This is a genomic window from Amycolatopsis sp. lyj-108, from assembly GCF_046549005.1.
In the GTDB taxonomy this organism is placed as follows: domain Bacteria; phylum Actinomycetota; class Actinomycetes; order Mycobacteriales; family Pseudonocardiaceae; genus Amycolatopsis.
Genome location: NZ_JAJPWQ010000009.1, coordinates 1 through 57,671, shown reverse-complemented (window position 1 = coordinate 57,671; position 57,671 = coordinate 1). Strand labels below are relative to the sequence as shown.

52 protein-coding genes and 1 pseudogene are annotated in these 57,671 nt (G+C 67.4%); 39 read left to right on the top strand and 14 right to left on the bottom strand.

Annotated elements, in window-relative coordinates; genetic code table 11:
• The first annotated feature begins 242 nt into the window (after positions 1-242).
• The 7 genes from ACLJO0_RS29380 to ACLJO0_RS29350 all read left to right on the top strand — a co-directional run bounded on the left by ACLJO0_RS29380 (position 243) and on the right by ACLJO0_RS29350 (position 4,268).
• On the top strand, positions 243-713 hold the full coding sequence (locus ACLJO0_RS29380) for an Asp23/Gls24 family envelope stress response protein (protein WP_410581899.1): 471 nt from the start codon (positions 243-245) through the stop codon (positions 711-713).
• Positions 710-1,015, top strand: a complete 306-nt coding sequence (locus tag ACLJO0_RS29375) for a hypothetical protein (protein WP_410581897.1) — start codon at positions 710-712, stop codon at positions 1,013-1,015. Before ACLJO0_RS29380 ends, ACLJO0_RS29375 begins: the two co-directional genes overlap by 4 nt.
• Positions 1,012-1,188, top strand: coding sequence for a hypothetical protein (locus ACLJO0_RS29370; RefSeq protein ID WP_044850562.1), 177 nt, complete (start codon positions 1,012-1,014; stop codon positions 1,186-1,188). Before ACLJO0_RS29375 ends, ACLJO0_RS29370 begins: the two co-directional genes overlap by 4 nt.
• 5 nt (positions 1,189-1,193) lie before the next feature.
• Positions 1,194-1,598 carry an Asp23/Gls24 family envelope stress response protein gene (locus ACLJO0_RS29365; protein WP_410581895.1) on the top strand — a complete coding sequence of 135 codons (405 nt, stop codon included), beginning with the start codon at positions 1,194-1,196 and terminating at the stop codon, positions 1,596-1,598.
• Positions 1,595-2,122: a DUF6286 domain-containing protein gene (locus tag ACLJO0_RS29360; RefSeq protein ID WP_410581893.1), complete on the top strand. Its 528-nt coding sequence runs from the start codon at positions 1,595-1,597 to the stop codon at positions 2,120-2,122. Before ACLJO0_RS29365 ends, ACLJO0_RS29360 begins: the two co-directional genes overlap by 4 nt.
• The gene (gene amaP, locus ACLJO0_RS29355) at positions 2,119-2,691 is read left to right on the top strand and encodes an alkaline shock response membrane anchor protein AmaP (RefSeq protein ID WP_410581891.1); all 573 of its coding nucleotides are present in this window, start codon (positions 2,119-2,121) and stop codon (positions 2,689-2,691) included. The genes ACLJO0_RS29360 and amaP overlap by 4 nt, the downstream gene beginning before the upstream one ends.
• A gap of 578 nt (positions 2,692-3,269) precedes the next feature.
• Positions 3,270-4,268, top strand: coding sequence for a ferritin-like domain-containing protein (locus tag ACLJO0_RS29350; RefSeq protein ID WP_410581889.1), 999 nt, complete (start codon positions 3,270-3,272; stop codon positions 4,266-4,268).
• Between the two features lie 149 nt (positions 4,269-4,417).
• On the opposite strand, the gene ACLJO0_RS29345 is transcribed toward ACLJO0_RS29350, so the two are convergent.
• Positions 4,418-5,272, bottom strand: a complete 855-nt coding sequence (locus tag ACLJO0_RS29345) for a DUF4394 domain-containing protein (RefSeq protein WP_410581887.1) — start codon at positions 5,270-5,272, stop codon at positions 4,418-4,420.
• 143 nt (positions 5,273-5,415) lie between these two features.
• Here ACLJO0_RS29345 and ACLJO0_RS29340 point away from each other — a divergent pair, with 143 nt between their 5' ends.
• Together ACLJO0_RS29340 and ACLJO0_RS29335 are read left to right on the top strand one after the other, a co-directional pair.
• The gene (locus ACLJO0_RS29340) at positions 5,416-5,946 is read left to right on the top strand and encodes a sigma-70 family RNA polymerase sigma factor (protein WP_410581885.1); all 531 of its coding nucleotides are present in this window, start codon (positions 5,416-5,418) and stop codon (positions 5,944-5,946) included.
• A complete protein-coding gene (locus ACLJO0_RS29335) occupies positions 5,943-6,602 on the top strand; it encodes an anti-sigma factor family protein (protein ID WP_410581883.1) in 660 nt (219 codons plus the stop codon). The genes ACLJO0_RS29340 and ACLJO0_RS29335 overlap by 4 nt, the downstream gene beginning before the upstream one ends.
• Positions 6,603-6,870: 268 nt before the next feature.
• On the opposite strand, the gene ACLJO0_RS29330 is transcribed toward ACLJO0_RS29335, so the two are convergent.
• Together ACLJO0_RS29330 and ACLJO0_RS29325 are read right to left on the bottom strand one after the other, a co-directional pair.
• On the bottom strand, positions 6,871-7,551 hold the full coding sequence (locus tag ACLJO0_RS29330) for a fasciclin domain-containing protein (protein ID WP_410581882.1): 681 nt from the start codon (positions 7,549-7,551) through the stop codon (positions 6,871-6,873).
• 268 nt (positions 7,552-7,819) lie between these two features.
• The gene (locus ACLJO0_RS29325) at positions 7,820-8,290 is read right to left on the bottom strand and encodes a hypothetical protein (RefSeq protein WP_410581880.1); all 471 of its coding nucleotides are present in this window, start codon (positions 8,288-8,290) and stop codon (positions 7,820-7,822) included.
• 436 nt (positions 8,291-8,726) lie between these two features.
• On the opposite strand from ACLJO0_RS29325, the gene ACLJO0_RS29320 reads away from it, so the two are divergent.
• The 5 genes from ACLJO0_RS29320 to ACLJO0_RS29300 all read left to right on the top strand — a co-directional run bounded on the left by ACLJO0_RS29320 (position 8,727) and on the right by ACLJO0_RS29300 (position 12,434).
• Positions 8,727-8,993 carry a hypothetical protein gene (locus ACLJO0_RS29320; RefSeq protein ID WP_410581879.1) on the top strand — a complete coding sequence of 89 codons (267 nt, stop codon included), beginning with the start codon at positions 8,727-8,729 and terminating at the stop codon, positions 8,991-8,993.
• Positions 8,994-9,248: 255 nt separating this feature from the next.
• Entirely contained in the window at positions 9,249-9,401 is a 153-nt protein-coding gene (locus ACLJO0_RS29315) for a hypothetical protein (RefSeq protein WP_410581877.1), read from the top strand.
• Positions 9,402-10,150: 749 nt separating this feature from the next.
• Complete coding sequence (locus tag ACLJO0_RS29310; RefSeq protein WP_410581875.1) at positions 10,151-10,975, top strand: alpha/beta fold hydrolase; 825 nt, start codon at positions 10,151-10,153, stop codon at positions 10,973-10,975.
• Positions 10,972-11,412, top strand: a complete 441-nt coding sequence (locus tag ACLJO0_RS29305; RefSeq protein ID WP_410581874.1) for a GbsR/MarR family transcriptional regulator — start codon at positions 10,972-10,974, stop codon at positions 11,410-11,412. The genes ACLJO0_RS29310 and ACLJO0_RS29305 overlap by 4 nt, the downstream gene beginning before the upstream one ends.
• Before the next feature lie 281 nt (positions 11,413-11,693).
• Entirely contained in the window at positions 11,694-12,434 is a 741-nt protein-coding gene (locus ACLJO0_RS29300) for a transposase (RefSeq protein WP_410581873.1), read from the top strand.
• A 159-nt stretch (positions 12,435-12,593) separates the two neighbouring features.
• Here the strand turns inward: ACLJO0_RS29300 and ACLJO0_RS29295 are convergent, their stop codons facing one another.
• Together ACLJO0_RS29295 and ACLJO0_RS29290 are read right to left on the bottom strand one after the other, a co-directional pair.
• On the bottom strand, positions 12,594-13,220 hold the full coding sequence (locus ACLJO0_RS29295) for a hypothetical protein (RefSeq protein ID WP_410581872.1): 627 nt from the start codon (positions 13,218-13,220) through the stop codon (positions 12,594-12,596).
• 128 nt (positions 13,221-13,348) lie between these two features.
• On the bottom strand, positions 13,349-13,474 hold the full coding sequence (locus tag ACLJO0_RS29290) for a hypothetical protein (RefSeq protein WP_410581871.1): 126 nt from the start codon (positions 13,472-13,474) through the stop codon (positions 13,349-13,351).
• Between the two features lie 436 nt (positions 13,475-13,910).
• On the opposite strand from ACLJO0_RS29290, the gene ACLJO0_RS29285 reads away from it, so the two are divergent.
• The gene (locus ACLJO0_RS29285; protein WP_410581869.1) at positions 13,911-14,192 is read left to right on the top strand and encodes an alpha/beta fold hydrolase; all 282 of its coding nucleotides are present in this window, start codon (positions 13,911-13,913) and stop codon (positions 14,190-14,192) included.
• Between the two features lie 8 nt (positions 14,193-14,200).
• Here the strand turns inward: ACLJO0_RS29285 and ACLJO0_RS29280 are convergent, their stop codons facing one another.
• Positions 14,201-15,949, bottom strand: coding sequence for a helix-turn-helix domain-containing protein (locus ACLJO0_RS29280; RefSeq protein WP_410581868.1), 1,749 nt, complete (start codon positions 15,947-15,949; stop codon positions 14,201-14,203).
• 131 nt (positions 15,950-16,080) lie between these two features.
• Between ACLJO0_RS29280 and ACLJO0_RS29275 the strand changes: the two genes are divergently transcribed.
• From ACLJO0_RS29275 to ACLJO0_RS29235, 9 genes are read left to right on the top strand one after another with little or no spacing between them, the layout of a single operon-like run.
• Positions 16,081-17,565 carry an aldehyde dehydrogenase gene (locus ACLJO0_RS29275; RefSeq protein ID WP_410581867.1) on the top strand — a complete coding sequence of 495 codons (1,485 nt, stop codon included), beginning with the start codon at positions 16,081-16,083 and terminating at the stop codon, positions 17,563-17,565.
• Positions 17,566-17,605: 40 nt separating this feature from the next.
• A complete protein-coding gene (locus tag ACLJO0_RS29270; protein ID WP_410581866.1) occupies positions 17,606-18,991 on the top strand; it encodes an MFS transporter in 1,386 nt (461 codons plus the stop codon).
• On the top strand, positions 18,991-20,181 hold the full coding sequence (locus ACLJO0_RS29265; protein ID WP_410581865.1) for an FAD-dependent monooxygenase: 1,191 nt from the start codon (positions 18,991-18,993) through the stop codon (positions 20,179-20,181). The genes ACLJO0_RS29270 and ACLJO0_RS29265 overlap by 1 nt, the downstream gene beginning before the upstream one ends.
• Positions 20,182-20,209: 28 nt before the next feature.
• Complete coding sequence (locus tag ACLJO0_RS29260; protein WP_410581863.1) at positions 20,210-20,650, top strand: hypothetical protein; 441 nt, start codon at positions 20,210-20,212, stop codon at positions 20,648-20,650.
• Entirely contained in the window at positions 20,647-21,609 is a 963-nt protein-coding gene (locus ACLJO0_RS29255; RefSeq protein ID WP_410581861.1) for an amidohydrolase family protein, read from the top strand. Before ACLJO0_RS29260 ends, ACLJO0_RS29255 begins: the two co-directional genes overlap by 4 nt.
• Positions 21,606-22,709: an NADH:flavin oxidoreductase/NADH oxidase gene (locus tag ACLJO0_RS29250; RefSeq protein ID WP_410581860.1), complete on the top strand. Its 1,104-nt coding sequence runs from the start codon at positions 21,606-21,608 to the stop codon at positions 22,707-22,709. Before ACLJO0_RS29255 ends, ACLJO0_RS29250 begins: the two co-directional genes overlap by 4 nt.
• A 12-nt stretch (positions 22,710-22,721) precedes the next feature.
• The gene (locus tag ACLJO0_RS29245) at positions 22,722-23,417 is read left to right on the top strand and encodes a VOC family protein (protein ID WP_410581858.1); all 696 of its coding nucleotides are present in this window, start codon (positions 22,722-22,724) and stop codon (positions 23,415-23,417) included.
• An 18-nt stretch (positions 23,418-23,435) separates the two neighbouring features.
• Positions 23,436-24,749 (top strand): MFS transporter, encoded by a 1,314-nt coding sequence (locus ACLJO0_RS29240; protein WP_410581856.1) that lies wholly within the window; start codon positions 23,436-23,438, stop codon positions 24,747-24,749.
• A gap of 10 nt (positions 24,750-24,759) precedes the next feature.
• Complete coding sequence (locus ACLJO0_RS29235; RefSeq protein WP_410581854.1) at positions 24,760-24,951, top strand: integrase; 192 nt, start codon at positions 24,760-24,762, stop codon at positions 24,949-24,951.
• 453 nt (positions 24,952-25,404) lie between these two features.
• Here ACLJO0_RS29235 and ACLJO0_RS29230 read toward each other — a convergent pair whose 3' ends face one another.
• Positions 25,405-26,694 carry a WD40 repeat domain-containing protein gene (locus tag ACLJO0_RS29230; protein WP_410581852.1) on the bottom strand — a complete coding sequence of 430 codons (1,290 nt, stop codon included), beginning with the start codon at positions 26,692-26,694 and terminating at the stop codon, positions 25,405-25,407.
• A gap of 643 nt (positions 26,695-27,337) precedes the next feature.
• Positions 27,338-27,958 carry a hypothetical protein gene (locus ACLJO0_RS29225; protein ID WP_410581851.1) on the bottom strand — a complete coding sequence of 207 codons (621 nt, stop codon included), beginning with the start codon at positions 27,956-27,958 and terminating at the stop codon, positions 27,338-27,340.
• A gap of 154 nt (positions 27,959-28,112) precedes the next feature.
• Here ACLJO0_RS29225 and ACLJO0_RS29220 point away from each other — a divergent pair.
• Positions 28,113-28,352 (top strand): annotated as a pseudogene (locus ACLJO0_RS29220) (ABC transporter permease); the annotation flags it as partial.
• 456 nt (positions 28,353-28,808) lie between these two features.
• Here the strand turns inward: ACLJO0_RS29220 and ACLJO0_RS29215 are convergent.
• From ACLJO0_RS29215 to ACLJO0_RS29205, 3 genes are all read right to left on the bottom strand, one after another.
• The gene (locus ACLJO0_RS29215) at positions 28,809-29,084 is read right to left on the bottom strand and encodes a hypothetical protein (protein WP_410581850.1); all 276 of its coding nucleotides are present in this window, start codon (positions 29,082-29,084) and stop codon (positions 28,809-28,811) included.
• 175 nt (positions 29,085-29,259) lie between these two features.
• On the bottom strand, positions 29,260-29,388 hold the full coding sequence (locus tag ACLJO0_RS29210) for a hypothetical protein (protein ID WP_410581848.1): 129 nt from the start codon (positions 29,386-29,388) through the stop codon (positions 29,260-29,262).
• A 730-nt stretch (positions 29,389-30,118) separates the two neighbouring features.
• Entirely contained in the window at positions 30,119-31,054 is a 936-nt protein-coding gene (locus ACLJO0_RS29205) for a hypothetical protein (protein WP_410581846.1), read from the bottom strand.
• Positions 31,055-31,313: 259 nt separating this feature from the next.
• Between ACLJO0_RS29205 and ACLJO0_RS29200 the strand changes: the two genes are divergently transcribed.
• The 3 genes from ACLJO0_RS29200 (at position 31,314) to ACLJO0_RS29190 (ending at position 34,710) form a co-directional block, all read left to right on the top strand.
• Positions 31,314-33,332, top strand: coding sequence for an ATP-binding protein (locus ACLJO0_RS29200; RefSeq protein WP_410581844.1), 2,019 nt, complete (start codon positions 31,314-31,316; stop codon positions 33,330-33,332).
• Positions 33,325-34,005, top strand: a complete 681-nt coding sequence (locus ACLJO0_RS29195) for a response regulator (protein WP_410581843.1) — start codon at positions 33,325-33,327, stop codon at positions 34,003-34,005. The genes ACLJO0_RS29200 and ACLJO0_RS29195 overlap by 8 nt, the downstream gene beginning before the upstream one ends.
• A gap of 288 nt (positions 34,006-34,293) precedes the next feature.
• Positions 34,294-34,710 (top strand): hypothetical protein, encoded by a 417-nt coding sequence (locus tag ACLJO0_RS29190; RefSeq protein ID WP_410581841.1) that lies wholly within the window; start codon positions 34,294-34,296, stop codon positions 34,708-34,710.
• Between the two features lie 1,488 nt (positions 34,711-36,198).
• On the opposite strand, the gene ACLJO0_RS29185 is transcribed toward ACLJO0_RS29190, so the two are convergent.
• Complete coding sequence (locus ACLJO0_RS29185; protein WP_410581839.1) at positions 36,199-36,318, bottom strand: LuxR C-terminal-related transcriptional regulator; 120 nt, start codon at positions 36,316-36,318, stop codon at positions 36,199-36,201.
• A gap of 171 nt (positions 36,319-36,489) precedes the next feature.
• Positions 36,490-38,544 (bottom strand): RICIN domain-containing protein, encoded by a 2,055-nt coding sequence (locus ACLJO0_RS29180; RefSeq protein ID WP_410581837.1) that lies wholly within the window; start codon positions 38,542-38,544, stop codon positions 36,490-36,492.
• 297 nt (positions 38,545-38,841) lie between these two features.
• Between ACLJO0_RS29180 and ACLJO0_RS29175 the strand changes: the two genes are divergently transcribed.
• The 3 genes from ACLJO0_RS29175 (at position 38,842) to ACLJO0_RS29165 (ending at position 43,650) form a co-directional block, all read left to right on the top strand.
• Positions 38,842-39,891 (top strand): hypothetical protein, encoded by a 1,050-nt coding sequence (locus tag ACLJO0_RS29175; RefSeq protein ID WP_410581835.1) that lies wholly within the window; start codon positions 38,842-38,844, stop codon positions 39,889-39,891.
• Between the two features lie 50 nt (positions 39,892-39,941).
• Positions 39,942-43,283: a hypothetical protein gene (locus ACLJO0_RS29170; RefSeq protein ID WP_410581834.1), complete on the top strand. Its 3,342-nt coding sequence runs from the start codon at positions 39,942-39,944 to the stop codon at positions 43,281-43,283.
• A gap of 127 nt (positions 43,284-43,410) precedes the next feature.
• Positions 43,411-43,650 carry a hypothetical protein gene (locus ACLJO0_RS29165; protein WP_410581833.1) on the top strand — a complete coding sequence of 80 codons (240 nt, stop codon included), beginning with the start codon at positions 43,411-43,413 and terminating at the stop codon, positions 43,648-43,650.
• On the opposite strand, the gene ACLJO0_RS29160 is transcribed toward ACLJO0_RS29165, so the two are convergent.
• Positions 43,647-44,105, bottom strand: coding sequence for an SRPBCC family protein (locus tag ACLJO0_RS29160; protein WP_410581832.1), 459 nt, complete (start codon positions 44,103-44,105; stop codon positions 43,647-43,649). The two genes, ACLJO0_RS29165 and ACLJO0_RS29160, sit on opposite strands and share 4 nt — an antisense overlap.
• A gap of 575 nt (positions 44,106-44,680) precedes the next feature.
• On the opposite strand from ACLJO0_RS29160, the gene ACLJO0_RS29155 reads away from it, so the two are divergent.
• The 8 genes from ACLJO0_RS29155 (at position 44,681) to ACLJO0_RS29120 (ending at position 57,266) form a co-directional block, all read left to right on the top strand.
• Positions 44,681-47,488: a hypothetical protein gene (locus tag ACLJO0_RS29155; protein ID WP_410581831.1), complete on the top strand. Its 2,808-nt coding sequence runs from the start codon at positions 44,681-44,683 to the stop codon at positions 47,486-47,488.
• A 4-nt stretch (positions 47,489-47,492) separates the two neighbouring features.
• Positions 47,493-50,234: a protein-arginine deiminase family protein gene (locus tag ACLJO0_RS29150; RefSeq protein ID WP_410581830.1), complete on the top strand. Its 2,742-nt coding sequence runs from the start codon at positions 47,493-47,495 to the stop codon at positions 50,232-50,234.
• Positions 50,235-50,750: 516 nt separating this feature from the next.
• On the top strand, positions 50,751-51,014 hold the full coding sequence (locus ACLJO0_RS29145; protein WP_410581829.1) for a hypothetical protein: 264 nt from the start codon (positions 50,751-50,753) through the stop codon (positions 51,012-51,014).
• Positions 51,015-51,232: 218 nt separating this feature from the next.
• Positions 51,233-51,601, top strand: a complete 369-nt coding sequence (locus ACLJO0_RS29140) for a hypothetical protein (RefSeq protein WP_410581827.1) — start codon at positions 51,233-51,235, stop codon at positions 51,599-51,601.
• A 4-nt stretch (positions 51,602-51,605) separates the two neighbouring features.
• Positions 51,606-53,048: a caspase, EACC1-associated type gene (locus ACLJO0_RS29135; RefSeq protein ID WP_410581826.1), complete on the top strand. Its 1,443-nt coding sequence runs from the start codon at positions 51,606-51,608 to the stop codon at positions 53,046-53,048.
• 539 nt (positions 53,049-53,587) lie between these two features.
• Positions 53,588-53,953: an effector-associated constant component EACC1 gene (locus ACLJO0_RS29130; RefSeq protein WP_410581824.1), complete on the top strand. Its 366-nt coding sequence runs from the start codon at positions 53,588-53,590 to the stop codon at positions 53,951-53,953.
• Positions 53,950-55,443 carry a caspase domain-containing protein gene (locus ACLJO0_RS29125; protein WP_410581823.1) on the top strand — a complete coding sequence of 498 codons (1,494 nt, stop codon included), beginning with the start codon at positions 53,950-53,952 and terminating at the stop codon, positions 55,441-55,443. The genes ACLJO0_RS29130 and ACLJO0_RS29125 overlap by 4 nt, the downstream gene beginning before the upstream one ends.
• Positions 55,444-56,204: 761 nt before the next feature.
• Positions 56,205-57,266, top strand: a complete 1,062-nt coding sequence (locus tag ACLJO0_RS29120) for a DUF5937 family protein (protein ID WP_410581822.1) — start codon at positions 56,205-56,207, stop codon at positions 57,264-57,266.
• Positions 57,267-57,671 lie beyond the last annotated feature (405 nt).

The window sequence follows — 57,671 nt, the reverse complement described above, 5'->3', positions numbered from 1 at the left end:
TCGCCGGAGCCACGCATTTGGGGACCCGGCGATCCTGCGGCAACTGGCCGCGCCGCAGGTCCGGCAGGACTCCGTCGTCAATCGGCGCGATCGCACCACCCGATCTTGAGCCGGGCGGGAGGGACGGGTGTCACACGATGGGGTCGTGACGATCTTCTCGGTGCCGGGTCTTAGTGGTGTGGAAGTAAGGATGGAATTCCGAGCTTCCGCGGAGACCACAGGAACCGACCAGAGGAGAAGGCATGACGAACTCGACTGCTTCCAAGGCCTCCAGCCAGTCGTCCGAGGTCGAGAAGACCGGCACGGGCACGCTGGAGTCGAGCAAGGGCACGACCAGTATCGCCGACACCGTGGTGGCGAAGGTCGCCGGTCTGGCGACCCGGGAGATCTCCGGCGTGTACGACCTCGGTGGTGGTGCGGCCCGGGCGTTCAGCGCGATCCGTGAGCGCATTCCCGGTGCCACGGCGTCGGCGAGCCAGGGTGTTTCGGTCGAGGTCGGCGAGAAGCAGGCCGCGGTCGACCTGCAGATCCTCGTCGAGTATGGCGTGTCCATCGCCGACCTGTCCCGCGCGGTGCGCAGGAACGTCATCGGCGCGGTCGAGCAGATCACCGGGCTCGAGGTCGTCGAGGTCAACATCAACGTTTCCGACGTGCACATCCCCGGTGAAGACGAGGACGAGGACGCCAAGACCGACACCGGCCGCGTCCAGTGAGCCTCGGCGTCGAGATCGACGCCGACCGCATCGCCGCCGCTGTGCAGGCCCAACCCCACGTCGCGGGCCTGCACAGCGGCCGGTTCGGCGAGATCGCCACCCTCCTGCGCGGACGCCGGATCCCGGGTATCCGCATCCGTGAAGACGAGATCACCATCGGTGTCACCGGCCGTTACCCGGCGACCGCCGTCGAGATCAGCGACGACGTCCGCGCCGCGGTGGGGCCGGTCGGCGTCCCGGTACATGTCCGGATCGGCGATATCGCCCCCGCACCGACCGGCACAGCCAAGGAGAAACCATGAATTCCACGCATCTCGGCCTTCTCACCGGCCTCGCTCTCGGACTCGCGGCCGCGTTCGGCGGGTTCAGCGCCTTCATCATCGTCCTGGTCCTCGGCGCCCTCGGCTTGCTGGCCGGCCGTGTCCTCGACGGCAAACTCGATCTTTCGCAACTCACCGGACGCGACAGGGGCTGACCGCCATGACCGCCACCCTGTCGAGCGCGACCCTCGGAACGACTCCCGCCGATGCCGGAGACCGGGGCGTCCTCACCATTTCCGACAGCACCGTGCAGCGGATCGCGGCGCACGCGGTGACCGAGGTCGACGGCGTCGGCGGCGCCGCGAGCCGCGTGCTCGGTGTCGCCGTCGGTGGCGAAGACCTCGACAACAGCGCCAAGGTCACCGCGAAAGTCACCGGTGACACGGCCACCCTCGACGTCCGGATCTCCATCAGCTATCCGATGTCGGTCTCGCGCGCCACCGAGGACGCCCGGCGGCACCTGATGCGCCGCGTCGAGGAGTTCACCGGTCTCACGGTGACGCAAGTGGACATCACCGTCACCGCGCTGCACACCGCCACCGCCGAAACCAGGAGGGTCCAGTGAAACGCCGCCCACGCCGCAGCATTCCCACGACTCTCACCGCGATCGTCCTGCTCGCCGCTTGCGCCCTCGTCGCGGTCGTCGCGATCCAGATGCTCCTCGGGGAAACTCCCTGGATTCGCTACGACACCGTCGCCGGCACCCTGCACGACCTGCGTTGGAGCGACGTCGCGACGGCCATCATCGGCGCCGTCGCGGTGCTCCTCGGGCTGATCCTGGCCTTGGCGGCTGTCCTGCCGGGCAGGCTCACCGTCCTGCCGCTTCGAGGCGATCTGGATTCCGGAGCTTCGCGCCGAAGCTACCGTTCCACCCTTCGAGTCGCGGCCGCCACAGTGGACGGTGTGTCCAGCGCGACAGTGAAACTCAAGTCCCGCAAGGTATCCGCGAAAGTGAGCACCGGGCGGGCGACCACCGACGGTCTCGCCGAAGCCGTTCGTGGCGCGATCACGCACCGGCTCGACCAGATCGACCCCGCCCTCCGCCCGGCCGTCAAGGTCAAGGTCCGCAGTGCCAGGAGCGCGTCATGACCAGCCTCAACCGGCCCGCCCGGCTCAATCGCACTTTGCTCGCCTTCTTCGGACTCGTCCTGATCGCGGCCGGTGCCTTCACCCTGCTCACCCATTTCGGCAGGCTCACCGTCCTGCGACGGGAATCCGCGTTGGTGGCCGGTACGGGACAGCCGCCTGCGTGGACGCTCTATGTCGCCGCCGCGGTCGCGGTCGTGCTGGGCCTGCTCGTGCTGCGGTGGCTCATCGCGCAGCTGACCCGGAAGCCCAAGACCCACACCTGGCGCTTCGAGACCGATCCCGCCGCCGGCCGCACCGAGCTGGCCGCGGGTACCGCGATCGAGCCGTTCGTCACCGAGGTGTCGAACTATCCCGGCGTCCACGCCGCGCACGCGACGCTCGCGGGGACCCGTGACACACCGGCCGTCGCGCTGGTGATCAGCGCCGAACAGGACGGCGACGTCACCGAGATCCGCCGCCGGATCGACACCGACGGTCTCCCGCGACTGCGGCAGGCACTCGACCTCGACACACTGCCGGTGACCGTCGAGTTCCGCTTTACTGCCAAGACGGGAGCGCGCGCCCTCTAGCGGGTCCCGAGCCGGAAGTTCGTGTGGTAATTCGGCGGTGCCGAAGGCTCCCTTCGCCGCATCAGACGCGGCGAAGGGAGCCTTCACTCCACCACCAGCCCCACCCACGAACACGACACGTTTGACCTTCTCCTCAATAGAACGCTCATTACCACTCGCGACCTCCGCGCAATGTACCCAAAATGGACAATATTGCCTGCCCGGCGTCCCTTGTGGACGGTCAAGAGCCTCATCTTCACCTCATGACCCCGGACCAGGCGCGAAACGGCCCGATATCGATACGGATTTACGGCGCGAACCTCCGGTGCACGACACTAGCGGGTGACCACGCTTGTTGCGGTCCAGTGGGGACCTGGATGACCTCAGCCTGAACGACGGCTGTGCGGGAGAGCTCGGACTCGACGTCGACCTTCGGGAGGCCGACGCAAAAGGTTGGTGAGTGCACCAAGCCGTGCCGTCCGCGAGTACGAAAGCAAGGTGTCCGCGAAGGTCAACCCTGCCCTCCCTGGGGCCGCGCGTGGTAGTGGGCACGCCCGTTGTCGTGCGTAGCCAGGGCACGGGCGGGAAGGAGATCGCACGTGTTTGGCAAACGCTATGCCGCATCGATGATCAACCGTAGTGCCGAGAACCCACAGGATCGGCGTCGGTTCCTGCGCGCTGCCGGGATGACGGGACTCGGGGTGGTCGGGGCGGGAGCCCTCGGTGGCTTGGCCGGTCCCGCTTCCGCTGCCACAGTCCGGCAGGCGGCGGGGGAAGCGGCGGCCGAGGGAATCAGCGACGGTGCCGTACTCAACTTCGCCCTCAACCTGGAATACCTGGAAGCCGAGTTCTATCTCCACGCCGTCACGGGGGAGGGGCTTGCCGATTCACTGACCACCGGCACGGGAACCCGTGGTGGCGTCACCGGTGGTCGTGCGGTGCGGTTCAAGACCAAGGCCGCCCGCCAGTACGCCCAGGAGATCGCCTCCGACGAGAAAGCCCATGTGGAGTTCCTCCGCACCGCGCTCGGCTCGGCCGCGGTCAGTCGGCCGGCGATCGATCTGCAATCCAGCTTCACCGCGGCGGCTCAAGCGGCCGGGCTGGTCAGGAAAGGCCAGAGCTTCGACGCTTTCGCCTGTGAGGAGAACTTCCTGCTCGCCGCCTATCTGTTCGAGGACGTCGGTGTCACCGCGTACAAGGGAGCGGCGCCGTTGATCAGCAACAAGACCTACCTCGAGGCCGCCGCCGGTATTCTCGCCGTCGAGGCTTACCACGCCGCGGGCATCCGTACCGCGCTTTACCAGCACAGCGGCGGAATTCTCGGTCTCGGCCTGCTGGGGCGGGATCTCAGGGAAGCCAGTGTCAAGCTTTCCAACGCCCGTGACAGTCTCGACGGCACGACGGACCTCGACCAGGGCGTCGTCGACGGGCAGGGCCGCGCGAACATCGTTCCCACGGACGGCAACGGGATCGCCTTCAGCCGGTCACCGGGCCAGGTGCTCAACATCGTCTACCTGACTCCCAAGGCAGCCACGTCGGGCGGGTTCTTCCCCAAGGGTGTCAACGGTGACGTGAACACCAGCGCCGCCAACGGCTGACACTGTGGCCGGGCCGAGCGGGCGCCTCCGCTCGGCCCGGCCACAACGTCGAGCCTGACCTCCGCTTCCCGCCTATCTCGGTCCCCTTTCGACAGTCGTCAGGGGTCTTTCGAGACAGCGAAGTGTGCGGCGCTGCCCGGGTAGGAGGATCAGCTCGTCAGCGTGAGGCCGACCGGATGCGTGAGCAGCGGCGACAGGACGCGGGCTCGCCCTGTGGCCAGGTCGATGCGGACCAGGAACGGGATACCGTGCGCCCGCACGGCCGCGACGGCCTGGTAATCGCGCGGGTCGTACGCACCGGCTTTCGCGGCGCCGGCGACGTCGAAACCGTTCACTGAGCTGATGTTCAGCCCGAGTCCGCCGACCGTGGTGAGCTGGCCGGTGTTGGGTGAGACGACCGGTGTCTCGCCGGGGAGGCTGCCCTGTTCGACCAGGGTGTCGTGTTTGGAGTCGAGGCCGTAGAGGGCGGTTGAGGTCGCCCCGGCGACGCTGTTGGTGTAGCCGGACGCGGTCACGCGGGGAGTCAGTGTCCGTCCCGGGTAGCTCAGCGGTGTGTCGGTGCCCGCGATCGCCCCGGTGTCGGGGTGCAGGCGGAGGTTGACGCCGCTGTCGGTCACGACCCTGATCCGGTCGACGACCGGGTTGAAGTCGAAACCGATCGCCTTGCCGCCCAAGGTGATCCGCGAACCGACCGCGGTGGCCTCGGCCGTCTTGGCATCGATCCGGTACAGCTGCCCCGAGCCGGACAGCGAATAGAGCGCGCCGGTGGCGGGCCGGGTGTCGAGGCCGATCAGCCGGTCGCCTCCGGCCAGTCCGGAGATGCGTTTCGCCGAAGCGGGCAGCAGTGGCCGTTCGCAGTGGTGTCTGCTCAGGGTGCCGTTTTCGCTCAAGACGAGAATGTCGCAGTCGTTGTTCCTCGTCGGCGTGGCGGAGGCGACGGTGCCGCTCGCCATAAGGGCCAGTATCACGCTTCCGGTCACCAGCGCGCGGGTGGTTCTGCGCATGTCAGCTCCTGTTTGTCGAGAGGGTTTACGGCCGGTGTATACGGCCGTGGTGTCCTTCGCGTTCATCCGTTTCCGGAAATTCGGGGATCGGATGAACATTCGCCCTGTCTGTTCCGAACACAGTTCGGCAGGAGGGACACGGAATGAGCAGATCGGCCGGTGGTGGCCTCGGCCTGACCGGGGAGCACGCGCTTCGTGCGGTGTACAACGCGCACGGACCGGAGCTGTACCGGTTCGCGATGCGGCAGCTGAACGACGACGGCGCGGCACAGGACGTGGTGCAGGAGGTGTTCCTCCGGGCGTGGCGGGCGGCGGATAGGTTCGACCCCGAGGTGGCGAGCCTTCGGGTGTGGCTGTTCGCGATCGCGAGGAATGTGATCACCGACGAGATGCGCCGCCGGTCCGTCCGCCCGGCCAGGGAGTTCGGTCTGGCCGATGAGCCCACCGAGACGGGGTTCGACGAACGACAGGTCAACGCCTGGCTCGTGGAAGAAGCGTTGCGGCGGATCACCCCGGAACACCGGGTGTGCCTTGTCGAAACCCATTTGCGTGGCCGGCCGTACGCGGAGGTCGCCGCCGAGCTGGGAATCCCGGTCGGGACGTTGCGCACGAGGCTGTTCTACGGTTTGCGGGCGCTCCGCGTCGTGATGGAGGAAATGGGGGTCGAGCTGTGAATCCCGATGATCACCGCGTTCTGCGGGAAACCTTGGGCGGTTACGCGCTCGACCGGCTTGACGAGCACGAACGACTCAAGATCGACGCGCATCTGTCCGGCTGTGCGGAATGCCGTTCGGAGCTACGAGAACTGAGCCCGGTCGTGCGCGCGCTGGGCCTGGCCGAAGCCGGGCATGTCAGCGAACACGGGCAGGTGACGGTGCCACCCGATCTCGGCGACGCGGTCGTGCGCAAGGTCATCGAGGGCTCGCGCCGTACCCGTTGGCGCCCACCCCGTTGGGTGGCCGCCGCGGTGATCGCGCTGGTGTGCGGTGCCGGTGCCGGCTGGATCGCGCATCCGGACACCCCCGCGCCGGGGCCGTTCGAAACGGTGCCGGTGACCACGTCGGTTCCGGCGATCCACGCTTCCGCCGGGCTCGTTCCCCATACCTGGGGCGTCGAGATCAAGCTGACGGGGACGGGATTCGACGCGAACAAGCGGTATCGCGTAGTGGTCGTGGACGAGACGGGAGCCCAAGCGGCCGCGGGCGAGTTCATCGGCACAGGTGCCGCGGAAATGCGCTGTAATCTCAATAGTTCCGTACTGCGCACGGGCGCCGCCGGATTCCGTGTGTTCGACGCTGGGGGACAGGTGGTCCTCGTGTCCGACTTCTGACCCGGTGCGCGGCCACTCGAGGATCGCGAAGGGGCCGGCCGTCGCCGTGGCCATGGAGTGAACCAGCGACGGCGACGACCGGCGGAACGCCGCCGCTACAGCGTTCCCCATACGGCAGGTCGTGCTCATCCTGCCGCGTGGCTGGAGCCCACACCCCGGACGGGTGGTGTGGGTATGGAAGTGGCCGCCGCGGCTGAAGAGTCCGACAGCTGCGGCGGCCACCGTGACCGGGTCATCGACGGGGGGAGCGATGACCCGGACGTGAGGGCTAGTTCTTGTTGGTACCGGGGGTGAGGACCTTGTCGATGACGAAGACGGTGGCGTTCTTGGTGGGGATGTTGCCGCAGAGGATCTTGGCGCCGTTGACGGTCATGGTGTCGCCGGTGCCTTCGATCTTGACCGGGCCGCCGGCGGTGTTGAGGCTGTCGACCGAACCGGCGGTCGCGAGGCCCTTGGCGTCGTAACGCTTCCCGACGACGTGGTACTGCAGGATCGGGGCCAGCTGGTCCGGCTTGCCCGCCAGCTCGGCGAACTTGGCGTCACCGAGGGCGGCGAAGGCCGGGTCCGCCGGGGCGAACACCGTGATGGCCTGCTGGCTGTTGAGCGTGTCCACCAGGTTGGTGGCCTTGACCGCGGCGACCAGCTTGGTCAGCAGCGGGTTCGTCGATGCCGCGCTGGCGACGGGCTGCGGGCCCATCGAGTCCAGCGAACCGGGCTCACTGCCCTGCGGCAGCTTCGAACAGGCCGGGCCGAACACGTCGGCGTTGGTGGTCACGCCGTCGGGCGAGCCGGTCGAGCCGGAGCTGGACATCGGGGCCGGCGAAGACGCGGCGGGAGCGGGGGTGTTGGCGGCATTGCCGGATGCAGGGGCGTCGTCACCGCTGCAGGCGGACAGGGCAAGGGCGGCGACCGCGGTGAAACCGATTCCTGCGACACGAAGCTTGTTCATGAAATACCACTCCAGGTTGAGGCGGCTGGTGTTGTCCGTTGTGGACGACTCGTTTTGTCTTCTTGCAAGGGATTCGGGGCTGCCGGTGACGTGGATTGGTCGTTCGGCGTTCTTTCTCAGGCGGCGGTGAACGTGACGTTGTGCCAGCCGGTCGTGCTGTCGGGCACGGTGCTGGTCGTCGGGGTACTTCGACGAGTTCCGGGACCACTACCCCCGAATAGCTACATTCGCGCGTCAAATCGGGCCCTTTGACCGCACTTTCGGACGTTCACATCAGTTCGCGATACCGGCGATCTTCAGACATCGACAATTCCGGCAACGTCGTAGTGAACGGAATCAACCCCGTCACAGTTGGAGTTTGCGCGGCCTCCGATCCGATCTCGCGGTGGCCGAACACGCCGTGGAAGCAGGTAGGTGTGCCCGGAAATGTGTGGAGCGACCAGAGCGGCCCCGGTGCCGGCACGGTGCCACCCTGGGATGGGCCGGCGCGGGACGAGCCGGCCCCGACGGCCGCGTCCTGCTGATCGGTGGCGATACCGGAATCGACGTCCACCGTGGCATCGGCCAAGCGTTCTGCGAACTCTACGATCCGGTCGCGCAGACCTGGGCGCCCACCGGCAGCATGCGGGTACCACGTCGAAACCATCAGGCGGTGCTGCTGCCCGATGGCGCCGTGTGCACGATGGGTGGCAACGGCCCGCAACTGCGAATAGAGCGCGGTTACGTCGCGTTCAGCCAATGGCGCACGGAGCATTACAACCCGGCGACCGGGGCGTGGACCGCGGGCGGAAACCTGCCCACCGGCCGAACGTTCCACCGGGCCGTGCCGCTGAAATCCGGGCAGATCCTGCTGGCGGGTGGCACGGACTCGGCAAGCTACGACGTGGGATACGCCGGCACGACCCCTGGCCGAGACGGCCGCCGGGGTGATCGGCCTCGACGAGGTGCTCGTCACTCAGCGCGTAGGACAGACGAAGATGACCGCAGGTGCCGAATGATTCGCCGGCAACGACAGTCACCTCGGCTTCTCCAGTAATAACGCGGCGAGTTCGATCGTCGTTTCCGGGCGGCGGCCGCGGATTCGTTTCCCGACACCTTCCGCTGAGGCGAAGACGTCGAAGGCGCCGCCCGGTTCAGGGCAAGTAATTCCTTTGACTTCGCTAAGAATCCGAACAATGAGGCGCCGCCGCCAGTCCCGCACGCCCGCTGTCATGGCCGACGCCGCCTACACGATCCTCACCCGCCCGTCCGCGAAACGACAGGCAACTTCTTCGTCGGTGACGAGGTCCTCGCCGCACGCGGGAACCACGGGCTTCGACCAGTACCGCGTCGTCCCCGGTGACACCGAACTGCAACTGGCCGTGTTCGTCGGCGGACCGCTCGGCGGCAACGTCGTCGAGATGACCCCGAATGCCATCGAATGCCGTCTTGAGAACGACTGAAGCCCCGCCCCTCCGAGGAGGAGCAGGGCTTCTGACCTGCGAAAACAGATGGTGCGCGATTCTGGGATCGAACCAGTGACCTCTTCCGTGTCAGGGAAGATCGAATGCGCTCCTGACCAGGCGTTTCCTCTGTTGTTGCAGGTCCGCGGTCTCTCGTTCCTCCTCGTTGGGACGACTTCGAACGCGTTGCGGCGCGTTCTGGTCGCCTGAGTATCGCCAGTTGATCTTGGATGGCTGGTTACGAGGAGTGACTTCGTGTCTGCCAAAGCTGTTGGCTTTTCGGTTGGGCGTGACGCTGTTCTGCAGCTGGTCACCGTGATCGTCGGCGTCATCGTGGGGTTGACGTTCCTGTTCGGTTCGGCAACGTCCTGGCCTTCGGGCTTCGGCTCGGCGTATCTGGCTGGGTAGCGCCACTGATCGCGCCCGCCGTGGACTTGTCGGTGCTAGCCCTGCTGATCGCGATCCGGCAGCTGTCTCTGTGTGGAGCCTCAGCCGAGGTGATCCGGCCAGCGCAATGGCTCCTGCTCGTTTCGAGCGTCGTCACGCTGGCATTGAACGTGGCTGAACCGCTCATCGCTGGGAGATCGGCCGGGCACTCTTCGACGCAGTTGGCCACTCTTGTTGATCGGCTGGTCGGAAGTCGGTGTGCGCCACGAGGCGTTGTTTGACCGAGTGGAGCTAAAAGGACTCCATCCGCTGTCTGTCGTGACGGGCGGTGTGGAGCTGAGGGCAGTCTGAGCCCGGAGGTGCGGGTGAGGGTGGCAAGCAGCCCTGACAAAGCCGGGACGGACCGGTACTGCCAGACGGTCCGGGTCCGGCGAGCGAGACGGAAAGGTATACGTGCAGGAACCAGCGAGTAACGCCCCTCAATCGGACCACCAGCTCAAATCTGGCGGATATGGGCTGGACAGCGGCGCGCACCCCGGGCTGAGTCCGGGCGAACTCCCGACCCGGTTTTCCAATGACCGTGATGCCCGGCGCGACGAGGTGGAGCCCGGTCAGCCAGTCGGCGAGGGTGTCGCGGGTGCGGGCCGGCGCTGGCCTGGTAGATGTCGATGCAGCGGCGGACCTGACCAGGCTTCGGTGCGCTCGGTCGCCAGCACTCCGTCCAGCAGGTTCACCCCAGCAGGTACGCGGATGTAGGCTATATTTAGAATATGGTGAATTTAGATCGGGTGCTCACTCGCGACGGTGGGGTGCTGCGGTACGGCGACCTGGCGGGGGACAGGTGTCCCGTCGTCTTCACGCACGGCGCAGGGATGGACCACCGGATGTTCGACGCGCAGGCGCTGGCCCTGAAGGAGGCTGGTCACCGGGTGGTCAGCTGGGATCAGCGGGGCCACGGCGAGTCGAGCCTCGCGCCGGGTGTCCGGTTCACCGCGGCGAGCGCGCTCGAGGATCTGAGCGCCCTCCTCGATCACCTCGGTCTCGACCGTCCGGTCCTCGTCGGGCACTCGCTCGGCGGGAACCTCGCGCAGGCACTCGTCCGTCGCTTTCCCGCGCGCGTGTCCGGTCTCGTCGTCGTGGACTCGACGTGGAACACCGGTCCGCTCACCGCGGTCGAGCGGTTCTCGCTGAAACTCGCCGCTCCGGCGCTCGCCCTCATCCCCGCCTCGCGGCTCCCGGGTCTCATGGCCAGGGCCTCGGCCGTGACTCCGGAAGGGATCGCCGAGTCCGAGGCGACGTTCGCGAACATGCCCAAACAGGTCTTCCTCGACGTCTGGCGGGCCACCGTGTCGTTCGTCGCCCCGGAACCGGGCTACCGCACCCCCGTGCCACTGGGCCTCATCCGCGGCGACCGCGACCGCACCGGCAACATCGCGGTCGCGATGCCTCGCTGGGCGCGGGCCGAAGGCGTGACCGAGCACGTCGTTCCCGATGCCGGACACGTGGTCACCCTCGACGCGGCGGACGCGGTGAGCACGGTGATCCGGGACATCATCAACGGCTGGGACGCGGCGATCGAGGAGCGCTCGGCATGACCGCGGCCGCCGACCGGGCCGCGTTCGCCACGGCGATGGGCGACTTTCTCGCGTCGTGGAACCTGCCCCGGGCTACGGGCAGAGTCTACGGGCGGCTCCTGCTCAACGCGGGTCCCGCGTCGCTGGACGAACTCGGCGAGGCACTCGGCCTCAGCAAGGGAGCGGTGAGCGTGGCCGTCCGCGAGCTGGTCTCCTGGGGGCTCGCCAGGACCATCCCGCAGCCGGGCAGTCGTCGGCTGCTCGTCGAGGTGGTGGGCGGGTTCGAGCAGCTCCTCGCGGCCAGTCACGAACGGACGCGGGCCTTCGTCCGGGTGCTCCGGACCGGAACGACGAGTGCGGAGGACGAACGCGCCCAGTCCCGGCTCACGGAGGTCGCGGACTTCTTCGAGTCCTATGTGGACGCAGGAGAGCAGATGTTGCGAAACAGGCGTTCGTAACGCGGCGCCTGACCCGCCGCCATACCCGGGAACGCGACGTCGATCCCGACGCACGCACGCTTCCCCGTGCGAAATGCCATGACGACAATCCTTGGTCACGGTCGTCGAGGACCTGGTTGACCCACTCGAAGCTGGTGCTCGAGCATGGTGTCCTCCGTGCAGGGGCGCGGAAGAGACCCTCGAGTCGAGGGTTTCTCTCAGCCCGTTCCACGGGGAAGTACTTCTATACCTGAGATGCTATTGACGACCTACTACCAGGCGCCGACTGGGTAGCGTCCACTGTGAATGCCGATCCTCATCGGGCAGAGGACGCTCGTCGGAGCGAGCCGCATGATCTCGCGCCGGGCGACGACGGCCGCGGTGTCCAGCCCCGGCCGGTGGTGGCCGACGCCGGCTACGGCGACGCCACCGAATTCCGGCTCGGCCCCACCGAACGCGGCCTGACCTACGTGCTGGCCGTCACCCCGCCCGCGACCGCCCAGCCCGCCGAGGAAGTGCCGGTGACCCCGGCCCATCGCGGCGCCGGACGACCACCGCAGCCGCGCTATCCCGACCAGCCGATCAATCTGAAGTCCCTCGTGATGGTGGCTGGGCGATCAGCAGGCCGGTTCGTGACCTGGAGACACGGATCGCGCAAGTCCCCCGGCAACCCGACCGCGAGCATGCGATCACGGTTCCTCGCCCTGCGAGTGCGTCCGGCCAACCGCAACATCCCCCGCCGCAGCGACGGGAGCCTGCCCGAATGCTGGCTACTGGCCGAATGGCCACCCGGCGAACCCGAACCCGCCGACTATCGGCTCTCCACTCTCCCCGCAGACACGAAGCTGCGAGACCTGGTACGGCTGGCCAAAATCCGCTGGCGCATCGAACACGACTACCGCGAACTCAAAGACGGCCTCGGCCTCGACCACTTCGAAGGCCGCTCCTGGACCGGCTGGCGCCGCCACGTCACCCTCGCCGCGGTCGCGCAAGCCATCTGCACCCAGCTGCGCCGCACCCCAAAAGCCCCTGCGCAGGCCTGACCCTCTACGCAGTCCTGCGCGAACTCCAAACTCTGCTCGCGGCCTGGACAGGCACCTGCCGACAACCAATCCAGACCCGAACCCCGCAACAGAAACCCCAGCTCAACAGCACCTAACAAAGCACTACTAGAAGCGGTAGGACCGCGGTTCCGGACGTTGCTACTTCTTCCAGACGATCGGGGCGTCCTTGATTTTCTCGGTGTCGGTGTAGGTGGCGGCGCCGACCTCGCTGCCTTCGCGGACGGCTTGCAGTTCGCAGGTCTTGTACTTCGCCCCGGCGGTGGTGAAGTCCTTCGTCGCGGACGCGGCCTTGCACTTCGGGATCTCCCCGGTGACGACCACGCCGGTACTGCGGCCATCCGGGCCCTGCGCGCGCAGCCTCACCACGCTGTGGGCGAGATCGGTGCCGCCGACGTTCTCCACCGTCAACCGGATGTACACCGGCCTCAGGCCCTTGGCCTTCTCGCCGACGGACGCCAGATCCGTGCTCGGGCCGACGTCGATCGAGTCGACGGTGATCGCGATGGTGCCGGTCTTGTCCGTGCCGTACTTGAACGGCACCACCGCGCGGTCGCCGACCTTCAGCTTGGTGCCGGGCTTGGTGATCTCGGCGGAATCGGTCGAACCGGTGGGCGCGGCGCTCGGGGCGGCGGACGAGGACTCGGCGGCGGCCGGCGTGGAGCCCTCGACCGGTGCGGCGGCGCTCTTGTCCCCACTCCCGCAGGCGGACAGCAGGGCCAGTGCGGCAAAACCGGCGGCGAATACCGCTGTGCGGTCGTACTTCATGAATCTCCTCGGGCTCCCCCCGCCGAATCGATTCCGGCGTGCTCACCACGTACGGTAATTGCCGACGCGGCCATCCGGCGTGGTTCGTTCGCGCCACAAAGGATCACGAAACGCTTACTCCGATCAGCTCATTCTCCGATCGCGCGGGCCACCGGCGCCGGCGTGGTGGCCGCCTCGATGTTCGTGCAGTCGTCGGTACCAGTGCCGCAGAGGCGGCTCAACCAGTCGGTCGCCGAGTACGAAGTGCTCAACATGCTCGAACAGTCCTGAGGCGGAACCTGTATTCACGTCCGTGAGGGCTACCTCCGCTGGCGCAACCGCCACTGCCCACTTCAACCGCCACTCGTCGTCCACTTCAAGACCCGCCGCCCGGACTACCTGCCCGACGTTGCGACGCGGACACGTTCGCTCGCCACCTTCCCACGGTCGGGGTGCTGTCACAGCGCACGTCGACGGCTGATCCGATCTCCTCGCGGATCGGTCCCCACACCGCGGGCGTGATCGATTGGAAGGTGAAGCTGGGCGTGATCTTCAGGATGACGCTGAAAACGGCGGGTACAGAAACCAAAGACCACAGTCTTCGCGTGTGGAGTTGTGTCGTCACGTGCATACCCTTCCGATCGGTTCGATTGCGAAACATCCAACAGTTTCATGAAGTCCAGCCCCTGGGGGAGCCGATCCAGGACGCGGGTGTCGATCCCTGGCGAAAGTCCTCGCGGTTTCGCAGCGGCGGCGTTCGCCGAGCCCGCCTCGGCCGCGGCGTGGAGGACCAAGCCCGCGTGGGGTGTGGTGTCCACCGCCGACCACACGAGCAATCCCGAGGTGAAGCGGTTCGGCTACCGGCGCGCGGGAATGAAGCAAATCGAGCTGTACTCGCCGCACCTGGTGATGCTGTCGCATCCGAAGGCCGTCGCGGACGTCATCCGCGAAGCGGTGCGGGCGGACGGCTCCATCGACGGGGACGGGCACTGACCGTCCTCTCACGACATATCGTCTCGGGACAACCCGTGTGCGACGTCGAGCACCGTCAAGGCGGAACGGGCCTCCAACGCGGTGGCCGGGTCGCGCAGATCCAGCCCCGTCAGCGTCTCGATCCGGCGTAGCCGCTGACTGATGGTGTTCGGGTGCAGCACGAGTGCCTGGGCGGTGGCCTGGCGGTCCAGCCGGTGGGCCACATGCGTGCGCAGGGTTCGCACCAGCGCGGTGCCGTGGTCCTCGTCGTGCCGGATGAGCGGGCCGAGGAGCCGGTTCGTGTAATCCCACAGCGGTGCCGGATCGTCGAGCTGGAGCAGGAGGCCGGCGACGCCGAGCCCCTCGAGGGTGACGACGCCGCCGGTGCGCTCGTCCCGCCGGGCGACGGCGAGCGCACCTCGGGCGACCCGGTACGCCTCGGCGAACTCGTGCTCGGTGGGCTCGGACACCGCGACCGTCACCGCGGTGACGCCGACGGCCGCGGACAGGGCTTTGCGGAACGCCTCGGCGACGTGCGGTCCGGTGGAGTATCCGGTCGCCGACACCGGCCAGAGCGCGACGACGGCGTCCCGGTGCAGCGCCACCAGAGGCCGCGGGCTGACGGTGGACGCGAGCAGGTTCGCCTCTTCGGTCGCGCGTCGGCGGGCGTGCGCGCTCTGACCGCTGGTGCTGATCTCGCCGACCAGCGCGTAGTGCGGGCACGCCAGGTCGTGGCCGAGCAACCGGGCCCGGTGCCGCAGCGCGTCCGCTCGTGGATCGGCGCCGCCGAGCAACTCGGCCAGCAACTCGCCACGCAGGTTCTGCTCGACCTCGAGTGCCGTACGTCGGCGCAGCAATTCCAGCGACAGCACCACAGATGCGTGTTCGAGCGCTCTTCGGTCCAAAGTGGATAGACGTCCGGCGTGGCCGGGCAACCAGACCCGGGCGGGGACCTCGCCGGAGAGGACGACGTCGGCGACGACGTGCCCGGTCTCCTCGCGGACCAGCTCGGCGCCCGGTGGCGGTTCGGCGCGCGACCAGCCGGCGTCGGGCGGCTCGGCCACCGGTCCGGCCGCGGCCAGTATTTCGCCCCGCGCGTCCTGCAGCACCACCGCGGTGTCGAGCAGGTCGTGCAGAGCGGCGGCGATGCCGGCCATCCCGCCGGAGCGGACCGACACCCGGAGCAGCCGTTCGTGGATCCGTTCCGAACGCGTCACCAGCTCGTGCTGTTCGCGCAGGTCCGCCACGAGCCGGGCCGAAGTGATCGCGATCGCGGCGTGTTCGGCGAGCAGCTGCAGGCGCCCGGTCTCCTCGGCGTCGAACTCGTGCACCGCCGAGCGGTAGCTGTTCAGGGTGCCGATCACACCGGACGCCGTGACGAGCGGGACCGACAGCATCGACCGGTAGTCCTGGTCGTGCGCGACGCCGCCCCAGATGAAGCCGGGTTCGCGGGAGATGTCGCTGACGGCGGCCGGGCGGCCGGAACGGTAGGCGCGGCTGGACGGTGCGCCGCTGTCGGCGCCCGGTTCCAGCGGGACGGGGTGGTCGGAGTTGACCCTGGCCACGTAGGTGGCGGAGAGGCCGTCCCAGCCGGCGATCACGAGGTTGCGTTCTTCCGCGTCGGGTACCAGGACGCCGCAGAAGTCCAGGCGGAGCAGTTCCCGGGCGGTCGACGCGACGAGGTCGAGCACCTCGCGCAGCCCGCGGCCGGAGTTCACGGCCGAAGTCAGCGTGCCGATCGCGCTTAGCCAGGTGCGCAGCTCAGATTCGTCGTCCACGAGCGCAGAGTGTTCCACGAGACACACCTTCTGTCGATTTGTGTACGCCACGACATGGTTTCGGGTGTCGGCCTGGATCAGACTCGTGAGCACTCTGCCGCCGGATCAGTTCAGAAAGGGCCGGAATGTCGATGACGACCGCCACGTCCCCCACCCACTCGCCCCAGGCCGCCGGTGACGGCCGCCCGGTGATCGACCCCGCCACCGGTGCCGTCATCCGCGCCGTCGCCGACAGTTCGCTCGCCGAGGTCGACGCGGCTGTCGCACGGGCCTGCGCGGCGTTCCTCGATGGCGCATGGCCCGCGTTGACCCGCACCGCGCGGGGGAGGCTGCTGCTGCGCGTGGCGGACGTCATCGAGGAGGCCGCGGACGACCTCTACCGGCTCGAGACCCGCAACAACGGCCGGCCGGTCACCGAGACCCGCGCCCAGCTGTCCCGGGTGCCGGAATGGTTCCGCTACAACGCCGGACTGCTCGCCGCGCAGCGGGACGCGGTGTTGCCCTCCGACGGGCCCTACCTGACCTACCAGCGGCGGTCCCCGCTCGGCGTCTGCGGCATCATCACCCCGTTCAACCACCCGCTGCTCATCCTGGCCCGCAGCCTGTCTGCGGCACTGGCCACCGGCAACACCGTGGTGGTGAAGCCGTCCGAGACCACCCCACTGTCCACTTTGGCCTTCGCTGAACTGCTCGCGAAGGCAGGGATCCCGGACGGCGTGGTGAACGTGGTGACCGGTGGCCGCGAAGTCGGCGAGCGGCTCACCGGGCATCCGGACATCGCCAAGATCACCTTGACCGGCGGTACCGAGGCCGGGCGGGCGGCGGCCGTCGCGACCGCGCACCGGTTCGCCAGGGTGACCGCCGAACTGGGCGGCAAGACCCCGATCGTCGTCTTCGACGACATCGACCCCGCCGTCGCCGCGGAAGGCGCCGCGTTCGCCGCGTTCGTCGCGGCCGGGCAGTCCTGTGTGGCCGGGTCGCGATTCCTGGTGCACCGCGCGAACTACGACAGTTTCGTCGCCGCGCTCGGCCGGCGTGCCGAGGCGATCCGGATCGGTGACCCGTCGGATCCGGCCACGCAGATCGGCCCGCTGGTCAGTGCGGCGCAACGCGACAAGGTGCTCGCGCTGATCGAGGCCGGACGCGCCGAAGGAGCACGGGTCGTGGCGGGTGGCGATGTCCCGGAGTTGCCCGCCCCGCTGGATCGTGGGTTCTTCGTGCGCCCCACCGTGCTCGCGGACGCCACGATGGACATGCGGGTGGCGCGTGAGGAGATCTTCGGCCCGGTTGCCGTCGTCGTTCCCTTCGACGACGAAGCCGACGCGATCGCCAAGGCCAACGACAACCGGTTCGGGCTCGGCGCGGGCGTCTGGACCCGTGACCTGGCCCGCGGACACCGCGTGGCCGATCGGATCCAGGCCGGGATGGTCTGGGTCAACGACCACCACCGGCTCGAACCGTCGCTGCCCTGGGGCGGCGTCAAGGAGTCCGGGACCGGCCGTGACGCCGGCGTCGAGTCGTTCGACGACTTCACCTGGCTCAAGACGGTCGTCGTGCGCACCGCGGACGACGACGTCGACTGGTACGGCTCCGACACTCCCGGCCGCCTCAACTGACACCCCCAAATACGTTCGACCTCCGGCAAAGGAGCCGTTCATGTCGAATCCCCCCACTCCCGCGCCGGGGAACTGGCGCACCGAGATCACCCGCACTCAATGGCTCGTCCTGGCAGGCACCACCCTTGGCTGGGCGCTGGACGGGTTCGCGGGCAGCCTGTACGCGCTGATCCTCGGACCGGCGATGACGGAGTTGCTGCCACACAGTGGAATACTGCCGGACTCCGGCTCCATCGGGCTCTACGGCGGACTGACCGTCGCGCTGTTCTTGTTCGGCTGGGGCACCGGCGGGATCCTGTTCGGAATCCTGGCCGACTACTTCGGACGGGTCCGGGTGTTGTCCGCGGGCATCGTGACCTACGCGGTTTTCACCGCGTTGGCGGCGTTCGCGGACACCTGGTGGCAGCTGGGTGTGCTGCGGTTCATCGCCGGTCTCGGCTCCGGGGTCGAGGCACCCGTCGGTGCCGCCCTCGTCGCCGAGGTGTGGCGCAACCGCTACCGGGCGCGCGCCTGCGGCGTGATGATGTCCGGCTACGCGCTCGGATTCTTCCTCGCCGCGCTGTCCTACGCGGTTCTCGGCGCCTACGGCTGGCGGCTGATGATGGGCATCGCAGTCCTCCCGGCACTGCTCGTGTACTTCCTCCGGCGGCACGTGCCGGAGCCGCCCGAGATCCGCGGCACGATCGCCGCCCGCCGCGCCCGCCGGGCCAGCGGCCGCCGGATCGAACAGGACCGGTTCGTGCTGGCGCGGTTGCTCACCCCGCCGCTCCTGCGCCCGACGCTGATCGGCACCGCGCTGGCGACCGGCTCACTGGTCTCGTTCTGGAGCGTCTCCTCCTGGTACCCGCAAGTGATCCGGCAGGCCGCCGCGGCCGCGCAGCTGGGCCCGGACGTGGCGAACTCCCGCGTGGCGCTCGCCTCCATGCTGTTCAACGCCGGAGGTGTCGCCGGCTATGCCACCTGGGGCTTCCTCGCCGACGCGATCGGCCGCCGCAGGGCGTTCCTGACCAGCTTCGCGATCTCCGCCGTGAGCGTCGCGTTCCTCTTCCCGTTCCAGCCCGGCTGGGGGACCTTCCTGGTGATCATCCCGATCGCCGGATTCGGCCTCTACGGTGCGCTTTCCGGGATTCTCGTCTACGGGCCCGAGCTGTTCCCGCCGTCGGTCCGGGCCACCGGAATGGCGCTGTACAACGGAATCGGCCGTTATCTCACCGCGGCCGGCCCGCTCGTAGCCGGGGTGATCGCCGTCTCGTGGTTCGGCGGCGACCTCGGCCTGGCGACCAGCTGCGTCGTCGCGATCGGCCTGCTCGGCGCCCTCGGCCTGCTGTTCGCCCCGGAGACGCGAGGCCTGCCCCTGCCGTCCGATCCGGACCCCGTCCCGGTTCCCGCCCCGGGGACCGCGGCCCGTTCCGAGGAGAATCTCTGATGTCCCAATACACCCACGCCCGCGCCGCCGTGATCGGCGGCTCCATCGGCGGGCTCACCACGGCGTTGTTGTTGCGAGAACTCGGTTTCGTGGTCGACGTCTACGAGCGCACCCCGACACCGCTCGACGGCCGTGGCGGCGGGATCGTCCTGCAGCCCGACACCGTCCGCTGGTTCACCGAGTGCAGCGAGCAGCACCCCGAGGCGCTGTCCACGGCCACTGAGTACGTCCAGTATCTGGGGCAGGGCAACGAGATCCTGCACCGGGAACGGCGCCGTTGGACCTATACCTCCTGGGGCACCTTCTATCGCGCGTTGCTCGCCGACTTCGGCACCGAGCACTACCACCTCGGCGAGTTCGCCTGCGGCGTCTCCCAGGAAGCCGACCACGCGACCGTCCGCTTCGTCAGCGGTAGACAGGCGCGGGCCGAACTGGTGGTGTTCGCCGACGGGATCACTTCGATCGGCAGGCGGACGCTGGATTCGGAGTCGGAGCTGGAGTATTCCGGCTACGTCGGCTGGCGTGGCACCGTGCCCGAGCACCGGCTGCCCGACGGGACCAGGGCATTGCTGGAGAACGCGATCTCCTACAGCGTCGTCCCGCATTCGCACATCACGCTGTACCCGATCCCCGGCGAGACGGGCACCGGTCCGCGGGACCGTTTGCTGAACTACGTCTGGTACCGCAACGTCCCGGCAGGCGCTGAGCTGGCCGAGATGCTGATCGACAAACGTGGTTTCACCGGCGCCGTTTCACTGCATCCGGGCCAGGTCCAAGACCGGTACGTCGACGAGATGCGCGCGACCGCCGAGGAACTGCTCGCCCCGGCGGCGGCCGAGGTCGTCACCGCCACCGAGCAGCCCTACATCCAGGTGGTCTCCGACGTCCGGTCGGCGAAAATGGCCGACGGCCGGATCGCCCTGCTCGGTGACGCCGCCTCCGCCGCCCGCCCGCACGCCGCGGCAGGCACCGCCAAGGCCGCCGCCGACGCCTGGGCGCTGGCGGACGCACTGACCGCAGCCGACGGCGACATTCCCGCCGCACTGAGGAAATGGGAACCCGGGCAGCTCGAACTCGGCACCCGCCTCCTGGCGCGGGTGAAGGAGATGGGGGAGCGCTCGCAGTTCCACAACACCTGGACTCCCGGCGACCCGAACCTGCGCTTCGGCCTGTACGGCCCCGTCCGCTGAGCAACCTGACCCGAAGGGAAACCCTGAGATGACCGACACCGGATTCCTGTCCGACCTGCCGCTGGCCGGCGATCTGGTCGGCGCCGACTTCGAGGGCTGGAGCCCCGGGGTGCGCGCCGAATTCGACACCCACGCACACGACGGAGAGGTCGGCTCGCGGCTGCTGAGCGCGAACGAGCGCGTCCGGGTTTGGGAGATCCGGCTTTCACCGGGCGAACGCTGGCACGCCCACCGGCACGTCCTGGACTACTTCTGGACCGCCGTCAACGCCGGGCGCAGCCGTCAGCACACCAGCGACGGCACCACCCGCGAGGTCTCCTACGAAGCAGGGGAGACCCGGCACTTCACCTTCGCGAGCGGGCAGTATCTGTTGCACGACATCGAGAACATCGGCGACACCGAGCTGGTGTTCACCACCGTCGAGCACCTCGACAGCGCCAACACGCCGCTCCCGCTGGACCGGCGATGAACGCCGCGGGACCGGTCGACGTGCACGCCCACTGGTTGCCCGAGGAGCTGTTCGGGCTCCCGCCAGGCGCGCCGTACGGGCCGCTGCGAGACCGTGACGGGCAGCTGCACCTAGGCGACGTGCCACTGTCGATCGCCACCCGGGCGATGAGCGACGTCCCGGCGATCCGGGCCGACATGGCCGAAGCCGGGATCGCGGTGCGAGTCCTTTCCGCGCCGCCGTTCGCCTTTCCGGTAGCGGGTCCCGCCCCGGAGTACGTCGATGCGTTCAACGACGCGCTCGGAGCGGTCGTCGCAGACTCCGGTGGCGCGTTGCTCGGGCTCGGCCTGGTCCCCTTGGACGATGCCGAGGCGGCCACCACGAGGCTGGAGCGGCTGGCGTCGGTACCCGGGATCGCCGGGGTCGCTGTCCCGCCTTTGCTCGGCGGTGACTCACTGGACGGCGGAGTTCTGCGGCACGTGCTCGGCGAATGTGCCCGGCTCGGGCTTTCCGTGCTGGTGCACCCGATGCAATTGCCCCGGCCCGAGTGGAGCGTCCATTACCTGGCCAACCTGATCGGCAACCCGGTGGAGACGGCGACCGCGGTGGCGTCGCTGCTCCTCGGTGGAGTACTCGACGCCCTGCCGGGACTGAGGATCTGCTTCGTCCACGGCGGCGGCTGCACGCCGGGGCTGCTCGGTCGCTGGGATCACGGCTGGCGCACCCGGCCCGACGTCCGCCGCGACTCGGCCAGGCCGCCCGGCGAGGCGGTGCGCGACCTGTGGTTCGACACCGTCACCCACGACCCCGCGCTGCTCGAATTGCTCACCGAGCACGCAGGAAAGCACGCGATCGTGTGCGGCAGCGACTACCCGTTCGACATGGCCCAGCGTGACCCGGTCGGTTTCGCCACCAGTGGCGGCTTGGACACGGCGGCGTTGATTGCGAACGCCCGCGCCTTCCTGGGATCGCGGTCGTGAGCGCGCTGTTCGAACCGCTGCGGCTGCGCGGGCTCGAGCTGCCGAACCGGATCTGGTTGTCGCCGATGTGCCAGTACAGCGCCGGTGCCGACGGCGTCCCCGCCGACTGGCACCTGGTGCACCTCGGGGCCCGGATCACCGGCGGGTTCGGGCTGGTGCTGACCGAATCGACGGCGGTGTCCCCGCAGGGACGGATCAGCGCGGCGGACGTCGGGCTGTGGTCGGCGGAGCAGATCGACGGCTGGCGACGGATCACCGATTTCGCACATGCCCATGGCACCGCGATCGGAGTCCAGCTCGGGCACGCCGGGCGCAAGGCCTCGACCAAAGTGCCTGGCCTTGGGCGAGGATCGCTGCCGCCCGAAGAGGGCGGCTGGACCGCGCTCGCTCCGTCCGCCACGGCGTACCGCGGGTTCGCCACACCGGTCGCGGCGTCGGCCACCGATCTGGACCGGATCGTCGCCGACTTCGCCAGTGCCACCGAACGCGCGATACGGGCAGGATTCGACGTCGTCGAGATCCACGCCGGACACGGCTACCTGCTGCACCAATTCCTTTCCCCGCTGGCCAACCACCGCACCGACGCCTACGGCGGCTCGTTCGAGAACCGGATCCGCCTGCTGATGCGGGTGGTCGACGCCGTCCGTACCACCTGGCCCGGTGACCGGCCGCTGCTGGTGCGGATCCCGGCCACCGACTGGGTTGACGGCGGCTGGAGCCCGGAGGAGTCGGTCGAGCTCGCCGTTCGGCTGGCCGGACGCGGAGCGGACCTGCTCGACGTCACCACCGGCGGGCTCGACCCGGACCAGCGGATCCCGGTGGGTCCCGGCTACCAGGTGCCGTTCGCGCGCCGCGTGCGTGCCGCCGTACCCGGCGTAGCGGTGTCCGCGGTCGGGCTGATCACCGATCCGGAACAGGCCGAAGCGGTGCTCGAGCGCGGGGACGCCGACGTCGTGCTGCTCGCCCGCGAAGCGCTGCGCGACCCGTCGTGGCCGCTGCGGGCCATGGCGCGGCTGGCCCCGCGACGGCTGACGGAGAGCTATCCCTGGCAGTACGGCCGGGCCGTGCCAGCACCATCCACAGTGGACATGACGAAATGACAGGAGCACGCCGTGATCAGCCTGGATCACATCGCCGTCTGGTCGGACAACCTCTACCGGACCACCATCGACCTCAGCCGGGCGACCGGACTCGGTAGCGCCGACGGCGGCTACTTTCCCGGACTGGGACTCGGCCAAAAAGTGCTCTCCCTCGGCGGTTACGTCTACATCGAGGTCGAGAGCATCGTCGAACACCGGATGATCACCAGGCGTTCCCAGATGGCGCTGGAGCTGGAACGCCAGACCACGAACGGGGACTGCTTCGCCGGGCTGTGCCTGCGCAGCGACGACCTCGACGAGATCGCCGCCTTCGCCCGGCACCACGGGATCACGCCGACGGAGGACATCGACGGCGGCAAGGTCCGGATGGTCCCGGCCCAGGGCAACGCACCGTCGGTGCACGCACCGGACTTCCGGAACTCGTGGCGGCTCGGCAAACCCAACATCTACTACGTGCCCGACCTGACGGAGCACTCCAGCCTGCTCCCGTGCCAGCCCGGAACCGGCGACGTGCGGGGCACCGGCGTCGTCTCGATCGAGATCGGAGGTACCGAGGCCGGCCTCCGGGCTTGGCTCGGCGAGGTCGCCGAGCCCACGGAACTGGGCGTCGAGATCACCTACAACGGCGGCCCGGACGGGTTGTACGCGGTTACCTTCGACTCCACCGCCGGCCCCCGCACCATCCGTCTCGATCCCATCACCCTCTGATCCCCGCAGGAGCCACGAATGTCCACGATCGTTTCCGGCACGACCGCGGTGGAGAGAGCCAGGAACGTGCGACGCGCCGCGATTTCCGGCTTCTTCGGCAGCGCGTTGGAGTACTACGACTTCCTGATCTACGGCTCGGCCGCCGCCCTGGTCTTCACCAAGGTCTTCTTCCCGGCCAGTGGCGGGGCGGGCACGCTGCTGTCGATCGGCACGTTCGGCGTCGCCTACATCGCGCGGCCCTTCGGCGCCGTGCTGTGGGGCCATGTCGGCGACAAGCTGGGGCGCCGGACGGCGCTGATCCTCACGATCGGGCTGATGGGCGTCGCCACCTTCGCGATCGGATTGCTGCCGTCGTACGCGACGATCGGTGTCGCGGCGCCGATCCTTTTGGTCCTGCTCCGGCTGATGCAGGGACTGTCCGCGGGCGGGGAGTCACCGGGATCGAGCTCGCTGACCGTCGAGCACGCGCCGGACGGCAAGCGCGCGTTCTACGCCGGCTTCTCCATGAGCGGGATGCAGCTGGGGATGGCGCTGGGCAGTCTGGTGTTCGTGCCGATCGCGGCCTTGCCCCAGGACCAATTGCTGTCTTGGGGATGGAGGCTGCCGTTCCTGCTCAGCGGGCCGCTGACGCTCATCGCGTATCTGCTTCGGCGCAAGCTCGAGGAACCGGAGGTGTTCACCGGGATGCGGCAGCGCGCCGAGCGCGCCTCACTGCCCATCGTGACTCTCCTGCGGGAGCACTGGGTGACTACCCTGCGGGTGGCGGTGTGCAGCGGGATCAACGTCGTCGGCACGATCTTCAACGTCTTCGCGCTGACCTACGCGACCGGCGCGGCGGACGTGCCCAAGCCGGTGATGCTGGCCGTCGTGTCACTGGGAAACCTCGGCGCGGTGGTGCTGGCCCCGCTGGCCGGGAGGTTGTCGGACCGGATCGGGCGGAAGCCGGTGTTCGTCGTCGGCGCGCTCGGTTCCAGCGTCTCCCTGTTCGTGTTGTTCAGCGCGATCGACGCCGGGAACATCACGCTCGTGTTCGTCGCCGGGGTCGTCGGGATCGGCGTCTTTTACATCATGCCGGTCGGTGTTGGCGCCGCCTATTATCCGGAACAGTTCCCGGCCCAGGTCCGCTATACCGGAATGGCGGTGGGGCTGATGCTCGGACTGCTGGCGTCCGGTTTCGCCCCGGCCCTCGCGCAGGCGATCAGCACGGGATCGAGCACCTGGCTCCCTTCGGTCTGGATCTGCGTCGGAATCGCCGTCCTGGCGTCGATCGCCGCGGTAGTCGGACCCGAGACCTACCGGACACCCACGGCCAGCCTCGGCCGGCGCTGTTGATGTCGGCATCGTGGGGATGGATTTCTTCCATGTGGACACGGTGTTGTTGCGCCGGTTGTATGTGTTGTTCGTCGTTGAGCATGATCGTCGCCGGGTGCACATCGTGGGGGCGACGGCTCATCCGACAGGGGAGTGGCTGGTGCAGGGGGCCCGGAACCTGCTGGTGGAGCAGATGACCGGGTGGACAGCTTGCGGTTTCTGATCCGCGACCGCGACCCGAAGTTCACCGCGACGTTCGATGCGGTGTTCACGTCGGTCGGCGTCGACATCCTGCGCAGTCCCGTTCGAGCTCCTCGGGCGAACGCGATCGCCTGTGCGTCGCGAGTGTCTGGATCGGATGCTCATCGTCAACCGGCGTACGGCTCCGTGCCGTCACTCGTCGACGCCGGACGACCGGTGCAGGGCACCACCAGAGCTGCAAGATCGCGAGCGTTCTCCTCCGAGTTGATCACGGCGGGCAACGTAGCGACGTAGCCCCAACGGCAACGACCTGCCAAGACCACCGAGTTAGTTCAGTCAACGGTGCTTGAACTGCCCGATGTTCCTGACCACCCCGGAGTTCCTACCGCAGCACCGCGAACAGTGCGGCCGCACGCTCACGATCATCGAGACCGCCTAGGCGCTGCCTGCACTCGTTGTCCGATATGGTCGAGTGCTAGTCGAACAGCACGAACGCGCCGCCGCGATCGTCAATAGTATTGGGCACGATCCGCGTGGGACGACCCATCAGATGTGTGAGGTCCTGTCCGTAGAGGACCGTCGCGACGAACCTCTCGTCATTGGCCTGGTCGATGCTGGCCAGCCAGATTCCGATGATGCCGCCGGACCTGTCGCGGACCATCGCGAAGTTGCCCCCGGAGTCGCGCCGCTCTTCTGGCCGCACCTTCTCCGCCTTCGGCTTGCGCCGCAGTCGCCCGAACAGGCCCGGCTTTTCGGGCGGCGTCAGCATGTCTCTGACCGGCCGCGACACGCGGATCATGCCGTCGTTGGCGCAGGTGGCGATCCTGACTGCGCCGTCGCCGCCGGTCACGGCGATCAGCGAATTGATCGTGGCCGCGTTGAACTCCGCGTTACCGAAGGCGGGTCCGTGCCGGTTGAACAGCCCGGTCACCAGCTCCCGGCTCGCCGGGTCCCACAGACGGACGCCGGACTCGCTAGCCCGCGACGCGAGGGCTACCAGCGTCCGGTCGCCCAGCGGGACTGCCACGAGCGCGTCCACCGGGGTATCGAGTTCGCCGCGGCCCACCAGCTCTCCGCCGTCCAGGTCCCATATCTCGATACCCCGTCCCACCGCGACTGCCAGCCAGGACTGCCCGCCCGTGCCACGAAGGGGTGTCATCACGCCGCGAAAGGGCTGGGACAGCCCGAACTCGCGACCGTTGAGCTTCCCGTCGGCATCGAGACGCCACACTTCGAGCCTGCCACCGTTGTCCACGGCGAACCCCGCAGTCCCGTCGGCGAACCGCACGCCGGTCGGTTTGTACACGCGATTGCCGACGCCGCCCTCGGGCGTCTCAGGGAACCGGATGGCGGAACGCTGCTCGCCGGTCGCGGGATCAACGATCCGAATGACGTCCTTCTCGGCCGTGACCAGCAGTTCGGCACTTGAGTCCGTCGCCGGTATCGCCGCCATCCCCATCGCCCAGCTGACCTCATACTCGCGCAGTGGCACGTCGGCGGTGCCGAACGTGGCCAGGTCCCACACCGACACGGCCCGCGGCCCGCAGACAGCCAGGGCGGGTCGGCCGCCGATCGTCACCACGGCCATGTCGCACACCGCGGTCTCGCCCATCTGGCGCCGCTCATCGTGCGTCGCCCCACGGGCGACGTCCCACAGCTGGACCCAAGACTCGCTGTCGGCGCAGGCCACCAGCGGCCCACCAGGCACGGCGGCCAGCCGCATCAGGTTGTACACCTCACCACGCAGTTCGAGTTCGACGTGCATGGCGCTCCCAACGTCGGCATCCGCTGCCACGCACCATAGCGAGATCGGCCGAGGACCGCTCCCGACCCATTGCAGCACGGTCTGTACGAAGCCTGCGCCATGAAGCTCTACTACGACCACACCACCCGCAACGTCGCCATCCGCGCCACCCACCAGAGTCCCACCCCTAACGAGCTGGTCTGTGTCGCGAACATGTCCGCGACACAGACCGGTGGCTCTCGGAGTTGCACGAGGACTACGCCGACTCGTCGGTGGCCTCGATCTTCTCGCTGTTCTCGACGATCCTGGGTGCTGCGGTCAAGCTTGTCGAAGCTCGACGACGACCTGGTCGAGAGGGCCGTCGAGGTGGATCGCCGTCATCGCGAGGAGCATCAACGTCCGATCTCGGCGGAAGGCCTGATGCGACACTTTGGCCTGGGAGCGGAGCGCTCACGCCTGCTGTTGCGCACCGTCCGTGCGCGATGGGCAACGCGTTCGCGACGCCCGCACGCATCCGGCGGGTTCGGAGCCAGTCGCCGCTCAGGAGTATGGCTCGCCTGGTGGCTGACGAACCGACGTGGCCGGTAGTGCGGTGTCGAATGCTCTTTTCCGCGGTGCCTTCACCGGTCCCTGCGAGCCAAGATCACGAACTGCCACTGGGGTGCTAGGCCAGTTCGTTGACCGTTTTGCCGTCCCCGTCCAGGATCTTGATGGTCGGCCGGTCGTTCTCGTCGACCTGGAGCACGATTCGCGGGCGCCCTTGAGAATCGCACAACGCCAGCTGCGCGCCGAAGGTGGTGTGGCAGCCGAAGAGTGCGCGCGGTGTGGCACGGACGCCGGGCCCGGCGTCGGGATCCGGAATGCCGTTGATGGTCAGGCCCGCGCCGCCCACGCCGTCCTTCGCGGACAGACTGAGGTTGATCCCGTCCACCGCGTGCGGATAGTCGAAGGCGATGCGGCCGCCGGTGGGATGGACGAGCAGGCCGCCCTTTTCGTCGCCGGTCTCGTCGTTGAAGATCAGATAGGAGCCGTTCTCCGGCCCGGAGCGCCGCTCGGGCGGGTAGGTCTGGCCGTCGATGATCAACGGCGGCTTACGGCTGTCGAGCAGGAACCGCTGTCGCCCTCGCTTGTCCACCACGGTGAACGACGGGCTCACCTGGTGCTTGTCGTCCACTGTGGAGTCCACCGTGGACTCCGTCGCGCTCGCGGTGCCACCGGCCAGCAACGCGCCACCGGCAGTCGCCGCCATCCCGAAGGCCGCCCGACGCCCGAGATCCCCTGCCATCGCCCAGTCTCCTCAAGTCGGTTCCCTGGACACTAGCAAAGATCATCACGCAATGTGACAGATTGTCAATGCTTGTCACTCGCTTAGAGCGGCTGATTCGTACCTCCGGGTACAGTTTCGCCGGCACGGTGTTGCTCTCGATTACTTCGCCACCACGACCGCGATGATGCCTGTCGCCATGATGCTCATGCTCGTCTACGTGTTCGGCGGCGCGATCGACACCGGATCGGATTCGTATGTGAACTACCTGCTGTCCGGCATCCTGCTGATCACGGTCGCGTCGGGTGTCGCCTCCACCGCGCTCCGGCTCTTCATCGACATGAAAAGCGGGATCTTCGAACGCTTTCAATCCCCGCCGGTCGCACGCTCGGGCGTGCTGTGGGCGCACGTGGTGCCGTTGAAGGATACGGTCGGCGCGCAGCTGACGGGCGCTTGTATCCAGGAGCCAGAAGGCTGTGCAGATCCCGTAGGGGCTCATCGGTTTGTGGCCCTGCATCGTGTGCTTACTGACGAACAGGTGCGGATTGCTGGAGTGCGGCCACGGTCAGGCGCGGGCCTAGCGTGCCACTTCGGTCCAGGTCGGCATGTCGCGCAGCGTGGAGGCGGCGACGAGGGCCGGGCGGGGTGTGCCGTCGAAGGGTTGGTAGTAGGTGGTGTCGTCGGGTAGGACGTACCACCTGCGGCGCCGGCCAGCCCGAGGGCGCCGACAGCGTCATTGAGAGGCTGATGACGTACTCGGACCGGCGTCAGGTAATGCTGCGGCTGGTCCACGCGACTAGTTAAGTGATCCGATCCGGATCGCTGAGTCGAGGAGACCTCGGTGGACCTGTCTGCACTCAGTACTGATTAGCTACACGCCGTCGCTGCCCATCTGGCGCTGGCCGAGGTCATCATCCAGACCCGGCTTCCCGCCGAAATCATGCCTGGAAAGCGGCGTTACCGCCTTCGTGTGGACGGCAAGCTGGCGCAAGTGGTCTCCCGTCGTTCCGGGGACTGGCAGGTCACAGACGTCAACCGCCCACTCCTGCCAGACACCGACGTGGTGATCTTCGTGGACTTCGTACCTGGCGCCACCGAGTTCTACCTTGTTCTCGGCTTGACTGTGACGAGCCACGATATCTGTCACTAGCTGGCGGTGTGATTCTGCGGATTCGCCTGCATCGGATCACGGAGGTTTGTCACCGACTGGTCACGCTAGTTGTCACCAGGGGCCGCGGTTTAGAGTTTCTGGCCAGCCGCCGACACGACGGAGCTCGCTGAGGAAATCGATCCGCTCCTGAGCCAGATCCTGGACGGGGCCATCAAGTCGGCAGGTCCGCAGGCTTGGCGGTGTCGACTTGGTGCGCGGCGACGCCGTAGCTCATCCCCGGATGGGCGGCCTGCACGGCGCGGATCTGGTTCTTGCGAGGACTTACCGGCTGTCTCGCCACGGTGTCAACGGCCTCCCGGACCACTCGCTCCCGAGGGCTAGGTCGCAGGCGGTGCGCCTCACTTTGGCGAAATCCGGACGCTGTGCGCGATTCACGGCACGAAAACGTAAAAGAGCCGACTGTTGCCAAAACTGCCTTGATCGCGGCTGCGGTAGGCGCTGTGATCGTCGTGGTCTCACCGGCCGCCGGCGCGGTCACGACTGCCGCTTCCGTGCACGACACCACCGGCAGTCGTGCCAACGAGCTTCCCCGCGGGCCTGCCAGTAAACGGGGTGCGACTTTTTGACACACTCTCAGCGGGCTCGCCGGCATTGATGCCGTGGGGCTATCGCTGACTCGATCTGCGCCCACTTCGAAAACGGCGGCGGCATCGCCGCCGCTGCTGACTCGACCTGCCAGCAACTGCACACGCTCCTCGGCACCGCTGCAGACAGCCCGGACGACGACCTTCCCGACCTGCCGCGCGTCGCTGTCCCCGTCCCCGATAGTTTGCTCGGTCTCGGCGGTGTTGCTGACGCGATCTGTAGCCACCTCCATGTCCTCCTCGGCTCCGAAAATCGCGTCCAGCGAGCACCGCTGACCGGAGAGCGCGGGCCGTGGTGAACGCGCTCGCCCTTGCAGAGCGCAACTCGTACATGCCATCGACTAGATCATGCGGTGGCGTATCTCGTTTGGTGGTTGCGGACTGGAAAGCCGTTCCTGCCGCAGATCGCGGCAGGAACGGCTGTCGTCAGATGAACCTGATTCCCCACGCATAGGCCGTGATGCTGGTTGGGTCGGAGACAATATGGTCCTTCGAGGCTGCCGTGAAGCTGGAGCTGTTGCCGGTTGCGGGTTGGAGTGCCCATAGCATGTTGCCCGCCCCGCTGTAGTGGACCTCGCCGCCACCGCCGGTCAGCGCGTATCCGACCGGCGGCTCAGCGGTCGAGGCCGGATGTGCTGACGTGCTGGACCCGTTGTCATCGTAGGCCGCGTCGATCCGCCCGACTGGGAGATCGCGTTTGATACCGATGGCCCACGTCCGGATCTGCGCCGGGTCCGAATGGAGATGATCCTTCGATCTCGCCTTCCAGGTGAACTGGGATGAGGGGAACGAGGCGGTCGCCATGCTGCCCCATCCGTGAGAGATCACCTCGAACCCACCGCCGACCATTTCGTACTGTTCCGACGGAACGCCGACCTCGGCCTCGGGATGCGACGCCACGCCGCTGATGTTCGACCGGTTGATGACGTTCTGGTCGTGGCGGAGTTGGTCCTTGCTCATTCCGGCGATCTTCAAGCCGATGACGTAGGCCTTGAGTTTGAAGGGCGACGCCGCCTGGTGATCCTTCGCGGCGACGCTCCAACCGCTCATGTCGTCGGTCGGCCGGGACTTGGTGAGCAACGACCCGTAGCCTTGGTTCGAGGCGACCGCGCCGCCGCCGATCGCGAGCATGTCCGGGTCGCTTGGGTAGATCGTCTCGTCCCAGTGCGACCGAGCGTCACCTCCCTCAGTCCAGAAGACCGACACGGTCACTCGGCCGGTCGCGTCGTGGAATGTGTTGAGCTTGTCCGTGACCCAACCTGCCACCCCGGCCTCGGACGCCGAAGCGGTGGCGGCTCCTGAGCCAGTTATGGTCAGCGCTGCCGCGCAGATGACCAGTAGCAATTTGCGTTTGATCTGCATTTTGTCTCCGATTCTCAATTAGGTGACGAAGTACCAGTGAGGGTCGCGCCACCCCAGCAGCCGCCTGGATGAAGTTGGCGCCGTGCCTGACGCTGGTGTTCCCCTCGTAACGCCCCGAAAGCTGGCACTGCTGACTGTCGAGCAATCCGGACGCGAGAAGAACCAGGCCAGCCTTGCCCTCGACATGGAGGTTTTCCTCCAGTCCGCATAGCGGACTGTCTCCTGTACAGCGCAGGCGATCTGCCGTCACACTGCGGGAGTGACGGACAGCGCGGGATGGCCGATGCGGATACTCGCGGCGGCGGGAGGGTTGAGTTTGCTGTTCGGCGTCACGGTCGGCATCTTTTGGCTGCCGGTCCACCTCGCGTTGCCAGGGCCATTGATGCATGCGTTGCCTTGCTACGCACTTGGTTTGATGCTGTGGCTGCACCTACCTACGCATCGCACGGTGCGGCAACTGCTGGCGGTGGGAGTATTCTTCTCGGTCAACTTCGCGTTGAACAATCTGTTGCACCTCACGACGGTGAAGAGTGACTGGTATCCGCCGACTTTGTGGGTGTGGGGCAACGTCCTCGCGGAGGCAGCGTGCTCGGTCGCCGCGGTCGTGGTTCTGGCACGGTTGGTGGCGTTGCTGCCCGACGGCCGCTACAGGTACGGCAGTGAACGGATTGTGCTGAGGCCGTTGTGGCCGCTGCCGATCGTTCTTCCGGCGGTTTTCGGGCTGTTCTCCCTGTGGGCGTTGTTCCTTCCCGTGCACGAGGTGGAAGCCTGGGTGTTCGTGCTCGGCGCGCTGGTGCTCGTCGCACGGTGCCTGTGCAGTCCGGATCTGCCACACCGGCGATGGTTGCTCGTATTCGGTGTCGCCGCGTTGGTCCTGCTGCTTGGACGCGCGGTTGTGCTGTCGTCGCGGACGTGGGCGTCAGACGTCGACACAGGGCTGCTGTACGTCACCGGTCTGCTCCTCGGGGGCCTGCCCAGCCTGTTCGTCCCGGTGGCCGTTGCCGTCGCGGCGTTCCGTCGCGGGTTGCTGGGGATGCGGCTGGTGGTCCGGCCCGTGGTGATTTACGGGTTGCTGTGGCTGGTGATCGGCGGGTGGTACCTGGGCACGGCGATGACGCTGGGACTTGCCGTGGGCCAGTACCTGCCGCTGGGCTTGGCGGTGCTTGTCACGGCGATGGCCACGATGGTGGGGCAACCGGCACGCACTCGCCTGAACCAGGTGGCTGCGCGCTGGGCATTCGGCAGGCGGCCGACCAACTTCGAGTTGCTCGTGCAGTTCGGCACGACACTCGAGCACGCGTTCGAGTTGGACCGGCTGGCTCCGCGACTGGCCTGCTGCCTGCGTGAGGGCCTGGACCTGCGCTGGACGCGGGTTCGGCTCGGTTCCGGCGAACTGGTGGCGGAGGGCGTCGCGGGCGACCCCGCCGAGCACGGAACGAAGACGCTCATCCGCCTCGGCGACGACGTACTGGGGGCCATTGAGTGCGGGCCGAAGGCGGAGGGCCGGTTTACCGCGGCCGATCACGACCTGGTGGAAACGCTTGCCCGGCAGTCCGCCCTCGCGGTGCACAACACGCGGCTCACCGCCGAGCTTTCCGCACGGGTGGAACAGACCCAGCGGCAGGCACGTGAACTGGCTGCGTCCAGGGCACGGATCGTGCACACTCAAGACACCGAACGGCGCAGGATCGAACGCCGGCTGCACGACGGTATCCAGCAGGAGTTGGTGGCGCTGGTCGCGAAGCTGCGCCTGGTCCGCAACCAGGTTCGCCGCGGCGGGGAGCACGCCGATTCCACCCTGGCCGAGGTTCAAAACGACGCCTACCTGGTGATCGAGGAACTACGGGAGTTCGCGCATGGAATACACCCTCCGGTGCTCACCGACCAGGGGTTGGTCGCGGCGGTGACCTCATCGGCGCGCAGGCTTCCTCTCCCCGTCACCATCGAGGTCGAGGATTCGGTGGCCACGGCGCGTTTTCCGGTGAACATAGAGGAATCCGCGTTCTTCCTCATCTCCGAAGCTCTGACCAACGTGCTCAAGCATGCCGACGCGACGCAGGCCGTCATCCGGCTCACCCGGACCCCGGAAGAACTGTTGCTCTCGGTACGCGACGACGGTGCCGGGTTTCAGCCGGGCTCCGCCGGCGGCTCCGGACTCACCGGCATGCGAGACCGTGCCGATGCGGTCGGCGGCAAGCTGCAGGTGATCAGCGAGCCCGGCGCTGGCACTACCATCCATGCCCAGTTGCCTGCCAGGTCTGGAGAGGCCGATGTCTGAATGCCTGCGCGTCGTCATCGCTGAGGACCACTACCTGGTCCGAGAGGGAACTCGACGGCTGCTCGAGGACACTGGCACCGTCGACGTCATCGCTGCCGTCGGCGATGCGGAGGAACTGCTCGACGCGGTGCGGCGACACCGCCCTGACGCGGTGATCGCCGACATCCGCATGCCGCCGTCCCATCACGTCGAGGGCATCGCCGCCGCGCACACCATCCGGGCGACACACCCGGAGATCGGCGTGGTCGTGTTGTCCCAGCACTCAGACGAGAACTACGCCTTCGCCCTGTTTCGGCACGGCACCAACGGGCTGGCCTACCTGCTCAAGGAACGCGTCGGCGACCTCGACGAACTCCTGCACGCCCTGCGCGAAGTGGCGGCGGGACGTTCCGTAGTCGACCCGCGCATCGTCGAAGTACTTGTACGCAGCAACACTCGCTCCGCTGACTCACCGTTGTCCCGGCTCACTTCACGAGAGCTTCAAGTTCTACAACACATGGCACAGGGCAAGGCCAACAGGATGATCGCGGACGCTCTCGGCCTGGCCGAGTCGACCGTCGAGAAACATGTCAACTCGACCTTCGCAAAACTCGGGCTCGCCGAGGAGTCCCAGATCCACCGCCGCGTCACCGCCGTACTGACCTATCTCCGCCACGACCACACCCCTGGCTAACGATGATAAGGGCAGGGCAGGAGCTCGCGGACAAGTCAACCGGTGTGGTCGAATGGCCGACGAAATCGGCATCGGTCAGCTCGCCAAGTAGTCCAGCGAAGGCAGGCAGTGGTCGTGCCGCGGCGACGAACGACGCGAGTACCCCGACCATCCGCCCCACGCTGATCATGCATCCCGGCTGAGGCCCGCGGCCGGAACCGGCGAGGGCCACCGATCGTCGAACACCGATGGGTCGGCAGGCCGCTCGACCCGTCGAATCCGGCGTCTCGTGCCGTGAGAGGAAAGGACGTGTCGATGCGCGAAAGCATCAGAAAGATCGGCCTGGTCAACGGAGCGGTGGTCATGATCGGAGCGTTCACCGCCGCGAATCTCGTTCTGCCGGCCACCGCGAACGCCGCACCAGCCGCCGGGTGCTCGGCCTTCATGAACTCCGCGGTCAGCGGCGGCTACCAGGCCACCCTCAGCTGCAAGGGGATCGGCCTTTCCTTCGTCAACGGGCTCGGCACCACCCTCACCGATGCCAGTACGGAAGCACGTGCGCTGGCGCAGATCGCGCTCGGCGGTGGCGACACCTGCAGCGCCTTTGTGCACGACACGGCTCCCGGTGGCTACAAAGTCACCCTCACCTGCGTCGACACCGGTCTGGTATCCGGTGTGGGCACCACGCTGACCGACGCCTCCCGGGCCGCCCGCGCATCCATCTGAGCGGGCTGCTGACTCTCGCCCCGCGTCAGTGTTCGGACCGGGCGGCGACCCGTTCGGCGAGGTGTCGGGGGTGACGGTGTGCACCGGTGGGATCCGCCGCCGCATGTCGAGGTAGTGGATCTCGCCGGTGCCGACGTCGCGGGCGAAGGGCAGGAACGGGAAGCCGTCGCTGTTACCACGGAGTGCTGAGCACGTTGCCGGCGTCCCGTGGTTTGAGCGCGTGACGCGATGTCATCGCGCCTCTTCCAGCCGCTTGTGCTGTTGCTCGACGAGCTCGGCTTCAACGATCTGCCCTTCGTTGCGCTTGAGTTCGAGGGCCCGTAGCCAACTCCCACGCGGTCCAGGAGCATCGGTTGAGGGACCCTCGGTCCGTGACGCGAGTGCGCGGGCGACCTCAGGCAGCCGACTATCGCTTGACGCGGGCAGGGATTGCCAGGGCGCGGCACACCTGTTGGTGAACATCGGCTCATGCCGCGATGAGGACCTTCGGGCATGCGGCTGGACCAGCCCGCACCTCCTCGTCGCAGCAGTCGTCAGGCTGACCTTGCCGAGGAAATGCCCTCGCCGCCTTGATGCTCCGTTTCCGGTCATGCGCATGCCGCGGGGCGGAAGCCGGCGTGCCCGGGAGAACTGGCTTCTGAATTCGCGCGCGAGAAGATTGACCTTTGACAGTTTCGCAGTAATGGACCTTTTATTGGGCCTTTCTGTCTAATGGTGAGATCGCCATGTTGGTCACTCGCATGGCGGATTTCGAGCGACTGGAACGCGGCGCTACGGTTTCTCATCTCAAGTCGATCAGGTGGGGGAGAAGTCACGCCGACTGGCAAGGCTCCGTATTGCCCTACTGCGGTTTCTCATGTAGGCGCATAGCGGCACCGCTGGGGCTTCAATAATGCTCGCTGCTTGTATTTTATTTCCATTTGTTCGCGAATGGGGACACTGTGAAATATCATTACTCAGGTCGTTCGCTGGTGCTTCGTGCGCCGGCGGTCGCGGCCGTGGCAGCGATGGCGGGGATCACTGGAAAGAGTGGAGCCGCAACGTTGCCCGGAGAGGCGAATGCCTCGCCGGTCGGCAGGGTTGTCGAAGTGGTCATGAACGCTGTCGGATACAATGCAGACGTGGCGACGGCGAACGGCTACGAGGTTCGGGCCAGGCCTGAGGGCGCCCAGTATTCGGTGAAAAGAGGAACCCCGGCCGAGGGTATCCACTTTCTCTTGGACCGCGACGTTGTCCGACACCGGCGGAACAACCAAACACGACTTTCCTGGCTTTTATGACGCGGACGGTTATGTTGACCTGAACAGAATCGTCGGTGGCCTTTCGGTCGGTTATGCGAGGGCGACGCCGGCGAGCGCGGCTGGCGTGGTTTCACCTGCAGTACGAACAGATCAGCGCACACCGCGCCTTGCCAGTGGGCAAGGCCCGGCATCTGTTGTGGGAGTTGTCCGACCGCGATGACAGGGCATGGTCGGATCCGAGACAGACCTATCGGCGGGCGCGGAGTTTCTGCAAGATTCTCGTCACGCCGTTGGAGACCGTGCCGTCGGCGATGTGCAGTTCCCTGCTGACGTTGGCGGTGTCGCCGCGGGCAAGCAGTCGCAGCACAGTCCGCTCGCCCTAGGTGAGCGGGCTGTCGTCGGCCAGAGCCACCGTGTCGATGGAGATGCCTTTCGGCGGGTATGCCTGCAGCTTGCTGAGCATTCGATCACCGCACAGGGACATCAACAGGTGGGTGCCCCTGTGTGGTGACGGGGCCACCCACCTGCTCTGTGCTGGTCAGGACTGCGTGGGCAGGGTGGTGGCGAGCCACTGCTGGTCGTCGCCGTTGCTGTCGGCGAACTGCTGCACCAGTGCGCCGTTGTGGGTTCCGGAGCCGAGGGCGGTGGCGATGCCGCCGCTGAACGCGCTCTGAAGCTTCACCGCGCCGTTCTTGCCGGTGACGAAGGTCCATTGCTGGTTGACGTCGAGGTGGCAGTTGTACTGCGTGAGCGACACACCGTTGCGGGCCTGGAATCCGGTGACGTCAAGGCACTTCTTCGAGTTGACGTTCTTCAGCGCGTACTTGTGACTGCCGAGGGCAACAAGTTCCCAGCGCTGTTTACCGCCACTGCCGCAGTCCCACAGCTCGGTCCCGCGGCCCTCCGCGAGCGTGTCCTCGACACCACCGGAGACCTGCAGGCACCGCTGGGACTGAACCCCCTTGAGCTCGATGACGCCGGGCTGCATGGCGATGGTCTGTCCGGTGTGGTTGACGTCGATCAAGCGCCAGGCCTGGTTGCTGGCGTGGGTGTTGGTGTATTGGATGACCAGCGTGGCGTTGTCGGTGCCGGCGCCTGGGGCGGTGGCGGCCTTGCCGCTCTTGACGTTGCGTAGCTCCATCGTGCCGTCGTCACCGACCGGGACGAACTCCCAGAGCTGCTCGGGTGCGGTGCCGGCGCAGTCGTTCTGCACCAGGGAGTCGTTGTTGTTCACGCCGCCGCCCGCGACCGCGAGGCATTTGAGGGAGTTGACGTTCTGGAGCGCGTAGCGGTCGTTGCCCTTGGCGCGCAGCACCCAGCGCTGTTTGTTGCCGTTGACGCAGTCCCATAGTTCGGTGCCGGCGCCGTTGTTCTCCGCGCCCTGCCCCCACAGTCCCGCGACCTGCAGGCAACGGCCGGACTGCAGGCCCTTGAGTTCGATGACCAGGCCTTCGGCGGGTTTGGCGAGGTCGAGCTTGGCGGCGTCGTGCTGGCCCTTGTTCAGGAAGGCGGTCAGCACGGCCAGTGTCGGAGTCTTGAGAGCCTCCCTCGCCGCAGCGACCAAATTAGGCTGAAACCCGTCCCGCGCGGCGGTATCGAGGATCTCCTTGATCTGACGCGTCTTGAGCTCGACTTTCTTGGCGTCGCGAGTCTCGATGTCGCGCTGGTGAGCGGCGTGCACGCCGGTGGCGATGAATTCCTTCAACGCGGCGTGGGTGCCGGCGTCCAGCGCCGTGCGTGCCGCGATCTTGACCTCGGTGCCGGTGGTTTTGGTCCAGATAATGTCCACGAAGTCCCGGTCGGGCAGGTTTTTCATGGTGTCGTCAGCGACGACGCCGAGCGCCGCGGAGGTGGCCAGTGCCTTGGCCTCCTGCGATTCTTTCAGTTCTTTGGCTTTTCGCTCGGCTTCCTTCGCGTCCGCGACCTCTTGCCGCCGGTCGATCTGCCGTGCGTCGTAGATACCTTTGTTGATGAACTTCTGATAGTCCTCGGGTGTGCTCTCCGGGCGCAACGTGTCGGCGGCGGCGTTCTTCACCGCGGATCCGTCTTTGGCTTTCTGCCAGACCCGGAAGACGAATTCCGTATCGGACAGGTTGATGACCTCATCGGCGGCGTCCATGCCGGGCACCTGGGCCACGGCGTTGCGCTTGGCGGTGCGTGCCTTTTGCTTGGCGAGGTAGTCGGCGATCTCGTTGTCGTCGTCGATCTTTTTCGCGGCATGGATGCCGGTCTTGATGAACCGGGTACACGCGTACTCGTCGGAGCTGGTGAACGCCAGCAGCGCGGCGTTCTTCACCTCGCTGCCTTCCTTGGCCTTGCGCCACAGCGCGAGGGTGAAGTTCTTGTCGTTGAGAACCAGGATGTCCTCTCGGGCGTTGATCCCCAGAACCGCGGCGGCCTTGACCTTTTCCTCTGCGGCGGCCTCCTCGAGCGGCGCCTGCGCGTTCGCAGCCATCGGCCCGGGCGTGGCAGGCGCCGCGATGGCGGCCGGGACACCGAGCGACGAGGTGAGCACCGCGACGGTGAGCGCGCCCAGAATTGCCTTCCGTCCAGCACTTGCCGGTCTTGTCTCCCAGGAAAACCGATTGCGCATACGAATATCTCCCCTGCAACGTAGTAAATGGGCTCCCGGCGGATGGTCGCACATTGCGTTGCCGCCACCAATTCGGACCCGTGAACTGTGGGTTCGCTCACTGACGAAAGCGTTTCTGACGATAAAACCGTGACAAAATACATGGGTTGCCAGTGACGATCCTCCTCAATGGCGCCAGCTTTCTTGCCTTCGGCACTGCGGTGTTATCTGATCCATCCATCGCGCCTGAAGCAGGCATATCCCGTCTTCTCAGTCGTGCGCGAAGCCTTGCGGCTGTGTGCCGGTTGAGGAGGAGATATGGGCAAGCGGTCCTGTGTAGCCGTTGGTGTCGCGATTCTGGCGCTGGCGTTGGCCGCGGTCACCGCCAGCGTGCCGGCCAGTGCCGCGGTGACGGTTTCAGTCACGGGTAAATGGCAGACGACGATGGTCTCGCGCCTTGCGGACAAGGACGCGAGACCTGAGGTGCGGGTCGCCGCTCGGCTTGCGCTGCTGAGTAAGGACGTCGAAGCCGCGGTCGCGCGGTTCCTCGCGCCGGGTGGTGGTTACGAGACTGCGAAGGCGCGATCGGCGCAGAACGTCGCGCGTAACGCGGACGTCATTCGCCGGGTGCTGGCGACGACTTCGCCGCTCACCGCGCCTGCCGTCTACGCCGCAGCCACCCGCGCGTCGCACGGGACCTGCGATGAACAGGACGAGTTCGTCCGCGCAGGGTGGGACCGGGCGCGGGAACAGGATGAGCGCGGGGACAACCAGAAGGACAAGGAGGTCGCTCGCCAGGCGCAGGCGGACCGCGACTTCGTCGCCGGACTGGCCGAGCACGACCCCGGTCCGTGGGTGCGGGCCGCCGCTGTGCGCACCGGCAGTGACGCCGACCTGGTCGAGTTCTTCGGCTATGAGTGGGCGAGCGCGGCACGGTGCGACGAGCAGGCCTACCGCGTGCGGATGGCGGATCAGGATCTGCTGTGGCGCTCCCGGCTGGACCAGCTCGTTGCGTCTGCGGAGGAGGCTGAGGCGGCGGTGGCGCGGGCCGAGGCGGCCGTTGTGGAGAAGGCACGTGCCGCCGCGGCTCAGGCGTGGCGGACCGTCGCCGAGCACGCCGGCACTGTTGCCCAGTCCTGGGACACGGAGCGGTCGCGGACGGCGGAGCAGATCAAGGCCTGGACCGCGGTCGCGGAGTTCGCCAAAACGGCCACCACTGCTCAGGACTGGAAGACGGTCTCCGACCGCGCCGGTGACAACGGCGGCGCGTGGGCCGAGGAACAAGCGTGGGCCCGGACCCAGGCGGCGCAGTGGCTGCAGGTAGCCGAATCCGCGCGCGCCAACGAATCCCGTGTCGCCACCCGGTGATCTCCGTCCACACGAGACACCACTCTGACCTTTCTTGGAGTAGCTTCGTCATGCACACCAATCTGACCCGGGCTGTGGACAGACACGGTCGCGGGATCCCCCGTTCGCTGGTCGCGTTGCTGGCCTTCGCTGTGTTCCTCGGCCTGGCAGCACCTGCCCAGGCCGCCGATGCCGCGCCACCGGCCACCACAGCGTCTGCTCAGCAGGCCCCACCGCCGATCTCCGAGGAAGAGGCGGCGTTCAACAGGCAGCTCGTCCAGGACATCGCCGAGTTCTCCAGCGAGGTCGAGGAGCGTGACGCGGCGTTGGCCGCGTTGGCGACCAACGACCCGGTGAAGATCAAGGAATTCCTGGACGTCGGCGCCGCCGAGGCACGCAAGGCCGCCGCTGAACGGAAGAAACGGGTCGCGGAGGAAAACCGTGCGCAGGTCGCCGAATGGGCCCGCACCGCCGGGCCCACAGCACGCGCCCGTGCGGCCGAGTTGCTGGCGACGAGCGATGACGCGAGAATCGCTGATTTCGTCGCCTTCGGCAAACGGCTCGCTGACGACGAGGACCGTCAGGCTATCGATGACGCGGTGAAACGGGCCAAGAAGATCGAGGCCCGCGTCGTGTCCATGGTCGCGAACGGCGGCGCCGAGGTGAAGGCCGTCGGCCAGGCAGCCCTGGACACGCGCGATCCGGTGGTGATCGCGGAGTTCTTCAACCACGGCTATGCCGTCGCCAACCAACGTGACGCCGATGCCCGCGCGGCGGTCGAGGCGGCCATGGCCGCGCGGAACAAAGCACTGGCCGAACTCAAGGACCTGGCCGACCGCTCTACCCGGGCCGCGAACGCGCGGACGGAGATCCTCAACTCGAGCGTTCAGGCGGTGCGGTTCCTCACCGACGCCTCGAACGCGATGGGCTTGGCCAACCAGGCCGCGAAGAAGGCCGGGAAGATCTTCGACGAAGACAAACCCGGCCGTGCCTCTGGACACCGCGGCCGCGCACCCGAACTGGCGCAGCAGACCCGCGACGCCAAACGGGAATGGGACAACGCGGCCGCCGCATCTCGCGAGGCCACGACCGCCGCGGCGATGTCCGAGACCGCGACACGCCAGCTCGCCGAGACCGGCCTCACTCACGGCATCGACTGGGGCAAGACCACCAAGTCCGTCGCCGCGGCGGCCCAGTCCGCGGCCAAAGCGGCAGAGACGGCGTTCCACGCGGCCGACGCCACCGAAGCCACCAGCAAGGCCCTTGACGCCGACGCGAATGCGCAGGTCCACGCCGACAACGCCGCCGGGTGGCGTCAAGCCGCCGAAGACCACGCCAAGTCGGCAGCCGCCCTCGCCGAAGCCGCCCGCCAGCAAGCGAAAGCCGCAGCGGACGCGGCCACCCGCACCAAGGAAGCACGAGCCGAAGCCGAACGCGCCGAACAGCAGGCCTTGGCAGCCGCCAAACGCACCCGCGACGCCCGCCTCGTCGCCGAGAAGGAAGCACGCAACGCCGCCGCCGCACGGGCACGGGCCCAACAGGAAGCCCGCAACGCCGCCGGAGCCCGCGCTCAAGCCCAAGCCAAAGCCGCCATCGCCGCCAACGCGAAGAGCAACGCCACCCGCCTCGGCAAAGCAGCCGAAACAGCCGAACAGGACGCGGGGAGGGAAGAGAAGAACGCTGTCGACGCGAGTAGACGCGCTCTCGACGCGGAGCGAGTGCAGAACGCCGCGCTCGCACGTGCTCAAGCCTTGGAATCGCTAGCCGCGAAGGCCGCCTCCGGCGAGGCGGCGGGCAAGGCACGGGAAGCGGCCGCCGGAGCCCGGTCCGAGGCCAATACCGCGACCGCGGCCGCCGGGCAGTCCAGATCGGCCGCCAACGCCGCGACCGGTGCCGCGGTCCGGGCGCGCTCAGCGGCCATCGAGGCTGCAGGCGCGGCCGCACGCGCGAACGCTGCCGCGAACAAGGCCGCGGCCGCGGCCGCCGCGACGCACGCCTCCGCGGTCACCGCCAACGCCGCCGCCGCGACCGCCACCGCCGAGGAAGCCCTCGCCGCCGAACACGCCCACGCCGCCTGCCAACTGGCCGAGCGTGCGGCTGTCGAGGCCACGCAGGCGATGGTCGCCGCCGACCGCACCAAGGCCGAAGCCGACGCGGCACTGGCCGAATCGGCCGCCGCAGCCGTCCAGACCGGGATCGCCGTGCGGGCGGCGCAGGCGGCGGGTGCATCCGCGGCCGGGATCGCCGACCCCTCCGGAATCGCGTCGGGCACCCCGGCAACCGGTAACGACCTCGCGGCGGAACTCGCGAAACAGGTCACCGAACAAGCGACGATCATCGGCACCGACCAGGCGAAAGCCGCACAGGACCGGGCCGCTGAAGCCACCGAGGCCGCCAACCGCGCGGCGACCGCAGCCAAACGAGCCGGTGCCGAGGTCTCCCCGGCCTACACCGCCGCCGCGGCTGCCGCCCAGTCCGTGTCCACTGCCTCGCGATCCGCTGCCGGTGCGCAGCGTTCGGCCGCAGCCGCCGCCGCGGATGCCGCTGGTGCGCGTACCGCTGGTGCCAGGGCGTCGCAGGCCGATGTTCAGGCACAGGGCGATGCTCAGGCTGCCCGTCGGGCGGCGAACACCGCGAGCGCGGACGCCGCGATCGCCGGCCGCTCCGCCGCCAAGGCTGAGGCCGACGCGGCCGTCGCCCGCGGCACGGCCCGTAAGGCCGAAGCCGACGCCGCCACCGCCCGCAGCTGGGCCGACCGGGCCGAAGCAGCCGCGACCAAGGCCGCACAGCACGCCGCCCACGCCGCCGAAGCAGCCGACGAAGCCGTCAAAGCCGCCGTGCGAGCTGAAACAGCGGAACGGCAGAAGACCGAGTCCGGACAAGGACAGGGCCTCAGCGACCTCGAGCGCCGGAAGAAGGCGTCGGCGGAAGCTGCGGAACGAGCCAGGATCGAGGCGGAGAAAACCGGCAACGGCTACGGCTACGACTTCAACTATGACATCAGGGACCCACGGCCGATCAACCCCGGTATCGACACCAAGAAAGCCACCCCGGCCGAAGTGATGGCAGCGATTCAGGGAGATCTGAACAGATACTTCCCCATTAACTCCGACTGCGGCCGACTCCAGGTCGACCGCAGGTGTGACCTGTCGGTCTTCGGGCCGGTCCGAGTGGCAGACGTGGGCACGGACTACTTCATCTTCGAATCGACAGCAGATCACCTCGAAGGAGCGGGGAAGTACATCAGGTTCGGCGTTTCGAGATCAGATAAGAATAAACTGAAGCTCAGCGTCAAGGCTTGGGGGCAAGCCACAAAAATCTGGGACAAGAAATGGGCATCGTGGGCCAACAACGTACTGGCCCACGAAACCTGGGGATTATTTGCCGAGAATCTGGCGTTGTCCTACAAGTAGTTTATTTCAGAGTGTAGATAGAGGTGGGCAGATGCCGGGAAACGCTGCGAAGTGGGCTTCGGTCCTCGTCAGGGTGCTGTGTAGCTGCATCGCACTCGTTGTTCTCGGCGTCGCTACCGTCTTCTATGTGGCCAAACTGGTGGCGTTGCGCGGAATCAACGGATTTGGCTTTGGCTTCGTCCTGCCCGCGCTCGCCGCAGCGGTCGCTGTGCTCCCGTTGGGCTACATCGTGGTCGCACTGGTGCGAAGGCTGATTCGCCGACGCGACCACGATGTACTGCCCGACATACTCTGGGCCATGGCCGCTTTACCCGTGGGACTCGCGGGTCTGCTCACTGCTGGAATCTTCCTATTCAGCGGCTTCTAAACCTGCTGCTCGGCGATAGTCTTGATGTACTTGTTCCGAAGCAGGATGAGCTGGCGCATATAGCGGTTCAGAACCACGAATTCGGTGAGGGTGCCGAGCGGTCCCAACGGGGCCGAAAAATCGATAGCGTCACGCATCACCGTGCCGCTGGCCTCGTCCGGTCCGAAATAGTGCCGGTGATGCCAGCGCCGGAACGGGCCGGCGACCTGTTCGTCGACAAAATATCCCGGGTAGTCGCAGGCGCTGATCACCGAGGTCATCCGCCAGCGGATACCGAAGTGCCGCGCCTGCCATGTGACCGTGTCCCCGAGTCGGAGACCGCCCGCCGTCACACCACCGATGGCCCGTTCGTCCGACCCGGTCAACGAGTTGGTGTGTACATCCACGTCGAGCGACACCTCGAAGACACGCTCAGGTGACGCGGCAATATGCGTGCTGACCTCGAAGGACGCCATACAGTGAGCATACGGCACATCGCCGGTGACGAGCCGCCCGCAGATAGCCGGCACTAGGAAGCCCTGCCAATCTCCGTTCTGCGCTTACCGCCATGCGCGACACCGCGTCGAACAGCGATGACCTTTCCGCGTAAGCTCGATCGACGTCACCCGCGATGGAACGATCATCGTGGTCGGCGGCCGGTCCGCCCTGATCATCGACCCCCGATCGGGGCAGCGAGTTGGCGTCCGCTTGCTTGCGGGAGTCCTGCGGGGCCAGTGTCGCCTCGACCCGCAAGACTTCCGCACAGCGATCACCTGCTCCGGTCAATTGCTGGCGAGCCCGGTTCAGGATGTCGCGCGCTGCTGCCGTTGTAGCCGCGCCATAAGGTTCTCGTCCCCTGCTGTTCTCCGTGAGGCAAGTGTCAGGCTGTTGCAGCCACTGAGGGAAGTGCCGGTGGACCTTAGTTGATCCACTGTCCGGAAGCTTCGGGGCGGCTCAGCCTGCCCATCTGGTCGCACCTTTGGCCATATCCACGCCATCACCACAGATTTACCGTGAGTTTGGAGCCTCACCCTGATTGAGGGAGGACGAAGTGGCTGCGGAGGGCGTTCTTCGCTTTGTGATGGTCCGGCCGGCGAAACTTCCGCCGCCGACGGCCGCGGGTGTGGCGGTCGGCGAGACGGGCGTGGAGTCACCGTTGTTCCAGCGGCTCAGGCAGGCCGCTGACGCGGGCCAGGACCGGGAGTCGTTGGCACAGTTGGCGCGTGAGCACGGCACGGAACACCCGGCGGACGAAGTGGACGTGATCCCGCTGCTCGCCAGGCTGGACGAAGCCGAGGACCGGACGGCGGCCGACATCGACCTCGATGCGATCGCGCAGGAGGTCTACGGGCGGTCGCTGGCCGACCTGGTGACCAGCGACGAGTTCCGGGCCGCTGAGACCCGGGCGGCGGACGCGCTGGTGGCCAGCGCGCTGCTCGGTGAGCCGGGCGCCGAGTCGGGCACCCGCGCGCTCAAGGCGATCGCGCTGGTGCGGGCCGTCACCGAAGGTCAGGCCCCCGGCGAGCCGGTGCGGGAGTACCTCGCCCGGACTCCGGTCATGCTGCCCGACCTGGTTCGCCGCGCTCCGATCCCCGTGTCGCCTCCCACGGTCCGAGCTGCGCCGGAGCGGGACTGGCTCTCGGCGCTGGACACCGCGCACCGCGAGATCGCGGCACTCGTTCTGGACGATCGATATCAGGCCGCCGCACCCGAGGCGGACCACGGACCCGACACCCCTGGCTCGCCGACACGCCGCTCGTCGGCGCCGGGGCTCCGGTTGACACCCGATGCACTGACCGGACTAAGCCAGTCGACGCGCGAGGTGGCCGAGCGGCTCGGGCTCGCCCGAGACGTACTGGATCCGGTGCGCGCGATCGCATTGATCGAGGCCGAGATCCAGTCCGCAAGTACCCGCACGACAGGTCCGGTCGTGAGCTTCACCGGCGGGATGGTGGACGTCGCGGAGTTCAAACAGTCAATGGCGGTCCAGGCTGTCCCACCCGCCGGCAGCTTCCAGGCCGGGGTGGCCGACCTGCTGGTCCTGCGGCAGAAGCTCAAGGCGTACGAGCTCGGCGAGTTCGCGCACATCGAGAACGTGATGTCGGGCGAGACCCGGGAACGCAACACCAGGCGGCTCTCCCAGAGAGAACAGATCACCGAGACCGAGTCGGAGTCGGAGACCGAGAAGGAACGCGACCTCTCCAGCACCCAGCGCAACGAGCTACAGAACGAGGCGCAGAAGACCGTCAAGTCCTCAACCGAGATCGAGGCAGGTCTGCAGGTGACCGGGTCGTACGGACCAGCCGTCTCCTTCACTGCCAGCCTGAAGGCCGGCTTCTCGTCCTCAACCGAGGAAGCGCAGCGCAAGGCGTCGTCGTTCTCCCAGGAGGTCACCCAGCGCACCATGGAGAAGGTCAGGGAGAGCGTGCGCAGGCTGGTGCGCCTGCGGACCCTGGAGGAGTTCGAGGAGACCAACGGGCACGCGTTCATCAACTCCAACCCGCTCAAGCACATCCGGGGCATCTACCGCTGGCTCAACAAGGTCTACGACGCCCAGGTGTTCAACTACGGCCAACGGATGATGTTCGACTTCGTCGTGCCGGAGCCCGCCGCGTACTTCCTCCACGCCCTTGTGGAGAACCCGCCGAAGAACAGCGACCTGGTCAAGCCGCAGCCGCCGGACTTCTTCGGGCAGGCCCTCAAACCGTCGCACCTGACCCGGACCAACTACCACGACTACGTGGCCCGCTACCGGGTCGCGAACGTGCCGGCCCCGCCGCCCCAGTTCCAGACCGTGGCCTTCTTCGAAAAGCAGGACGGCAGCGACGACACTGTCAACATCGGCCGGGCAGGCAAGCTGGACCTCCCCGCCGGGTACCAGACGTTCCACGCCACCGTGCAGACCGACTACGTCTTCCCAGTGGACGGTGAGAGCCACACCTTCCGGGTCGTGGTCGGTGGCAGTTCGTTCGACCGGACCGAGTTCTGGGGGGCGGAGGGCAAGACCCTCAACGCACACCAGAAGGAGCTGTCGATCGCCTTCAAACTGTTGCACGTCCGGGCGTTCGCGATCGGTATCGACGTCCAGTGCACGCTGACCGACGAGGGCTTCGCGAGGTGGCAGCACCAGGTTTACGACGCGGTCATCCAGGCCTACCAGCAACAGCTCGCCGAGTACCAGGACCGGCAGGCGCAGACGGAGTTGCAGCAGGGCACCAAGGCTTTCGGCAACAACCCGCTGGTGAACGTCAGGATCGTGCGCGATGAGCTGAAGCGCTGGCTGATCATGATGCTGACCGGCAACGCAGACCTCAACCTCGACTCGTTCCAGCCCTCGGTCCCCGGCACCGACCCGAGGCTGAACCTGCCGGCGGCCTACGACAACGGCAAGTTCATCCGGTTCTTCGAGAACGCCTTCGAGTGGCACAACATCCTCTATATCTGCTACCCGCACCTCTGGGGCAGGCGAGCCCGCTGGGTCAACGCGTTGAACCTCAGCGACCCGGATCCCGACTTCGCGGCGTTCCTGCGGGCCGGCGCCGCACGGGTGCAGGTGCCGGTCCGGCCGGGCTTCGAGGCGGCCGTTGCCTACTACGCGCAGACCGGGGTGATCTGGGACGGCAACGACGTCCCCAGCGTCAACGACCAGCTGTACCTGCCGATCGTCAAGGAGATCACCGAGAATCTCGGCAAGCTCGACAACGGCGTGCCATACCCGGCGGGCTCGAAACCGTGGGAGGTCAACATGCCGACAGATCTGGTGCTGGTCCAGAACCTCGACGAGGTGCCGCCGCTGCGGGACGCGCTGTCGAACAAGCAGGTGAACCTGGCGGCGACCGACGCCACCACCGAGGAGTAGGGCCGTGGTGACATACCGGCTCGACGCGGACTACGACCGTGACGGGCGGGTGAGCGGACGCCCGGACGAGCACGACCTGCGGCTCACCGGGCGCGGCGCGATCCTCGTGGCCAACTTGGATGTGGATGCCCGGATGCTGCCCACAGTGGTGCGCCCTGGGCAACCGGTGACGGTGGACGCCGCGCGCACCAGCAAGGCGGCGACCGACAACGAGCCGAGCGACGTTCGGGTCGTCGAGGCTGTGCCGGCCGGTGGTTCGTGTCCGCTCGTGCTGAAGATGAACGCAGCCGACGCAGCCCGGCTCGCAGTGTGGGAGGGCAGCCACCGGATAACACCGGCGAGCGCGGGCGGTGAGGCCCGGTTCCCGCTGACCGGGCCCGGCGCGCTCCGGTTCGAGGCGATCGACCTGGCAGGCGCGCCACCCGCGCTGTCCGGGCTCGCCACGAGTCAGGCCGCTCCGCCCGGGCCGGGTATCCAGGTGCGGCTGGACTGCGACTCCGCGGCCGGGCCGCAGGATGCCGGACAGTTCACGCTCGCGCCGCTGCTGTTCATGGACAACGGCGGGCAGACCAGACGGGTGTACATCTGCGAGGTCGCCGACGCTCGGGTAGCGGCGCCGCACCTGCACGAGAACACCCCGGCGGTGCGGGACGTCGCCGCTGCCCTGCGCCCGCTCGGAGTACCGCTGGTCACTGTGCCCACAGACGTCCACGGCGGCGACGCATGGATCCAGGACCAGTACCAACTCGGCTACCTGCACGGGCCGGCCGGGTGGATGTACATGGTCCTGCACCTGCCGCGCACCCGCGCCGACACCAGCCTCGCGTTGCGCGACCAGAACCTCAGCACGCTGGTCACCAGCCATTTCCCGGCCCGCGACGTCGGCGTGTACGACGCGTTCTGGCACCGTGACCTGGAGGTGCGCGCCGCGAACGGGACGACGAGCCGGATCGCGTTCTCCGACTCGGACCGGGTATTGACGGTGATGACGCGGGTCTTCCTGGCCGAGCGCAAGCTCCTCAGGCTGATCCGGTACGTCCTCACGGGTCCCGCCGCGGCGGCACGCAACGAACAACTGCCAGGCGTCAGCTCGGACTTCTTTACCGCACGCAACAACCTGCCACGCCTGCTGACCCAGCTGGAGCGAACCGCCGACGAGATGGCTACCAGCCAGTTGTGGCAGAACAACGGGGCCGGGCTAAGTCAGGTCAGGACGCTGGCCAAGGCCGAGGTCACCGCGGCCACCCAGGCGGTCGTGGTCCAGACGGCGCCACCTGCCGTGCGGCTGCGCCTGCCCGCCACCGCGAATCGCCCGGCACGCGACATCGACCTGGCCGCCGCCGAAGCCGACCGGCTCGCGCAGCGACTGCGCACCTTGCACTCGTCGCACAACTTCGGCGGCAACATCGAGGTGGGTCCTGCCACCCGGGACGCGCCGCTCGGCAAGGTCGTCGTCGGCAACGTGACCCGCACCGAGGTGGGGCAGACGGTCACCGACATGGACCCGCACCTGCTCGCGTTCCTGCGTGGCCAGGCGCATGGCGGGCAGCCGCTGGTCGAGATCGACACCAGCTGGTTGGACGTCGGTCATGTCGACGAAGTGCTTGCGTTTGTGCCGACCCAGAGCAACCGGTTCGGCGCCGCCACGCTGCGTGCATCGCCGACGGTGGCGTTCGCACTGATCGACGCGCTGGCAAACCGGTTCTGGGACGGGCTGTCCATCCTGGAACGGTCGCTGTATCCGAACCCGTACCGCTACTCGGCGGTCCTGCCGCGCCGGACCGACAAGGGCACAAGCCCGGTCACCATGCTCATGCGTGGCCAGGAATGGCTGCACGACGATTCGCCGGACCTGATGAACCCTATCGAGCCGCCGTTGATCTACACCGAGCTGGCCAAGGCGGACGCGGCATTCCAGATCTCGGCACACCGCATACCGCTGCCACACCCGCCCCAGCGGGAGAGCTTCGGCCCGTTCCCGGCGGACGTCAGCATCTTCGAGTTGCCGCATTTCGACGACGGCACCAACGCCGACCTCGAGGAGAACCAACTCACCGAGATCGAGCAGCGGCTCACCGACGCGTTCGGCAACGTGCCGATCCTCCGCCTGCCGGTGATCTTCGACAATCTCGACAAGGCCACCGGAACGACCAAGGCGTTCACTCCGGACCTGGCGAACCTGCAAGTCGTCGGGGATCGACTGCTGGTGCCGCGCCCGTACGGCCCCCGCGCCCGGGTGCCCGACGCGGTGGCGGTGCTCCGCGACGTCGCGGCGACCCACCGCGACGTGGAGGCCAGCGCGTTCACCGATAAGGACCTCCGTACCCGCCGCCTGGATCGCACCTACATCTGGGTGCGCGACGCGTTCATCCTCGGCAACGGCGGCGACCATGCGGCGTCACTGGCGGACGCCTTTGCCGACGGCTTTCCCGGCGTTGCGCAGGAGGAGGCACGCAAGCGCATCATCAGGGCGAACCCCGGCGCGTTCTTCCCCAACGGAAACCTGCGATCAGGCTGGCGGAAACTGTCCATCCCGGAGGGCACCGTCGACGTGTTCGAGGCGTGGACCGATGCAGTGGCCAGGTCACTCGGGCTCGTCGTGCAGTGGGTGGATGCCTGGTACTACCACATCCGACTGGGCTCGATCCACTGCGGCACCAACGTCATCCGCCGCCCACGAACCGACCGGACGTCGGCGTGGTGGCGGCAGGCCGCCATACCTCAACCAGCCGCGTCAAGACGCTGAACGACCTGTTATCCGGGCCCAGGAACGTGACTTCGATGCCAGGCCGCTCTTGCAGCCGTGGTCCTCAAGGGAAGCGCGTCGATCAGTTGCAGTTCATCGGCTGTACTGCCCCGAGGTGTTGCCGAGTCCGCCTCGTCCAGGGCGGTGATCTTCGCCTGGAGTTGCTTCTCGTCCTTGGCTAGTTCGGTGTAGCTACCTCGCAAAGCGGCTGTAAAGGGGTCGTCCGGGTCCCCTTGCTGTGCTTGCTTCAGAATCGATGCTTGCTTCTTGGTGATCTCGGCGAGCTGTCGCTGGATCTGGTCTCGTTTTCCTCTCGTTCAGATGTTGCGCGATCATCGGCACCGACCAGGTCGGCTTCGAGGACCGTGCGCCGGTCAGGGCCGAACACGCGGTCGGCGAAGAACCTGGCGACGGCGTCGAGCAGGGCGTCTACCTCGAAGGCAGAGAGCGTTCTCGTGGTCGGTGAACCTGTTCACACAGCCCTATCGCCTCCGGGTGCGGTTCACCTCTCCCGCTGTGACCGCCGTGGATGCCCGCGCGGCCCGCGTGGTGTGGAATACCGCCGACACCCAGTGGACGACGTTGTGGGTGGAGACGGGATGCGCTCGCACGGAGACGTGCAGCAACGTGCAGCTGACAGTGGACGCCGCCTACGCCGAGGCGGTGTGGGGCGCCCCGGCCCACGGTGCGCACCGACCGGCGATCGGCTTCGATGTCCCGGGTGAAGCGGCTTGGCCCGTCGCGAGCACCAGAAACTCCTCGGCTTGGCGGCGCCCGTGACGCTCCCGTGCTTGCTGTCCTGAGGCCGGCAACGGCCCGGCCCGAATGGCCCGCTGGCGCGCTCCACGAACTGTCAGTGTCGGATCCGCGCAGCGGTGCGGGCCTCCTAAGAGCCCACGTCGGCGATCTCGGGTCAGACGGCCTGGGTAGCTCGCGTTGGTGGACGCCTCGGCGGTTCCGGCGACTATTATGCGCGGATAGCTGGATAAGGGGGGCGCATGACGACGTTGCTGGTGAGGGTGTCGGGGGATGAGGGTCTGGAGGCGGAGACGCGGAAGCTCCGGAGGACCCTGCTGGAACTGGACGTCGCGGACGTCCGCCTGCCTGAGGTCGTTTCGCCCGACGGAGCGAAGGGCGCCGGAACCGACATCGGGGCGATGATCGTCAGCCTGGGTGGTTCCGCAGTGCTGACCGCGCTGGTCACGGGCGTCTGCCAGGTGCTGCGGACCTGGGTGACCCGCGACAAGGACCGGCGCGTGGTGATCGAGGTCGCTGGCAACAAGCTGGAGCTGACCGGAGGGAACGCCGAACAGCAGGCGCGCGCGATCGAAGCCTTCACGAAGACGCTGGAGCTGGAAGCGGACTGAAGACATGGGTGTCCGCGACGCACTTCTGATCGCCACTGGCACGTACAGCAGCGGACGGCTCGCCGAGCTGCGTTCGCCGGCTGCGGACGTCGTCGAGCTCGCTGGTGTGCTGGCCGATCCCGCGATCGGCTGGTTCGAGACGCGGCAGGTCGTCGACGCGCCCGCGCATCAGGCGATGCGCGCCATCGAAGGGTTCTTCCGCAACCGTGGAACCGACGATCTGCTAGTGCTGCACATCTCCTGCCACGGTGTCAAAGACGACGACGGACTGCTGTACTTCGCTTGTGCCGACACGGATCCGGATCTGCTCGCGTCCACCTCGGTCCCGGCGGAGTTCCTCCACACGCAGATGGGCCGGTGCCGCGCGAAGTCGATCGTGCTGTTGCTGGACTGCTGTTTCAGCGGGGCGTTCGTACCGGGGATGAAGGCGGCCGCCGGAGTGGACGCGAAAGAACAGCTGTCCGGGTACGGACGCGCGGTCCTGATGGCCACCGGCCGCACGGAATACGCCTGGGAAGGGAACCGGTTTCGGAAGCTGGAACCAGAGCCTTCGCGGTTCACCGAAGCCATCGTCCACGGTCTGCGCACCGGCGAAGCGGATCGCGACGGCGACGGCAGGGTCGCCGTGGACGAGCTGTACGAGCATGTCTACGAGCGCCTGCGCGAATCCGGAGTCAAGCAGACACCGCAATGGTCGTCGGAGCTGGTGCATCGCGTGTACCTGGCGAACCGGGCGATCTCGATGCCCGCGGATCGGCCTCCGAAAACCCGGACCCGGCCACAGCGCCGTGCCCGCCGAGGACAGGACACGTTGATCACGCTCGACCTCCCGCTGGAGGACGCGGCCGTGGGCACGGACGACACAGTCCAGCTCGAGACCGCGACCACCTGCGGAAGCTGCGAGGGCCTCGGCACCGCCGCGGACTCCCTCGTCGAACGCTGTCACGCATGCGGCGGCGACGCTCTCCGCGAAGGCGAGGACTGCGAGACCTGCAAGGGATTCGGGACGCTGATCGAAAACCCCTGCCCGGGCTGCGCCGGCGACGGCAGGATCGTCACCCGCAGAAGCGTGAGCGTCAAGATCCCGCCAGGAGTGGGCGGCGGTATGCGCATCCGGCTGAAGGAACAGGGTGAGACCGGCCCCGGCGGCGGGCCCGCCGGGGATCTCTACGTGGAGATCAACGAACTGCCCGACGACCGCTTCGAACGGCGTGGCAACGACCTGCACTGCACGACCACGATCCCGGCCGCGCTCGCACGCGACGGCGGGATCATCGACCTGGACACCCTTATCGACGGTGTGAAGAAGATCCGGATCCCTGGTGGGATGAAGTCCGGTCAAACTATCCGCGTCGCCAGACTCGGGGTTCCGCGGCTCCGCTCGTCAGGCAGAGTGGACGGCCGGGGAGACCTGATGGTCACCGTGGACATTCGCGACCGGGAATGAACCACTGGGGCTATCTTGTCGCCGACGGAAGCTACTCAAGGCTGGCGGCGAAGCCCAGCTGCTCTTGTCCTGCAGCGATATCAGCGGTGGCTTGGCGTCTTCCGACCCCGAAGAACTTCGACCGCGACAACTGACGCAACGCCGCCTGCGCCGATCCGGGAATTCGCATCAAGGTGTCCGCGCCCGGCCCGGCTACCGCCTCATCGACCGCGGCGGCCTCGCGCCACCAGGTAAGCAGCAGATCTTGCTCGATGCCCCGTTCGACGTCCTTGGCACTGTAGAGCGGATCGCCGACAGCCAGTAACGTTCCGGCGGGGGACGAGGCCCGAGGAGAAACCGGTTTGAGCCACGGCGAGTCCCGGCGACGGGCGTGGATGGGGGCTGATCCTCGACGCCGAAGATGCCCACTCCCATCGATGCTCGGCGCTGTACGGAGCCGCGCCAGCGAGCCGCTTCACTGCCCTAAGCCGGGCCCACTTGAGCCAGGACGCGCTACCCTCCGGAGTTGACTGGAGACGCACTGCGGCGGGAGTTCGACGATGGAGCAGGCAGCGGAGATCACGATTCTCGACGGAGTTCAGCTCGACACCGAACGGCGGTTCCTCCATGACTGGTTCCGGACTGCTCCCGGTTTCCGCGGATCGGTACGCACACCGGCGCCGCCTTCGGAGCCGGGAAAGCTCGGTGGCGTCTCCGACGTGCTGGTCGTGGTCTTCGGGGCCGGCGGAACCGCCACGTTGTTCGTCAAGCTCATGGCGGACTGGCTCGTCGCCCGTCGCCCCAAGCTGCGCATCAAGGTCACCGGTCCCGACGGCCGGACCGTCGAGGTCGAAACAGAGAATCTGACCGGAGATCAGCTCGCCGACGTGGTGTCGACGGTCGTGCACCCCGAAGACAGGGCATGAGCGTCCCACATTCCGCCGCGTCCTCGGCTGTGCTGGTCGGGAGTAGCCGCTTCGCCGACCACGAGCTACTCAACGTGCCCTCGATCCGCACGAACATTCACGACCTCGCCTTCGAGCTCTCGCTCGAAGGGCACGGTTTCCTGGCCTCGAGCAGGATCACGTCGGTGATCGACAAGGAATTGGCCGAGGTCGGCGGCGCGGTGCGGCAGGCCTGTGCCACCGCGACCGATCTCCTCGTCGTGTACTACGCGGGCCACGGCCACCTCGATCACGCTGGCGAGCTGTACTTGAGCCTGCCTGGGACGTCACCGGATCTCCTGGCCTGGACGGCCATGCCGTGTGCGGCGTTGCTCGCGGAGATCGACGCTTCGCCCGCGCGGCAACGGATCCTGATCCTGGACTGCTGCTACGCGGGCCGCGCGGCGCTCGGAAGGGAACCTCAGGAAGACCTCATTCAGCAACTGCCCGAACCGGAACGGACCTTTGTGCTCGCCGCGACACCAGCCCACACCCGTGCCGATGCACCCGTCGGTGCCCGGTACACTGCCTTCACCGGTGAGCTGATCGAGCTGTTACGTCACGGCGCGCCCGGAGGCCCTGACCTGCTCGACGCGGAGTACGTCTGCAACCGGCTGCAGACCCGGCTCGCCCGTCGTGGATTGCCGGCGCCCTGCCGCAAGGCGACCGGCGGCATCCGGCCGGTTCTGATCGGGCGGAACCCCGCCGTCGGTACCTTCGTGCCGGAAGAACCACAGTCAAGCGTCGAAGACCACGTGGAGCGCGGGACCCCGGTCCCGCCGGCCCGGACAGAGAGGCTGTCATGGGTTCCTGATCCCGCGGGAGACGTGGTCCGGCGGCTGGACTCGATCGTGGAACAGGCACATGCCGCGGACGGGATGGGCGGAGCCGGCCGCCCGGAACGCGCATCCGCGCTCCTCGAAGATCTGATCGCCGACGCTTCCCTGCTCGTGGCCGAGAACGACCACCACGTCGTTCAGTTGAAAATCAAGCGGGCTGGATGGCTGAGGCGAGCAGGCGCGATAGACGACTGCCTCGAGGTGTGCGAAGACGTCCTGTCCGGATACGACGAACTGGATCTCGACAACCGGTGGACACGGGCCGTGGTCATCGACTACGCCCACGTCCTCGGCGAGTCCGGGGACATCACCAAGGCGAACGAGTACGTCGACCTGGTCACAGCCGAGACCGATGGCCTCGTCAACGACGACGACCTCGAGCCGGTCGTTGAACTTCGCCTGGCACGGATCGAGTGGGAACGCCGCGGTGGCGACCTGGAGCAGGCGGCCCGATTAGCCGCCGACCTCCTGGGCTATATGAGGGTCCGCAACGGCTTCTCCGGCGAGCTGACCTGGCAGGTCGAGAGGGTCTACACGAAACTGATCAAGAAGATCGGCCAGCGCCGCGGGCTAAGGCTTCGGCTGCGTGCGGCGCGCACCACGGCAGGCACCATCCTCAAAGACAACTGGTGACCCTGCTCCACACAGCCCCGGGCGCTGGCACGCATTCCGAGGCGTAGCGAGGAAGTGACTGGACTGCATCGCGCCCGGCGCCTCGCCGATGGTGATCACTGTGGCGAGCTCTCGAACCGGCATTACGCGCACGATGAGAGCCCGGGTTCCGCATTGATGTTTCGTCGGCGACGGAGTGGTGGTGACCGTGGTGCCGGGCTGAGGGCTCGGCACCACGGTCTCAGCTCAGCACTTCTTCGTGGAGCCGCCGTTGCTGAGGTACTTGTCGGAGAACCAGCCTTCGCGCTGTGTGCCCGCGACACGTCCCCAGGTCCAGGTACTCACGCCGCCAACCGATTCACCGGAAGTCCAGCAATGGTAGTAGATCAGCGTGTTCCCGTTGGCTTGCCCCAGTGGAGTGCAGTCGGTGTGTGGCCCGGACCGATAGCGCAGAACCGTTGTCGTCCGGCCCGAGCCGCTGTCCTTGTTCGAATGCGGGTGACTGCAGTCCATGGTCTGAACCGGTTCGGTTTGCGTTCCTGCGGGTGCGGCTGTGGCTGTCCCGCTGACGCTGACCAGCGTCGCCGCGACCACGGCAGGCAGTGTGAGCAAGGCACGGGTTAGCGATTTTCTCATCTTTCTCCCTCTCGATCGGACTTTTCCGATGTGAATGCGTCGCCGTGAAGACGCAATAGAAATCATTCGATGGCCCAGTTGAGGTGTAACCCATCTTGGGAACTTGATCCAGTGGAACGTATGACCAGTGTCTGGCAGTCTCGACTGTGCTGCCATGTGTTCAACCACAACTGAAACGTGCGGCGGAGCCGCATCTGGGGGATGACGTGCTGAAGGTATCTTTTACTGCGGAAGACCTGCTGAAGGTCACCGTGGCGGACACTCCCGCTCCGCTGATGGAACTGGTCCTTGCGCTGATGACGTTGCAGCGCCGCGACAATCGCCACGTCTTCGGTGGCTGGCGAAGACGGACGGCACGCGGTCTGCCCGTGCAGGCCGAGCCGCTACTGCAGTTGTTGTCTCCTACCGGTATCGGACCTCTGTTCCTCGACCCGCCGAGTGCCGGGCTGGACGACGGCTTGTCTCAGGTTCTCGCTACCGACCGAGCGGTCGTCGGGGCGGAATTGCGACGGATCTGCGCGGTCGACCGGCCGCGGACCGCCTGGATTCGGCAGCTTGCCGCACAGGATCGCCACGCTTGGCACATCCTCGAGCACGCCGTAAGGGAAGCGCACCGGCACATCTTGGCCGTGGAGTGGCCACGGCTCCAGGTCGCCTTCCATGCCGAAGCGGCCTGGCGCGCACATTTCCTTGCCCGGCACGGACTCGAGCGCACCTTCACGAGTCTGTCCGCCGGGTTGCGGTGGCGCGACATGAGCCTGGAAATCGATTCGCCCGGCGTTGACAGGGAAGTGACGTTGCGCGGCGAAGGCGTGGTGCTCCTGCCGTCACTGTTCTGGACCGGCCGGGTTCTCGTGGCACCGCAGCCTGCAGGACCGGCGTTGGTCATCTACCCCGCCCTCACGCCACTTCCCCTGCACGATGCCGACACGGTCGGCGATCCGCTCGCAGCCCTGCTAGGCAGCACACGAGCGGACACCTTGCGTGCTCTGACCAAGCCGCACACCACGACCGAACTCGCGCGCACCCTGCACGTCTCCGTGCCCGCGGCCTCGATGCAAGCCAGGACCCTCCGCGACGCCCGGTTGATCACCACCCATCGCGACGGCAAAGCCGTCCTGCATTGGTGCACGCCACTCGGCGTCGGTTTGATCGCCGCTCCGACAACCGAGCCCATGAATCACCGCGGCGTTGTCGCGGGTAGATAACGCAACCGGTCGGTGCGGAGTCGCTGCACGGCTTCGCGTTGGCCCGGCCAGAGATCCGGAAGCCTCGACGAGGGTTGCTGGTCGGAGGTGGCCGGGCCGCCGTTCCCGCGTCAGAACTGGTTCGCTGGGCGGCGGCAGTGGGGCCATCTGCGGCCACAGGGGCATGCCGGGCGCGCCACGCCCAAGAGTCGAATCTGCCCGATGCTATATGCACGGCGCGTCAATTTCAGCAACGGTTTGTGCGCCCTTGAAATCCTTGTCCAGGTGAATCGGGGAAGGGACGTCAAGGGCGCGATCGGTGATTCAGGACTTCTTGCGAGGTGCACGCTTGCGCTTGACGGGAGCCTCTTCGGCGACCGGTTCGGCGGGGGCCGACTCGGCGTTGTCGAACGCTTCGTAGATCTC

Coding starts and splice junctions, on each gene's coding strand:
- ACLJO0_RS29295 (WP_410581872.1), bottom strand. CDS start 13,220: ATGAAGTACGACCGCACAGCGGTATTCGCCGCCGGTTTTGCCGCACTG.
- ACLJO0_RS29195 (WP_410581843.1), top strand. CDS start 33,325: ATGTCTGAATGCCTGCGCGTCGTCATCGCTGAGGACCACTACCTGGTC.
- ACLJO0_RS29345 (WP_410581887.1), bottom strand. CDS start 5,272: ATGCGCAGAACCACCCGCGCGCTGGTGACCGGAAGCGTGATACTGGCC.
- ACLJO0_RS29130 (WP_410581824.1), top strand. CDS start 53,588: ATGGAGCAGGCAGCGGAGATCACGATTCTCGACGGAGTTCAGCTCGAC.
- ACLJO0_RS29230 (WP_410581852.1), bottom strand. CDS start 26,694: ATGCACGTCGAACTCGAACTGCGTGGTGAGGTGTACAACCTGATGCGG.
- ACLJO0_RS29340 (WP_410581885.1), top strand. CDS start 5,416: ATGAGCAGATCGGCCGGTGGTGGCCTCGGCCTGACCGGGGAGCACGCG.
- ACLJO0_RS29175 (WP_410581835.1), top strand. CDS start 38,842: ATGGGCAAGCGGTCCTGTGTAGCCGTTGGTGTCGCGATTCTGGCGCTG.
- ACLJO0_RS29330 (WP_410581882.1), bottom strand. CDS start 7,551: ATGAACAAGCTTCGTGTCGCAGGAATCGGTTTCACCGCGGTCGCCGCC.
- ACLJO0_RS29140 (WP_410581827.1), top strand. CDS start 51,233: ATGACGACGTTGCTGGTGAGGGTGTCGGGGGATGAGGGTCTGGAGGCG.
- ACLJO0_RS29255 (WP_410581861.1), top strand. CDS start 20,647: ATGAACGCCGCGGGACCGGTCGACGTGCACGCCCACTGGTTGCCCGAG.
- ACLJO0_RS29160 (WP_410581832.1), bottom strand. CDS start 44,105: ATGGCGTCCTTCGAGGTCAGCACGCATATTGCCGCGTCACCTGAGCGT.
- ACLJO0_RS29320 (WP_410581879.1), top strand. CDS start 8,727: ATGAGGCGCCGCCGCCAGTCCCGCACGCCCGCTGTCATGGCCGACGCC.
- ACLJO0_RS29275 (WP_410581867.1), top strand. CDS start 16,081: ATGACGACCGCCACGTCCCCCACCCACTCGCCCCAGGCCGCCGGTGAC.
- ACLJO0_RS29135 (WP_410581826.1), top strand. CDS start 51,606: ATGGGTGTCCGCGACGCACTTCTGATCGCCACTGGCACGTACAGCAGC.
- ACLJO0_RS29365 (WP_410581895.1), top strand. CDS start 1,194: ATGACCGCCACCCTGTCGAGCGCGACCCTCGGAACGACTCCCGCCGAT.
- ACLJO0_RS29290 (WP_410581871.1), bottom strand. CDS start 13,474: ATGTTGAGCACTTCGTACTCGGCGACCGACTGGTTGAGCCGCCTCTGC.
- ACLJO0_RS29380 (WP_410581899.1), top strand. CDS start 243: ATGACGAACTCGACTGCTTCCAAGGCCTCCAGCCAGTCGTCCGAGGTC.
- ACLJO0_RS29270 (WP_410581866.1), top strand. CDS start 17,606: ATGTCGAATCCCCCCACTCCCGCGCCGGGGAACTGGCGCACCGAGATC.
- ACLJO0_RS29260 (WP_410581863.1), top strand. CDS start 20,210: ATGACCGACACCGGATTCCTGTCCGACCTGCCGCTGGCCGGCGATCTG.
- ACLJO0_RS29370 (WP_044850562.1), top strand. CDS start 1,012: ATGAATTCCACGCATCTCGGCCTTCTCACCGGCCTCGCTCTCGGACTC.
- ACLJO0_RS29180 (WP_410581837.1), bottom strand. CDS start 38,544: ATGCGCAATCGGTTTTCCTGGGAGACAAGACCGGCAAGTGCTGGACGG.
- ACLJO0_RS29305 (WP_410581874.1), top strand. CDS start 10,972: ATGACCGCGGCCGCCGACCGGGCCGCGTTCGCCACGGCGATGGGCGAC.
- ACLJO0_RS29240 (WP_410581856.1), top strand. CDS start 23,436: ATGTCCACGATCGTTTCCGGCACGACCGCGGTGGAGAGAGCCAGGAAC.
- ACLJO0_RS29125 (WP_410581823.1), top strand. CDS start 53,950: ATGAGCGTCCCACATTCCGCCGCGTCCTCGGCTGTGCTGGTCGGGAGT.
- ACLJO0_RS29310 (WP_410581875.1), top strand. CDS start 10,151: ATGGTGAATTTAGATCGGGTGCTCACTCGCGACGGTGGGGTGCTGCGG.
- amaP (WP_410581891.1), top strand. CDS start 2,119: ATGACCAGCCTCAACCGGCCCGCCCGGCTCAATCGCACTTTGCTCGCC.
- ACLJO0_RS29265 (WP_410581865.1), top strand. CDS start 18,991: ATGTCCCAATACACCCACGCCCGCGCCGCCGTGATCGGCGGCTCCATC.
- ACLJO0_RS29170 (WP_410581834.1), top strand. CDS start 39,942: ATGCACACCAATCTGACCCGGGCTGTGGACAGACACGGTCGCGGGATC.
- ACLJO0_RS29225 (WP_410581851.1), bottom strand. CDS start 27,958: ATGGCAGGGGATCTCGGGCGTCGGGCGGCCTTCGGGATGGCGGCGACT.
- ACLJO0_RS29205 (WP_410581846.1), bottom strand. CDS start 31,054: ATGCAGATCAAACGCAAATTGCTACTGGTCATCTGCGCGGCAGCGCTG.